The sequence below is a fragment of the Cohnella luojiensis genome (assembly GCF_004564235.1).
GTDB lineage: Bacteria > Bacillota > Bacilli > Paenibacillales > Paenibacillaceae > Cohnella > Cohnella luojiensis.
On record NZ_SOMN01000028.1, the window covers coordinates 1 to 57,671 of the forward strand.

Annotated in this window: 57 protein-coding genes, 1 rRNA gene and 1 riboswitch (1 of these 59 running past the window's edge); of the genes, 1 reads left to right on the top strand and 57 read right to left on the bottom strand. The window is 53.5% G+C overall.

The features are described 5' to 3' along the window. From E2980_RS16945 to pth, 48 genes are all read right to left on the bottom strand, one after another. Positions 1-117, bottom strand: a 16S ribosomal RNA gene (locus E2980_RS16945); the annotation flags it as partial. 312 nt (positions 118-429) lie between these two features. Beyond that, on the bottom strand, positions 430-1,941 hold the full coding sequence (gene lysS / locus E2980_RS16950; protein WP_135153427.1) for a lysine--tRNA ligase: 1,512 nt from the start codon (positions 1,939-1,941) through the stop codon (positions 430-432). Between the two features lie 158 nt (positions 1,942-2,099). Beyond that, positions 2,100-2,576 carry a transcription elongation factor GreA gene (greA, locus tag E2980_RS16955; RefSeq protein WP_135153428.1) on the bottom strand — a complete coding sequence of 159 codons (477 nt, stop codon included), beginning with the start codon at positions 2,574-2,576 and terminating at the stop codon, positions 2,100-2,102. Positions 2,577-2,779: 203 nt separating this feature from the next. Further along, on the bottom strand, positions 2,780-3,808 hold the full coding sequence (gene dusB / locus E2980_RS16960) for a tRNA dihydrouridine synthase DusB (protein ID WP_135153429.1): 1,029 nt from the start codon (positions 3,806-3,808) through the stop codon (positions 2,780-2,782). A 6-nt stretch (positions 3,809-3,814) separates the two neighbouring features. After that, the gene (folK, locus tag E2980_RS16965) at positions 3,815-4,321 is read right to left on the bottom strand and encodes a 2-amino-4-hydroxy-6-hydroxymethyldihydropteridine diphosphokinase (protein WP_135153430.1); all 507 of its coding nucleotides are present in this window, start codon (positions 4,319-4,321) and stop codon (positions 3,815-3,817) included. A gap of 7 nt (positions 4,322-4,328) precedes the next feature. Next, positions 4,329-4,721 carry a dihydroneopterin aldolase gene (gene folB, locus E2980_RS16970; RefSeq protein ID WP_135153431.1) on the bottom strand — a complete coding sequence of 131 codons (393 nt, stop codon included), beginning with the start codon at positions 4,719-4,721 and terminating at the stop codon, positions 4,329-4,331. Further along, a complete protein-coding gene (gene folP, locus E2980_RS16975; protein ID WP_135153432.1) occupies positions 4,721-5,578 on the bottom strand; it encodes a dihydropteroate synthase in 858 nt (285 codons plus the stop codon). The genes folB and folP overlap by 1 nt, the downstream gene beginning before the upstream one ends. Continuing rightward, positions 5,575-6,459, bottom strand: coding sequence for an aminodeoxychorismate lyase (gene pabC, locus E2980_RS16980; RefSeq protein ID WP_135153433.1), 885 nt, complete (start codon positions 6,457-6,459; stop codon positions 5,575-5,577). The genes folP and pabC overlap by 4 nt, the downstream gene beginning before the upstream one ends. After that, positions 6,456-7,037, bottom strand: coding sequence for an aminodeoxychorismate/anthranilate synthase component II (gene pabA, locus E2980_RS16985; protein WP_135153434.1), 582 nt, complete (start codon positions 7,035-7,037; stop codon positions 6,456-6,458). Before pabA ends, pabC begins: the two co-directional genes overlap by 4 nt. Next, positions 7,034-8,617, bottom strand: a complete 1,584-nt coding sequence (locus E2980_RS16990) for an anthranilate synthase component I family protein (protein ID WP_240703072.1) — start codon at positions 8,615-8,617, stop codon at positions 7,034-7,036. Before E2980_RS16990 ends, pabA begins: the two co-directional genes overlap by 4 nt. A 125-nt stretch (positions 8,618-8,742) precedes the next feature. Beyond that, positions 8,743-9,684: a cysteine synthase A gene (gene cysK / locus E2980_RS16995; RefSeq protein ID WP_135153436.1), complete on the bottom strand. Its 942-nt coding sequence runs from the start codon at positions 9,682-9,684 to the stop codon at positions 8,743-8,745. Positions 9,685-9,834: 150 nt separating this feature from the next. Then, positions 9,835-10,764 carry a peptidylprolyl isomerase gene (locus E2980_RS17000; RefSeq protein WP_167747161.1) on the bottom strand — a complete coding sequence of 310 codons (930 nt, stop codon included), beginning with the start codon at positions 10,762-10,764 and terminating at the stop codon, positions 9,835-9,837. A 16-nt stretch (positions 10,765-10,780) separates the two neighbouring features. Beyond that, positions 10,781-11,662 carry an Hsp33 family molecular chaperone HslO gene (hslO, locus tag E2980_RS17005; protein WP_135153438.1) on the bottom strand — a complete coding sequence of 294 codons (882 nt, stop codon included), beginning with the start codon at positions 11,660-11,662 and terminating at the stop codon, positions 10,781-10,783. Positions 11,663-11,716: 54 nt separating this feature from the next. Continuing rightward, on the bottom strand, positions 11,717-12,481 hold the full coding sequence (locus E2980_RS17010) for a type III pantothenate kinase (RefSeq protein ID WP_135153439.1): 765 nt from the start codon (positions 12,479-12,481) through the stop codon (positions 11,717-11,719). Then, positions 12,478-13,377 (bottom strand): carboxylating nicotinate-nucleotide diphosphorylase, encoded by a 900-nt coding sequence (gene nadC, locus E2980_RS17015; RefSeq protein ID WP_135153440.1) that lies wholly within the window; start codon positions 13,375-13,377, stop codon positions 12,478-12,480. The genes E2980_RS17010 and nadC overlap by 4 nt, the downstream gene beginning before the upstream one ends. Continuing rightward, entirely contained in the window at positions 13,370-14,986 is a 1,617-nt protein-coding gene (nadB, locus tag E2980_RS17020; RefSeq protein WP_135153441.1) for an L-aspartate oxidase, read from the bottom strand. Before nadB ends, nadC begins: the two co-directional genes overlap by 8 nt. Before the next feature lie 43 nt (positions 14,987-15,029). Further along, on the bottom strand, positions 15,030-15,968 hold the full coding sequence (gene nadA, locus E2980_RS17025) for a quinolinate synthase NadA (protein ID WP_135153442.1): 939 nt from the start codon (positions 15,966-15,968) through the stop codon (positions 15,030-15,032). A 350-nt stretch (positions 15,969-16,318) separates the two neighbouring features. Further along, the gene (gene ftsH / locus E2980_RS17030) at positions 16,319-18,319 is read right to left on the bottom strand and encodes an ATP-dependent zinc metalloprotease FtsH (RefSeq protein WP_135153443.1); all 2,001 of its coding nucleotides are present in this window, start codon (positions 18,317-18,319) and stop codon (positions 16,319-16,321) included. 89 nt (positions 18,320-18,408) lie between these two features. Further along, on the bottom strand, positions 18,409-18,948 hold the full coding sequence (hpt, locus tag E2980_RS17035; RefSeq protein WP_135153444.1) for a hypoxanthine phosphoribosyltransferase: 540 nt from the start codon (positions 18,946-18,948) through the stop codon (positions 18,409-18,411). Positions 18,949-19,004: 56 nt separating this feature from the next. Next, on the bottom strand, positions 19,005-20,426 hold the full coding sequence (tilS, locus tag E2980_RS17040; protein ID WP_167747162.1) for a tRNA lysidine(34) synthetase TilS: 1,422 nt from the start codon (positions 20,424-20,426) through the stop codon (positions 19,005-19,007). A gap of 43 nt (positions 20,427-20,469) precedes the next feature. Beyond that, a complete protein-coding gene (locus E2980_RS17045; protein ID WP_240703073.1) occupies positions 20,470-21,393 on the bottom strand; it encodes a serine/threonine protein kinase in 924 nt (307 codons plus the stop codon). Continuing rightward, a complete protein-coding gene (locus E2980_RS17050; protein WP_135153447.1) occupies positions 21,377-22,135 on the bottom strand; it encodes a vWA domain-containing protein in 759 nt (252 codons plus the stop codon). Before E2980_RS17050 ends, E2980_RS17045 begins: the two co-directional genes overlap by 17 nt. A gap of 162 nt (positions 22,136-22,297) precedes the next feature. Continuing rightward, positions 22,298-24,841 (bottom strand): stage II sporulation protein E, encoded by a 2,544-nt coding sequence (gene spoIIE, locus E2980_RS17055; RefSeq protein ID WP_135153448.1) that lies wholly within the window; start codon positions 24,839-24,841, stop codon positions 22,298-22,300. Between the two features lie 420 nt (positions 24,842-25,261). Beyond that, entirely contained in the window at positions 25,262-25,705 is a 444-nt protein-coding gene (locus E2980_RS17060; protein ID WP_115995506.1) for a S1 domain-containing RNA-binding protein, read from the bottom strand. Positions 25,706-25,830: 125 nt separating this feature from the next. Further along, positions 25,831-26,139 (bottom strand): FtsB family cell division protein, encoded by a 309-nt coding sequence (locus tag E2980_RS17065; RefSeq protein WP_135153449.1) that lies wholly within the window; start codon positions 26,137-26,139, stop codon positions 25,831-25,833. A gap of 149 nt (positions 26,140-26,288) precedes the next feature. Next, positions 26,289-26,882, bottom strand: a complete 594-nt coding sequence (yabQ, locus tag E2980_RS17070; protein WP_135153450.1) for a spore cortex biosynthesis protein YabQ — start codon at positions 26,880-26,882, stop codon at positions 26,289-26,291. Next, entirely contained in the window at positions 26,879-27,160 is a 282-nt protein-coding gene (gene yabP / locus E2980_RS17075) for a sporulation protein YabP (protein WP_135153451.1), read from the bottom strand. Before yabP ends, yabQ begins: the two co-directional genes overlap by 4 nt. Before the next feature lie 76 nt (positions 27,161-27,236). Next, positions 27,237-28,316, bottom strand: coding sequence for a lactonase family protein (locus E2980_RS17080; RefSeq protein ID WP_135153452.1), 1,080 nt, complete (start codon positions 28,314-28,316; stop codon positions 27,237-27,239). 250 nt (positions 28,317-28,566) lie between these two features. Next, positions 28,567-28,848 (bottom strand): RNA-binding S4 domain-containing protein, encoded by a 282-nt coding sequence (locus E2980_RS17085; protein ID WP_135153453.1) that lies wholly within the window; start codon positions 28,846-28,848, stop codon positions 28,567-28,569. Positions 28,849-28,851: 3 nt separating this feature from the next. After that, entirely contained in the window at positions 28,852-29,124 is a 273-nt protein-coding gene (locus E2980_RS17090; RefSeq protein ID WP_115995500.1) for an HU family DNA-binding protein, read from the bottom strand. A 314-nt stretch (positions 29,125-29,438) separates the two neighbouring features. Then, complete coding sequence (gene yabN, locus E2980_RS17095) at positions 29,439-30,920, bottom strand: bifunctional methyltransferase/pyrophosphohydrolase YabN (RefSeq protein WP_135153454.1); 1,482 nt, start codon at positions 30,918-30,920, stop codon at positions 29,439-29,441. A 350-nt stretch (positions 30,921-31,270) separates the two neighbouring features. Next, positions 31,271-33,004 (bottom strand): polysaccharide biosynthesis protein, encoded by a 1,734-nt coding sequence (locus E2980_RS17100; protein ID WP_135153455.1) that lies wholly within the window; start codon positions 33,002-33,004, stop codon positions 31,271-31,273. A 148-nt stretch (positions 33,005-33,152) separates the two neighbouring features. Further along, positions 33,153-33,695, bottom strand: coding sequence for a stage V sporulation protein T (gene spoVT, locus E2980_RS17105; protein ID WP_135153456.1), 543 nt, complete (start codon positions 33,693-33,695; stop codon positions 33,153-33,155). Positions 33,696-33,899: 204 nt separating this feature from the next. Beyond that, a complete protein-coding gene (gene cbiQ / locus E2980_RS17110) occupies positions 33,900-35,558 on the bottom strand; it encodes a cobalt ECF transporter T component CbiQ (RefSeq protein WP_135153457.1) in 1,659 nt (552 codons plus the stop codon). Then, positions 35,530-35,883 carry a PDGLE domain-containing protein gene (locus E2980_RS17115; protein WP_135153458.1) on the bottom strand — a complete coding sequence of 118 codons (354 nt, stop codon included), beginning with the start codon at positions 35,881-35,883 and terminating at the stop codon, positions 35,530-35,532. The genes cbiQ and E2980_RS17115 overlap by 29 nt, the downstream gene beginning before the upstream one ends. Then, the gene (locus E2980_RS17120; protein WP_135153459.1) at positions 35,880-36,533 is read right to left on the bottom strand and encodes an energy-coupling factor ABC transporter permease; all 654 of its coding nucleotides are present in this window, start codon (positions 36,531-36,533) and stop codon (positions 35,880-35,882) included. The genes E2980_RS17115 and E2980_RS17120 overlap by 4 nt, the downstream gene beginning before the upstream one ends. A gap of 208 nt (positions 36,534-36,741) precedes the next feature. Then, the gene (locus tag E2980_RS17125; protein ID WP_135153460.1) at positions 36,742-37,542 is read right to left on the bottom strand and encodes an ABC transporter ATP-binding protein; all 801 of its coding nucleotides are present in this window, start codon (positions 37,540-37,542) and stop codon (positions 36,742-36,744) included. A gap of 24 nt (positions 37,543-37,566) precedes the next feature. Further along, a complete protein-coding gene (locus tag E2980_RS17130; protein ID WP_338080713.1) occupies positions 37,567-38,445 on the bottom strand; it encodes an ABC transporter permease in 879 nt (292 codons plus the stop codon). A gap of 6 nt (positions 38,446-38,451) precedes the next feature. Beyond that, positions 38,452-39,474: an ABC transporter substrate-binding protein gene (locus E2980_RS17135; RefSeq protein WP_135153461.1), complete on the bottom strand. Its 1,023-nt coding sequence runs from the start codon at positions 39,472-39,474 to the stop codon at positions 38,452-38,454. Positions 39,475-39,531: 57 nt separating this feature from the next. After that, a riboswitch (guanidine-I (ykkC/yxkD leader) is annotated at positions 39,532-39,653 on the bottom strand. A gap of 163 nt (positions 39,654-39,816) precedes the next feature. Next, positions 39,817-40,524: an urea ABC transporter ATP-binding subunit UrtE gene (gene urtE / locus E2980_RS17140; RefSeq protein ID WP_135153462.1), complete on the bottom strand. Its 708-nt coding sequence runs from the start codon at positions 40,522-40,524 to the stop codon at positions 39,817-39,819. After that, positions 40,502-41,290, bottom strand: a complete 789-nt coding sequence (gene urtD, locus E2980_RS17145; RefSeq protein ID WP_135153463.1) for an urea ABC transporter ATP-binding protein UrtD — start codon at positions 41,288-41,290, stop codon at positions 40,502-40,504. Before urtD ends, urtE begins: the two co-directional genes overlap by 23 nt. After that, a complete protein-coding gene (gene urtC, locus E2980_RS17150) occupies positions 41,241-42,344 on the bottom strand; it encodes an urea ABC transporter permease subunit UrtC (RefSeq protein ID WP_205699988.1) in 1,104 nt (367 codons plus the stop codon). Before urtC ends, urtD begins: the two co-directional genes overlap by 50 nt. Positions 42,345-42,377: 33 nt before the next feature. Continuing rightward, the gene (urtB, locus tag E2980_RS17155; RefSeq protein WP_135153464.1) at positions 42,378-43,283 is read right to left on the bottom strand and encodes an urea ABC transporter permease subunit UrtB; all 906 of its coding nucleotides are present in this window, start codon (positions 43,281-43,283) and stop codon (positions 42,378-42,380) included. A gap of 102 nt (positions 43,284-43,385) precedes the next feature. Next, entirely contained in the window at positions 43,386-44,660 is a 1,275-nt protein-coding gene (gene urtA / locus E2980_RS17160; protein WP_135153465.1) for an urea ABC transporter substrate-binding protein, read from the bottom strand. Positions 44,661-45,097: 437 nt separating this feature from the next. Next, positions 45,098-46,156 (bottom strand): peptidylprolyl isomerase, encoded by a 1,059-nt coding sequence (locus E2980_RS17165; RefSeq protein WP_135153466.1) that lies wholly within the window; start codon positions 46,154-46,156, stop codon positions 45,098-45,100. After that, the gene (gene mfd, locus E2980_RS17170; RefSeq protein WP_135153467.1) at positions 46,143-49,664 is read right to left on the bottom strand and encodes a transcription-repair coupling factor; all 3,522 of its coding nucleotides are present in this window, start codon (positions 49,662-49,664) and stop codon (positions 46,143-46,145) included. The genes E2980_RS17165 and mfd overlap by 14 nt, the downstream gene beginning before the upstream one ends. A gap of 149 nt (positions 49,665-49,813) precedes the next feature. After that, the gene (locus E2980_RS17175; protein WP_135153468.1) at positions 49,814-50,044 is read right to left on the bottom strand and encodes an anti-sigma-F factor Fin family protein; all 231 of its coding nucleotides are present in this window, start codon (positions 50,042-50,044) and stop codon (positions 49,814-49,816) included. Between the two features lie 278 nt (positions 50,045-50,322). Beyond that, complete coding sequence (gene pth / locus E2980_RS17180; protein ID WP_135153469.1) at positions 50,323-50,889, bottom strand: aminoacyl-tRNA hydrolase; 567 nt, start codon at positions 50,887-50,889, stop codon at positions 50,323-50,325. A 140-nt stretch (positions 50,890-51,029) separates the two neighbouring features. Between pth and E2980_RS17185 the strand changes: the two genes are divergently transcribed. Continuing rightward, entirely contained in the window at positions 51,030-51,224 is a 195-nt protein-coding gene (locus E2980_RS17185; protein ID WP_179952653.1) for a hypothetical protein, read from the top strand. A 76-nt stretch (positions 51,225-51,300) separates the two neighbouring features. Here the strand turns inward: E2980_RS17185 and E2980_RS17190 are convergent, their stop codons facing one another. From E2980_RS17190 to veg, 9 genes are all read right to left on the bottom strand, one after another. Further along, the gene (locus tag E2980_RS17190) at positions 51,301-51,945 is read right to left on the bottom strand and encodes a 50S ribosomal protein L25 (protein WP_135153470.1); all 645 of its coding nucleotides are present in this window, start codon (positions 51,943-51,945) and stop codon (positions 51,301-51,303) included. Positions 51,946-52,042: 97 nt separating this feature from the next. After that, on the bottom strand, positions 52,043-52,999 hold the full coding sequence (locus tag E2980_RS17195) for a ribose-phosphate diphosphokinase (protein ID WP_135153471.1): 957 nt from the start codon (positions 52,997-52,999) through the stop codon (positions 52,043-52,045). Between the two features lie 16 nt (positions 53,000-53,015). Continuing rightward, positions 53,016-54,413 carry a bifunctional UDP-N-acetylglucosamine diphosphorylase/glucosamine-1-phosphate N-acetyltransferase GlmU gene (glmU, locus tag E2980_RS17200; protein WP_135153472.1) on the bottom strand — a complete coding sequence of 466 codons (1,398 nt, stop codon included), beginning with the start codon at positions 54,411-54,413 and terminating at the stop codon, positions 53,016-53,018. Between the two features lie 117 nt (positions 54,414-54,530). Then, positions 54,531-54,815, bottom strand: a complete 285-nt coding sequence (gene spoVG / locus E2980_RS17205; RefSeq protein WP_115995948.1) for a septation regulator SpoVG — start codon at positions 54,813-54,815, stop codon at positions 54,531-54,533. A gap of 109 nt (positions 54,816-54,924) precedes the next feature. Then, a complete protein-coding gene (locus E2980_RS17210) occupies positions 54,925-55,323 on the bottom strand; it encodes a RidA family protein (protein ID WP_135153473.1) in 399 nt (132 codons plus the stop codon). Between the two features lie 31 nt (positions 55,324-55,354). Beyond that, positions 55,355-56,176 (bottom strand): pur operon repressor, encoded by an 822-nt coding sequence (purR, locus tag E2980_RS17215; RefSeq protein ID WP_135153474.1) that lies wholly within the window; start codon positions 56,174-56,176, stop codon positions 55,355-55,357. A gap of 101 nt (positions 56,177-56,277) precedes the next feature. Beyond that, positions 56,278-57,141 (bottom strand): 4-(cytidine 5'-diphospho)-2-C-methyl-D-erythritol kinase, encoded by an 864-nt coding sequence (gene ispE, locus E2980_RS17220; protein ID WP_135153475.1) that lies wholly within the window; start codon positions 57,139-57,141, stop codon positions 56,278-56,280. Positions 57,142-57,310: 169 nt separating this feature from the next. Next, positions 57,311-57,493, bottom strand: a complete 183-nt coding sequence (locus tag E2980_RS17225; protein WP_135153476.1) for a small, acid-soluble spore protein, alpha/beta type — start codon at positions 57,491-57,493, stop codon at positions 57,311-57,313. A gap of 131 nt (positions 57,494-57,624) precedes the next feature. Beyond that, positions 57,625-57,671 carry the 3' end of a biofilm formation stimulator Veg gene (gene veg / locus E2980_RS17230; protein WP_115995944.1) on the bottom strand. It continues 229 nt past the right edge of the window, so 47 of the gene's 276 nt are visible here — the last part of the coding sequence; its start codon lies off the right edge, out of view; the stop codon is at positions 57,625-57,627.

Consider the following 57,671-nt stretch of genomic DNA (forward strand, 5'->3'; position numbering starts at 1 on the left):
CTCACCCGTCCGCCACTAACCTAAAAGTTAGCAAGCTAACTTCTAGATTCGTTCGACTTGCATGTATTAGGCACGCCGCCAGCGTTCGTCCTGAGCCAGGATCAAACTCTCCATAATAGTGAAGCCGTAGCTTCTTATTAAAGAGCCTTTGAGGCTCAATCTGTATTGCTGGTTTGTCTCCGCCGACTCGAAAGTCGACCTCGACGATTGTTTGTTTCTTACGCTCAATGTTCAGTTTTCAAAGAACAATTCGTGTTTCGTTTTTCTTGTTTATCGTGTGCCCTCTTGAAGCGGCTTAAATAATATATCACAGCCTACAACCCGATTGCAACCCTTTTATTCATGGAAATTACATACAATTCAAACATACAAAAACCGGCGTTCGCCGCAATGGCGGACCGCCGGTTTCTATCATCCAATATAACCAACTTACCCGTCCGAGCGATCCCGCATGTGCGGGAACAGAAGAACGTCGCGAATCGATGGCGCATCGGTAAGCAGCATAACCAGACGGTCAACGCCGATTCCCAGTCCACCCGTCGGCGGCATCCCATACTCCAGCGCGCGAATGAAGTCGTCGTCCATCTCGTGCGCCTCGTCGTTGCCCGCTTCCTTCTCGTTCATCTGAGCCTCGAAACGCTCGCGCTGATCGATCGGATCGTTAAGCTCCGTAAAGGCATTAGCATGCTCCCGAGCGACGATAAATAGCTCGAATCGGTCCGTGAAGCGAGGATCCGATTCCTTCTTCTTCGCCAATGGAGAAATAGCGACAGGGTGCCCCGTAACGAAAGTAGGTTGAATCAACGTATGCTCGCAGAAGGTCTCGAAGAAAGCATTAACGATATGACCGAACGACATGTGCTTCTCGACCGGCACTTTGTGCTCCTTCGCAAGAGCATGCGCTTCTTCGTCGCTCATCTGAACCTCGAAGTCAACGCCTACCGTCTCCTTAATAAGTCCGGTCATCGAGACCCGGCGCCAAGATGGCGTCAAATCCACTTCTTGACCTTGGTAGGTGATCTTCGTCGTTCCGTGTACTTCTTTAGCGATGTGGGCAATAAGCTCCTCGGTTAGGCGCATGATATCCTCGTAGTCGGCGTAAGCCTCGTACAACTCGATCATCGTAAACTCCGGATTGTGGCGAGTGGAGATCCCTTCGTTGCGGTAAACCCGCCCGATCTCGTATACCTTCTCCAAGCCGCCGACGATCAATCTTTTCAGATGGAGCTCGATCGCGATTCGCATGTAAAGCTGCATATCCAACGCGTTATGGTGAGTAATGAATGGACGAGCCGCCGCTCCGCCCGCAATGGAATGAAGCGTAGGAGTCTCGACCTCCAAATATCCGCGATCGTCCAAGTAACGGCGCATCGATTGAATGATACGCGATCGGGAAATGAACGTTTTCTGCACGTCGGGGTTAACGATCAGGTCCACGTAACGTTGCCGGTAACGCGTCTCCACGTCCTTCAGCCCATGGAACTTGTCCGGTAACGGAAGCAATGATTTCGTGAGCACTTCAAGATCTTTTACCTTAACCGAAGTCTCGCCCGTTTTTGTTTTGAACACGACGCCTCTAACGCCGATCATGTCCCCGATATCCAGCAGGTCGAACGCTTGGAACTTGTGCGCCGGCACGGAATCCTCGCGAACGTAAATCTGGATTCTGCCGCTTAGATCCTGAAGATGCGCGAAAGAAGCTTTGCCCATTCCGCGCTTCGTCATGATGCGGCCGGCAAGACTCACTTCGATCGCCCGCTCCTCCAGCTCTTCCTTAGACTGATCCGAATATTGCGCTAGGATTTCGCCCGTCTGATGCGTGCGATCGAACTTCGTTCCGAACGGATCGACGCCAAGAGCGCGCAACTCGTCTAATTTGTTGCGGCGGATTTGCAGTAACTCGCCTAATTCAATCGTTTCCGGTTGTTCCGTATGATCCATGATTTCGTGCTCCTTCGTTTCATTTCTTTACTGGTCGTTCAAGGTTCGATCGATCAGCGAATATATACGATTAACAGGCAAAAAAGCTTCCTAAGGAAGCTTTTTATACCCATCAATCGGCTTCTCCGTCCTAGTGACGGCGACAGACGTCTGTTTCGTTACATTTTGATATCGACAATTTTGTATTGAATGATACCCGCAGGAACGTTCACTTCAACCGTCGTACCTTTCTTCTTGCCGATAATCGCTCTGCCTACAGGGCTTTCGTTCGATATCTTGTTATTAAGCGGGTCGGATTCAGCCGTACCCACGATCGTGTACTCCATGGTATCGCCGAATTCCAAATCCTCTACGACGACGGTCGATCCAATGCTTACGGTTTCCAGGTCGATTTCGTCGTGGTTGATGATACGCGCGTTGCGAAGCATTTTCTCCAAAGTAATGATGCGGCCTTCGATGAATGCCTGTTCGTTCTTTGCATCTTCATATTCGGAGTTCTCGCTAATATCGCCATAACCGATGGCAACCTTAATGCGTTCCGCGACTTCGCGGCGTTTAACGGATTTAAGGTTTTCGAGTTCTTCTTCAAGCCTCTTGAGCCCATCCTGGGTTAGAAGCACTTCCTTATCGCTCATCTCACCGATCTCCTGTCATGGAAAAGATTTTCAGGGTTGCTAATCAAATATATGGTCGGACACCGCTGACATGACATCGTATGGGATGCAAGTCTATGGCAATCCTGCTGTTCAGGCGAATATTGGTACGATTATATTTCAACCCCTGAAAAATGTCAATTCGCGGAAACGCTCCTAAATATACTCTGTGAAACCGCTTCCCCTTAGTGTACGAGGATTTCGCCCGGTTCAGAAGCTTCCGCGGCCTCGCGCTGCAATAATTCATCCACTGTTCTCACGTAATCCTCAAGCACCGTTACGACTTCCGAACGCTTCGTCAGATCCATGACGGAATTCTTGACGACGGCGGAGTCCGGCAGCCCCTTCAGATACCAAGCCAGATGCTTGCGCATCTCCCTTACGGCAACGTTCTCGCCCTTGAGGTCCGATAAGCGATCCAAGTGAAGAACCGCGATTCGGATTTTCTCGGCAGGAGTCGGATCCGGCAGCAGTTCTCCGGTCGTCAGGTAATGAACGGTGCGGTACAGCATCCAAGGATTCCCCAGGGCGCCGCGGCCGATCATGACTCCGTCGCAATTCGTATGCTCGAGCAGGCGCTTCGCGTCCTCCGGAGAGAACACGTCCCCGTTGCCGATGACCGGAATGTTAACCGCTTGCTTCACGTCGCGCAATATGTCCCAATTCGCCTTGCCCGTATATAACTGCTCCCGCGTACGGCCGTGCACGCTGACCGCGGCGCCGCCCGCCCGTTCGACCGCTTGCGCGTTCTCTACGGCGTAAATATGCTCGTCGTCCCAGCCGATGCGCATCTTCACGGTTACCGGCTTCTTCGCGGCATCCGCGGCGTACGACACCATCTCGTAAATCTTCTTCGGATCCAGCAGCCACCTCGCGCCGGCATCGCATTTCGTGACTTTCGGCACCGGGCAGCCCATGTTGATATCGATAATATCGGCGTTGGTGTTCTGGTCGACGAACTTCACGGCCGCCACCAAAGACTCCTTGTCTCCTCCGAAAATTTGCAAGCTTAGCGGTTTCTCGCGCTCATCCACGAACAGCATTTCCAAAGTCCGTTGATTCCCGTGCAGAATCGCCTTGTCGCTCACCATCTCCGCGCAGACGAGCCCGCATCCGAATTCCTTGGCGATGAGCCGGAAAGCCGGATTGCAGACGCCTGCCATCGGCGCGAGAACCACATTATTATTCATCGGTACATTACCTATCTTAAGCATAACTTGTTACTCCTTTCGTAGCCCTTGGCCATCCCAGCCGGCGAAGCGCGCAATCCCTTCCTCTTGCATAGAGAATGCCGACAACTCCCTCTCCCATGGAAAAGGTTTACCCGCCGGCCAGACGTCCTTAAGCGGCACCAATACGAATGCCCGCTGTCCCATTCGGGGATGCGGGAGCGTTAACTCGGGAGTATCTAACGACGCCTCCCCATGCACCAGTAAATCCAAATCTATGTTCCGCGGTCCCCATCTCACGTCTCTCACCCGGCCCATCTCCTGCTCGATCGCTAACAATCGGCGCAGGAGGGAAACGGGATCCAAGTCCGTACCTAGGCAAACCGCCATATTGAGAAAAGAAGGCTGATCGGTAAATCCGACGGGGGCGGTCTCGTATACGTCGGAAATCCGGCGGACTTCAAGCTCGGAATCGGCTTGCAGCCTGCGAACGGCTTCCGTCAGCGACGATTCCCGGTCACCCAGGTTAGCGCCCAGCGCTACGTATGCTTCTTGCACTTCGATCTCAATCCTCTACAGGTACGATGTTGCCGTGACGATCCCGTTGTCTGCGGAACTCCACGGTCACTCCGTCAAAAGTAATATCGAAAGGCGGATTCGGCTTCGTCACCGATACCGTTGCTTTAATGATACTAGTATACGTACCGAGTAGGGTCGACGCAATCTTTTCGCAAAGCGTCTCGATGAGCTTGACCGGCGGACCCTCGACGATTCCCTTCACGAGCGAATGGATCTCGGCGTAATTCACCGTGTCCTCCACGTCGTCGCTCTGCGCCGCCAGGCTTAAATTCATACCTAAATCCAGGTCGACGATATACTTCTGCCCTAGCTTATTTTCCTCGGGATACACCCCGTGATAGCCAAAAAACACCATTCGCTTCAGTAACATTCTATCCATCATGTTCTCCCCTTCATCCCGTGGCGGTATACGATTGCATCGGTCATGGCCGCAACCCGCTTCATCTGCAGCACGTCATGCACGCGGACGATCTGGCACCCTTGGGCGATTCCGAGAGCCGTCGTCGCGCCCGTTCCCTCCACGGCATCCTCCGCGGTCACGTCCAGCGTACGCCTAATGAACGTTTTGCGGGAAGTGCCTAGCAGCACAGGGTAGCCTAGCCCGGCTACGTCGCTTAACCGGCCCATCAATTCCAGATTCTCGTCGTAATTCTTCGCGAATCCGATTCCCGGATCCAGCCAGATGTGCTCCTCCGAGACGCCGGCCGCTAGGGCAAGACGCACGCTTGCCATTAAATCCTCGAGCACGTCGGATATAAAGTCTCTATAATCACGGTTGTCCCGATTGTGCGTCAGGATGACGGGACAACCGAATCGCGCCGCAACTCCCGCCAGTTCCGGATCTCTCTTGAATCCCCACACGTCGTTGACGATATGCGCTCCCGCTTCCAGCGCCTGCCTAGCGGTTTCGGCCTTATAGGTATCCACGCTGATAGGTAGATTGACCTGCTCTCGAACCGCTTTAATCACGGGAATGATCCGCCGCAATTCCTCCTCCAGAGGTACCGGGTCATGACCCGGTCTTGTCGATTCCCCGCCTATGTCGATGATATCGGCGCCTTCGGCCTCCATCTGCTTGGCCCTTTCGACTGCTGCCGCTACCTCATCGAACCGTCCACCGTCCGAGAAGGAGTCCGGAGTCGCGTTCAAGATTCCCATGATGAGTGTCCGTCTGCCAAGCTCCAGCTCTAATCCACCCTGCAGCCGGTACTTACGGGAGTAAAAAGTCGGGTTCATCTCGATTCGTTCCTTTCGGCGGCATCCCGGTACTTATTCATCAAGTTATAGGTGATCGCCCCAACGGAATTGCATCCGCCCGGACTAAGGCCTCGCCCGCCGATGTTCTCGACTTTCGTAACTGGTACGATCTCCTGAATGGAATTCGTCAGGAACACTTCGTCGGCATAGATCAACTTGTCCCACGCATACAGTCCCTGCTCCGTTCTAATACCCATTTCCGCTGCTACCGCTAACACGTATTCCCGCGTAACTCCTTCGAGCAATCCCGTCGATGCCGCGGGCGTATACAGCACTCCGTCCGAAATCCAGAAAACGTTGCTGACCATCCCTTCGACCACGTGTCCCTCATGGTTCAAGAACAGCCCTTCCGTTCCAGGTCTTGCGCCCGCACTATTTAATTCCCTTTTGGCGTTGATATTATTCATATAATGAAACGACTTTAACCGGATATCCCCTTCCGGGGTGCTGCGGGGAAGCTGCAACAAACGTACGGTTTTACCCTTGCGAGTGGCCGGATCATCCTCCGCCTGCTCCTTCGCGTACACGATTTCGTTCGGCTTATCGTAAGCGTCGGCCGGCAGCCCGATCGCTCCTTCGCCCGCAGAAACCGACCAGCGAATATAACCGTCTTCCAAACCGTTCGCCCTCAGCAATTCGGTCACGGCTTCCTGCATAAGGTCCAGATTCGGAGTGTATTGTATTCCGAGCATTTCGCAGCCCTTCGCCAGCCGCCGCGCATGCTTGTCTAACAGCCAAGGTTTTCCTTTATACGTTCGGAAGGTTTCGAATAAGCCCATTCCGTACAAAAAACCGTGATCTAGAGCTGAGATCACGGCTTCTTTGCTATCGGTCGGTCGTCCGTTCACGAGAAGAATCATGCTCTTACGCCCGACTTCTGGCTCAGGAAATTGCGCAATATTCTCAGCCCATGATCGGTCATGATCGACTCCGGATGGAATTGAACGCCTTCCACGACGTATTCCTTGTGCCGTAAGCCCATGATCAGACCGTCTTCCGTCTGAGCGCTGATCTCCAGGCAGTCCGGAAGCGTATCCCGCTTCACGATCAAGGAATGGTAACGGGTTGCCGTAAAAGGAGACGGCAACCCTTCGAAGATCGTCCGCCCGTCATGAGTAATCTCCGATGTCTTGCCGTGCATCAGCTGATCGGCACGAATAACGTCCCCGCCGAATGCCTGTCCGATCGCCTGATGACCCAAGCAGACGCCGAACATCGGAATCTCGCCCTTGAAGCGTTCGAGAATTGCCAAGCTAACGCCCGCTTCGTTCGGCGTGCAAGGTCCCGGGGAGATGAGAATATGGTCCGGAGCCAGCTCGGCAATGCCGTCCAGATCGATCTCGTCATTGCGGTGCACGACGATCTCTTCGCCAAGCTCGCCTAAATATTGCACCAGGTTATACGTAAACGAATCGTAATTGTCTATGACCAGAATCATGTCGATTCCCCCTGCCCTTCACTGTACTGTATCGCTTTCCAAAGCGCCTTGGCTTTGCTCAGGCATTCATAGAATTCCCGCTCCGGTTCGGAATCGATGACGATGCCCGCCCCCGCTTGAATATGACAAATACCGTCCTGAACCGCGATCGTACGAATAATTATATTAAATTCCATATTCCCGTTATAGTCAATCCAACCCATCGAACCTGTATAAGGTCCCCTGCGGGTCGGCTCCAGCTCTTCGATGATTTCCATCGTCCGGATTTTCGGCGCGCCGGTAATCGTTCCTCCCGGAAATACGGCGGCAAGAACATCCAGCGCGTCCTTCCCGTTCGCAAGCTTCGCCTCAACTTGAGATACTAGATGCATCACGTGCGAGTAACGCTCCACCGTCATCAACTCGGGAACATGGACCGTGCCGTATTCGGCGACCCGCCCGAGATCGTTGCGTTCGAGGTCGACGAGCATGACATGCTCCGCCCGCTCCTTCTCGCTGGAGGTCAATTCGTCTTCCATTGCCCGGTCTTCCTCCGGTGAGCTTCCGCGACGGCGAGTTCCGGCGATGGGCCTCGTGGACAATCGCCCTCCGTCAAGCTTAACGAGCAGCTCAGGCGACGCGCTTACCAGCGCAAAAGAAGGCGTACGCAGCATTCCCATATAAGGAGAAGGATTTACCAACCGCAGCCAATCGTACAGCGTCTCGGGCGCCACCTTCGTGGACCGGCTTTGGCGCAAAGATAGATTAACCTGAAATACATCGCCTTGTCCGATATATCTTTGAATCCGCCGAACGGCTTCCTGAAATTCCGCCTTGTTCATCGAGGTCGACAGGCCAGGCAAGTTTTCCACGTCGATCTGTAATTGATCCTGTTTCATACGAGAAAGCATTTGCCGCTTGCGCGCCGCATTACCCGTCGAACGGCTTTCCGATACCCATCCGTTCCATTGACGCTCCATCTGGATCGAGCGATGCTGGGCATTGTAATACTGTTTATCCAAGGTTGCCCTCTCGCTATTCGCAACGCTCACAGCTCCCACACGTGCATGCACCGCGCAATATAGGGCATTCTCGGCATGATCTGCGATCCACAGCTCCTCAAACCGTTGAAATACGTATTCCGGCAAGCCGAGATCATCCCTTGCCGATGCCGGGAGTTTCTCCAGGCTGCGCACGACATCGTAACTCCAGAATCCCAGTACCCCGCCGACGCAATCCGGAAAGCCTTCCGGCCTTGGTCCCGTCCACGGGCGAATCCAGCGGCGCAATTGCTCGAGCGGCGAACCTTCCCCTTGTCCAACCTCCATCCAAATGCCGCTTGACCCATCCCGTTCCAGTATCCTTGAGCGGTTCCCCTTGCCCTCGATAACCGATACCGGGCTCAACCCTATGATGGAGTATCTTCCTCCCTTGCCGCTTTCCAGGATGCACGAATAGGAGGAAGCATTTAACCATGCCTGGTCCCAGAAGGCAGGAATTAAATCTTCGGGTTCAAGTTCAATCTTGCGTATATACGGAAGCAAGGCATAATCGCCTTTGCTAATCCAACGTTCCCACTGTTCCAATGCGATGAGTTCCACGCTTATTGCTCCCTCGATCCATACTCTTACTAAGCAGAATACCACAAATGCCGGCGGCATGCCTTGCCAAGTAAAGCAGCCCCCGCCGAAGGCGAGAGCTGCTCATGAAATACAAGTGTATGATATTAGTTGTCGAAGTTGAAGAGAGGAGTGCTCAGATAACGTTCGCCGTTCGAAGGAACGACGGCTACGACGCGTTTGCCTTCTCCAAGTTCTTTCGCGATTTTGAGCGCTGCGAAGATTGCCGCGCCGGAGGATATTCCCACGAGCAAGCCTTCTTTCTTAGCGACGGTACGAGCCGTTTCGAACGCTTCTTCGTTCTCGATCGTTACGACTTGATCGTAGATTTCGCGATTCAGGATTTCGGGAATGAAGTTTGCTCCGATTCCTTGGATCTTATGAGGGCCAGGGCCGCCGCCGGACAGCAAAGGAGATGCCGCAGGCTCAACCGCAACGATCTTAATGTTAGGGAAGTTTTGTTTCAGCACTTCACCAGCTCCGGAGATCGTCCCGCCAGTACCGATACCGGCTACGAACGCATCGAGCTTGCCGTCGAAGGAGTTAATCGCTTCTACGATTTCAGGACCAGTCGTTTCGCGGTGAATTTTCACGTTAGCTTGGTTCTTGAATTGTTGCGGCAAGAAATAGCTAGGGTTCTCCTTCACGATCTCTTCCGCTTTCTTAACGGAACCGTTCATGCCCTCTGATCCTGGCGTTAGCACGAGTTCCGCTCCATAGGCGCGAAGCAGGTTGCGGCGCTCCAAGCTCATCGTTTCAGGCATAACGAGGATGGCGCGATAGCCTTTAGCCGCGGCAACCAACGCCAGACCGATACCGGTGTTGCCGCTAGTCGGTTCTACGATCGTCGTTTCGCCCGGTTTGATCAGACCCTGTTTCTCCGCTTCTTCGATCATGCTGATCGCGATCCGGTCTTTAACGCTGGAGCCCGGGTTCTGATATTCCAATTTTACGTAGATTTCCGCACTGCCTTCCGGTACGATGCGGTTCAAGCGAACGAGCGGCGTATCGCCGATTAACTGGGTAACGTTCTGGACAATTCTAGCCATTGGACAATTTCCCTCCCAAATTATGCGACGGTCAGCCGCCTCAGTGCGTTAATCCGACTAAAACAGTCGGCTTTTTGATTATTTTCATCTTATCAAACCCCGAAGAGGATTGTCAATAGCTGGTTAAGCGGATTCCGCATCCGCTCGCCGTTAAGGCCGCAGAGAGGGCTCCTTTACCTCCGCATGGTACTTGTTCAACAAAGAATGTTCCAATTCCTTCGTCGAAACCGCTTTCCCGAGAGCCAACAGCCGACGGGCTTCCGCCCGATTATCCTCCTCCGACCTCGTCTGAACCTCGCTTCGTCCGTCCAGCCTCAGGATCACATAACCATGGTCGGTCTCGATCGGTCCGGACACTTCGCCAACCTGCATTTCGGATGCGGCTTGGAACACGGCTTGCGATTCGAACGGGTCTTGGTCCTCGATCCAACCGAGCTCTCCGCCCTCATCTGCCGTGAATTCATCGATGGAATACTCGCGGGCCAAATCCCCGAATTCCGCGCCCTCCGTGAGCCGGGTCAGCAATCCTTCGGCGAGCTTCTCGGTCTGCACGACAATCTGAGCCAGCTGATATTGCGTGCGAGGTTGAAACTCTTCCGAGTGTTCGCGGAGGTATTCGTCGATTTCCGTTTCGGTCACCGTCACGCCCTGAATGGACAACTTCTCCAATAACAACCGATAACGGGCATCTTCCAGAACCTCTTCCCGACTCATGCCCAGCTGCTCTTCCATCGCTTTGTAGAATTCATCCTCGTCCTCGTAACCTTGTTTCATTAAACGCAGCTCTTGTTCCAACTCGTCGGATGAGACTTCGACCTGCAGCGACTTCGCTTCTTCTTTCACGGCTTCCGCAAGCATCATGCTCCTGAGCGTCTCAGTACCGTGAGAAGATAACAAACGTTCAAGCAATTGCCCCCGAGAAATGGCAGTCCCGCCTACGGTTGCAATGGTTTGGTCCTCCGCGACCGTGCTTGGCGCCGGAACGGGCGAAGATTCCGTTGACTGACAGCCTGATGTCATGAACAAGGTTGCCAAGAGGGCTAGCAGTACGAGCGGCTTACGCCGTATCGTCTCCCTCATCGAAACCATCCCTTCCTTAATGCCGATCCGAAAGAAGATACAGCGATTCCAAATCTTCCGCTTCGAACATGTATTTCTCATTGCAGAAGTGACAATGCAGCTCGGCCCGGCCGTCTTCGTCGATCAAGCTTCTGAGTTCCTTCCGGCCAAGCGTGATCAGCACTTTCTCGAACCTTTCCCGCGTGCATGTGCATTTGAATACCGGCTCGATACTCTGATGGATGGTCAGATCGTCTCCAACGAGAAAACGCAAGATTCCTTCCGGCGTCTCGCCTTGATCCAGCAGCGACGTTACGTGAGGCATCGCGGAGATAGCCTGCTCCAACCGCACCAATTGGTCTTCCGACAACCCTGGCAGTACCTGTACGATAAAGCCGCCGGCATGCATCACCGAATTGTCCGTATCCACGAGCACTCCTAAGCCAACCGCCGAAGGGCTCTGCTCGGATTCCGCGAAGTAGAGCGTGAAATCTTCTCCCAGCTCCCCCGAAATAATCGGAACGCTCCCACGGTACGGCTCTTTAAGCCCAAGGTCCTTCGTTACATGAAGGTATCCCGTCCGGCCGACCGCTCCGGCAACGTCGAGCTTCCCGCTGCTGTTCGCCGGAAAGTGAACGTGGGGATGATCGACATACCCTCTTACTTCTCCCTCGGCGTTCGCATCCATCACGATCTGGCCGATCGGTCCGTCGCCCTTCACCTGTATCGTAAGCTTCTCGTTCCCTTTAAGCATGACGCCCATCATTGCCGCCACGGTTGCCGTCCTGCCCATTGCCGCCGTAGCGGTGGGAAACGTATCGTGACGCCGTTGCATTTCCGCTACTAATGCCGTCGTTCTCGCGGCGAAAACCCTTACTCCGCCGTTCCATGCCGTACCCCGAACTAACTCGTCTTTCATGCTGCGTTAACCTCCTGGTACCGAATTGCAATAGTCGTAACCAATTATTTATTTTTACCCATTTCGTTCATATACAATCCGCAACCCTTCGAGCGTCAACAAAGGATCCACCTTCTCGATCGTTTCCGATTCTTCGGCGATCATCTCGGCTAAGCCCCCAGTCGCAATGACTCTTGGCTGTACGTTGAATTCCTTGCATATCCTTCGAACGATTCCGTCAACCTGCCCGGCATAGCCAAAAATAATACCGGCTTGCATGGCGGCCACGGTGTTGCGCCCGATCACGGTTTTCGGTTTGGACAGCTCGATCCGGGGAAGCTTAGCCGCTCTTTGGTACAACGCTTCGGCCGAGATGCCGATCCCCGGTACGATTGCGCCGCCAAGGTATGCACCTGATGCATCGATATAATCGAAGGTCGTCGCCGTTCCGAAATCGACCACGACGAGCGGCGTCCCGTATTGCTCGATTCCGGCTACCGCGTTCACGATCCGGTCCGCGCCGACTTCGCGAGGATTCTCGTACCGAATGTTCAGCCCGGTCTTGATGCCGGGACCGACGATTAACGCTTCCTTACCCACATATTTAGTGAAAAGCTGCTCCAACGTATTCATGATCGGAGGAACGACGCTAGACAGAATAACGCCTTCTATCTGATCGGCCCGAACGCCCGCTAGCTGAAACAGATTGCTGATCAAAATGCCGTATTCATCAACCGTTGCGGATCGATTCGTGCTGAGGCGCCAGTTATGAGACAGAATACGTCCCTGATATAGCCCCAGTACGATATTCGTATTCCCGACATCGACGACTAGAATCACGATGGCTCCCCCTTTTTCTTCGAGTTCAAGTCGAGGCTGATATCCAGCGCTTGAAACGAATGGGTCAAACCGCCGACCGATATAATGTCCACGCCGCTGCGGGCTACTTCCGCGACACGATCCGGCGTGATCCCTCCGGAAGCTTCCAACACGATGTGCGGAGCGAGCTTGCGAATGACTTTAACGGCTTCCGTCATCGCTACCGAATTCATGTTGTCGAGCATGACGATATGCGCTCCCGCTTGAACCGCTTCCTCCGCTTGGGCAAGCGACTCCGCTTCGACTTCGATCATCATGGTGTGCGGGATGCGGGATTTGGCCGCTTGAACCGCCGAGGTAATTCCCCCGGCGGCTTTGATGTGATTGTCCTTGATCATGACCGCGTCATAGAGCCCGAAGCGGTGATTCGCTCCGCCGCCGACCCGAACCGCATATTTCTCCAACGTCCGATGCCCAGGAGTCGTTTTCCGCGTATCCGCGATTCTTACCGCTTGTCCTTGGGCCGCGCTCACATACTCGTTCGTCTTCGTCGCGATTCCGGACAGCCGTTGCAGCAAGTTAAGCGCCAGGCGCTCTCCCGTCAAGATGCTGTGCGTCGAGCCTTCGACAACGGCAAGCACCGTTCCGCGTTCCACCCGGGTTCCATCCGCAACTTCGGCTTTAAACTCCAAGCCCTTATCGACCACCTCGAAAACAAGGCGAGCTAACGGAATTCCCGCGAGGATCCCCGTTTGCTTGGCATGAATGATTCCCTTCGACACATGCCCCTGCGGTACGGTCGCCATCGTCGTTACGTCTCCCGAACCTATGTCCTCCGCTAACCATGCGCGAAGCTGATCTCTAACCATCTCAACCGAGGGTCCACCGATCTCCCAGTCGCTTTCTCGTTCAAACATCGTCGTCGACCCTTTCTGTACGGATGCCTTTTTCCCTATTTAATATCGTATGCCTGCGCCAGTTCAGATCATCCTTCTGGGGATAATCTTCCCGATAATGCCCTCCTCGGCTTTCTTCGCGGTTTAATGCCGCTTCCGTCACGAGCAGCGCGCATGTAAGCAGATTGGCGTATTCCAGCTCTTCCTTCTTGGACAGGCATAGCTGAAACAAGGGTAACTGTTTCTTCAAATCCTCGAGGCCCTTCAATAATCCGGCTCGATTTCTTTGAAGTCCCGCGTAACGAACCATACCCTTCTGAAGCTTCAACCTGCGTTCGATCAGAGCCCCCGTCAGTGCAGCATGCCTTTCCGTCTCCGTTCCGTTATCCGCGGTAGTTTTGTTCGAAGGAAGCTTGTTAATCGCATCCACGATGCGTTGACCGAAGACGATGGCTTCCGATAAGGAATTGCTCGCCAGTCGATTAGCTCCGTGGACGCCGGTCGAAGAAGCCTCCCCGCAAGCGAACAAGCGTCGAATGCTCGTTTCTCCGTGAAGATCCGTCTTGACGCCGCCCATCATATAATGGGCAGCCGGCGCTACCGGAATCCAATCCGATGTCATATCGAGGCCGTAATTCAAGCAGTATTCATAGATCGTCGGAAAACGATGCTTGATCAGTTCCGGGGATTCATGCGTTATATCGATATATACGTAAGTGGATTTGGTGGCTTCCATTTCGCTTACGATCGCTCGCGCGACGACATCCCTCGGAGCAAGCTCCAACTGGTGATGGTAATTTTCCATGAACCGATCGCCGCGAATATTACGTAAGTATGCCCCTTCTCCTCGTACCGCTTCGGAGATCAGAAATCTCGGAGCTCCAGGGTAACAAAGAGAAGTCGGGTGAAATTGATTAAACTCCATATCCCGAATATCGGCGCCCGCCCGGTAAGCCATAGCCACTCCGTCTCCGGTAGCCACTTCCGGATTCGTCGTATAGCGATACAATTGCCCGGCTCCGCCCGTGCAAAGTATCGTAGCCCGTCCGAATACCGCGACTCTGGTGCCATCCGGCTTCTGTACGAGGGCTCCTCGGCATTCTCCGTCCTCTGTCAACAGATCGAGCACGAAGTGATCGTCCCACAGCTCGAGGGTCGGATCGGATTTCACTTTCTCCGCCAAAGCCCGAACGATCTCAAAGCCAGTCGCGTCCCCATTGGCATGGAGAATGCGGCGCTGGCTATGAGCTCCTTCCTTGGTTAGGGCGAACTGTCCGTCTTCCTCATCGAAGTTCGTGCCATAACGGATCAGCTCTTGAACGCCATGAGGTCCTTCATGAACAAGAACGTCGACCGCCGCGGCTTCGCAAAGGCCTGCTCCGGCGATCAACGTATCTTGCGCGAGGAATTCCGGGGAATCTTCGTCGGATATGACGGCTGCAATGCCGCCCTGCGCGTAACGGGTATTGCTATCGAACAATGACTTCTTCGTAATCATGAGAACGCGCTTCGTCTCGCTGGCCTTCAGTGCCGTATACAACCCGGCAATCCCGGCTCCGATCACGATGACGTCGGTCTCTACGCGAGGAAGCTTGTCAAGATCAAAATCGACAACGTAACGTGGAATCATGAGTTGTTTCGTCCCCACTCCAACAAGAGAGTAGCGCAGGCTCTTATTTAACGAGCAGCATGCGCTCCAGCGATAACCGTGCTTTATCCGCAACGTCCTGCGGCACGTAGATTTGCGGCTGCATCGTTTCGAGGCATTTCACGACCTTTTTCAGGTTGTTCACCTTCATGTTCGGGCAGACGAGAAATTTCGATGCGAAATGAAAAGTTTTATCAGGACTGTCGAGCCTTAGTTGGTACCCCGTTCCATCTTCCGTGCCCACGATAAATTCCTTGTGACTGGATTCCCTGCAATGCTTGAGAATTCCTGTTGTGCTGCCTACAAAATCAGCCATTTCCACGACCTCTGGACGACACTCCGGATGAACGACGAATTGCGCGTTCGGATATTTCGCCCGCATTTCCTCGACGTCTTTAATGGTGAGCATGTCGTGCGTGTTGCAGTAGCCTTCCCAGATAATCATTTTCTTGTCCGTAAATTGTTGCACGTAATGGCCAAGATTCTTATCCGGGCACCAGATCACTTCATCGGCATCGACCGAGTTGACCACGTTAACGGCATTAGCGGACGTACAGCAAATATCCGTCTCCGCCTTCACGTCCGCGGAGGAATTAATATAAGTGACGACCTTCGCGTTCGGGTGCTTCGCCTTTAATTCCTTTAAGCCGATCGGGTTGACCATATCGGCCATCGGACAGCCCGCACGTTCGTCCGGAACGAGCACGGTCTTATGGGGAGCCAAGATCTTGGCGCTCTCTCCCATGAAATGCACGCCGCAGAATACGATGACGTCCGCATCCGTGGATGCCGCTTTCTGTGCAAGGAGAAAGGAGTCCCCGCGGAAATCCGCGACCTCCTGTATTTCGTCACGTTGATAATAATGAGCTAGAATAATGGCATTACGTTCCTTCTTAAGTTGCAAAAGCCGCTCGCGTAATTCACGATTCTGCTCTGCTTTACGCTCAAGGGCCAAAGCCTCCATGCTAATCTCCTCCCTAAGGTGAAGTTTGTGAATGAATGCACAAACATAGTGGGGATGCTGTCTTTAGTGTGGACGAAAAGGACTTCGTTCATTAACACTTAATTTACACTTGCCAAGTAAGGCTGTCAATTGATGTTGCAACGTTTGAAAGCCCTTTTTTCGGCACTCTAACCTCACATTCCCTGCCTCGGAACCACACGGTACTTATTGCTCCGATTTCCTCTCTGTATTTCAGAATTACCTTTCTCGTCGCACGAAACAAGTATAAAAACGGCTATCGCCGTACAACGAAAACGGGGTGCTCCCATGCGCATTTCAGCGCGGGAACACCCCGTTGATTCATGAAGCCGTTATTTGGGTTCCTCGGAACCGTCATCCTTGCGCAAATCCGGCGTAGTCGGCAGAGGTTCGTCCTCACGGGTTTGAATCCGGACTTTAACGTTACCCAGCGTATCCACGATCGGTTCCGCTTTGGTTTCTTCCGTATCTTCGGAGGAGGATCCTTCTCCGTTTGGAATCAACAAACCTTGTTCGATCAAGGCCTTGATTTGTTCCAGATCAAGAGTCTCTTCTTCCAATAACGTCTTCGCGATCAGATGCATCTCGGCGCTCTTGTCGGTGAGCAGCTTCTTAGCGCGGTCATAACAATCCCGCGTAATGCTCTGCATCTCTTGGTCGATCTCGTAGGCGATCGCATCGGAGTAATTCTGTTCGTGTCCGATGTCCCGACCTAGGAATACTTGACCTTGCGAGCTTCCGAACTGCATCGTTCCGAGCTTCTCGCTCATTCCGTATTCCATGATCATCGCCCGTACGATGCTTGTTGCCGACTTAAAGTCGCTGTAAGCGCCCGTACCGATCTCGCCGATGAAGATTTCTTCGGCCGCACGGCCTGCCAGCAACCCGGTTACCTTGTCGAGAAGCTCTTGCTTCGTTACAAGCATGCGATCTTCCTTCGGAAGCATAATGACGTAACCGCCAGCGCGTCCGCGAGGGATGATCGTAACCTTGTGTACGGTATCGGCATGCTCGAGGAAGAATCCGGCGATCGTATGACCCGCTTCGTGATAAGCGACAATCCGCTTCTCGCGGTCGCTGATGACCCGGCTCTTCTTCTCCGTACCGACGACGACGCGGTCGATCGCTTCGTCAACCTCATTCATCGCGATATCTTTCTTATTCCGTCGAGCCGCAAGCAACGCGGCTTCGTTCAATAAATTCTCCAGATCCGCGCCCGTAAATCCGGTCGTCCGCTTGGCGATCGTGGCGAGGCGCACGTCTTTGTTCAGCGGCTTATTGCGAGCATGAACCTTCAAGACCGCTTCGCGGCCCTTCACGTCCGGACGATCCACCGTGATCTGACGGTCGAACCGGCCCGGACGAAGCAAGGCGGGATCGAGAATGTCGGGACGGTTGGTCGCGGCAACGATGATGATGCCTTCGTTAGCGCCGAAGCCGTCCATCTCTACGAGGAGTTGGTTCAGCGTTTGCTCGCGCTCGTCGTGACCGCCGCCAAGGCCTGCGCCCCGTTGACGACCGACGGCATCGATCTCATCGATAAAGATAATACACGGCGAATTTTTCTTCGCGTTCTCGAACAAATCACGAACGCGGGAAGCCCCGACGCCCACGAACATTTCAACGAAGTCCGAACCGGAGATCGTAAAGAAAGGTACGCCCGCTTCGCCTGCAACAGCGCGAGCCAGCAAGGTTTTACCCGTACCTGGAGGACCTACGAGAAGAACGCCTTTCGGAATGCGTGCGCCAAGCGCGGCAAACTTGCGGGGATCTTTCAAGAATTCGACGACTTCGACCAATTCTTGTTTCTCTTCATCCGCTCCGGCCACATCTTCGAACGTGACCCGCTTTTTCTCTTCATTATAGAGTCGGGCACGGCTTTTGCCGAAGTTCATTACTTTGCCGCCGCCGCCTTGCGCCTGATTGATCAGGAAGAAGAACAGAACGAACATGATAATGAACGGAATGATGGAGGTCAAGAAAGTCAGCCAGAAGCTTTGTCCCGGCATTCTCTTCGTATTGAATTCGAAATTCTTCTCAAAGCTCAAGGCCGTAAATTGCTCTACTACAGAATCCACCAAGGGAGCTCGGCCCATGAAAGCTTCGCCTTTCTCTTCCCCGGCCTTAGGCTTGTATTCGCCCGTAACCAAATAGGTGCCGCTCTGAATTTGCAAGGTCATCTGTTTGACGTTACCTTGTTGAGCCGCTACTACGAGCTCGTTGTAATTCAGTTCCTTAGTCGTCTCGTTCTTTCCGATGAAAAACTGAACGATTCCGACAGTCACCAAAAATATAAGTAAGTAAAACCCTGTGTTCCGGATGAACCGATTCATCCCCGACCTCCTCTCGACACGCTTACATCATTTTACCATAGCCTGTCTTGGCATCACAATAATAAGGCAACACCGTCTAACGGCGAGTCTTAACTAGAATAAACTTCCGGTTTGAGCACGCCGACGTATGGCAGATTGCGGTATTTCTCCGCATAATCCAACCCGTAGCCGACGACGAACGCATCCGGGATCGTGAATCCGGTATAATCCGCATTGAGATCGACCGTACGTCGACCAGGTTTATCGAACAAAGCCACGACGTTGACGGACAACGCGTTACGGCGCTCCAGCACATCGATCAGATAGCTCAAGGTCAAGCCGCTGTCGATAATATCTTCCACGATCAGCACGTCGCGCCCTTCAACGAAGGCATCCAGATCCTTAATGATTTTGACCTCACCGGAAGACCGGGTGGAATTTCCGTAGCTCGATACCGCCATGAAATCAAGCTCGATCGGTATCGTAATATTCTTGGACAAGTCCGCCATGAAAATAAAAGCGCCTTTCAGTACGCAAATGACGAGCGGATTGCGCCCATCGTAGTCGCGGCTGATAGCCGCTCCCAGCTCCTGTACCTTCTGCTGTATTGCTTCTTGCGAGTATAAAACTTCTTGAATGTCGTTTTGCAAAAAAGGTACCTCCCAGTGATTATTACACGGTATGATTGCTTTACTCTGATCATGCCCTAGTTTTCGCGCGAATGTTCAAGCGTAATTCGCAATGTCTTTCGGGTATCCGCAGTAACTAGAGCATGGCTCGAGCGCCGCATCCCCGGTATCCAGAGCAATCGCCCTTTCCCGTCTACGAGAAGCGGCAGCTTATCGCGGCGGGAGCGCGGCACTTTGGCATCGACGAACATATCTTGCACTTTTTTGGTGCCGTTTAGTCCGTATGGATGCATGGTATCGCCCGGTAAGCGGCTGCGGATGCGAAGGGGATAGATTAACCGCTCTTCGTCAAAGCAAGCTTGAAGCAAGTTAGCCTGATGATGGGGAATGGATCCCTCCAGACGTTCCAGTCTTACTCGCTCCCCCGTTTCCTTGATCGAGAGTTCGTTCATCGTCTCATTGACGATATACGTGAAGTTTACCGATTCCGGAAGACCCGGACCGATATACGCCTCTTCATATTCTCTTCTCATTACCCATCCATCGCCGATATCCAATTGGATGACCGTGGGATGCTCCTGCGCAAGCACCGTTAGAATTTCTTCCACCTGCTGGTAATCCGGCATTTGGACCGGGCTTGAAGAACAATTTAATATTAATTTAATCAATCTGCGTTGTAAAGCGACGTGGAGGCCGCGGAACCGTCGTCGCTCTAGCCGGAAGCCCTCTCCCGACGGAGTAACCTCTCGATAAAAGGTTTGAAGGGTTTGGGCTTCCATATAATCATCATCCGCCGTCGCCATATCGGCTAGTCTGACTAATGATGCCTTCAGCTTAGGATTGTACTTCTCCAGCATCGGCATCAGGTCCAACCGGATCGTATTGCGGAAGTAATGCCGGTCGACATTGCTGCTATCAACCGCGTAAGGCACCCCGTTTCGCTTACAATACTCCAGAAGCTCACATTTGGTTATACGCAACAAAGGTCGAATCAGTTCCAATTGTTCTTCCTTGCGGCGATTGGGAATTCCGGCAAGCCCGCTTATGCCGGTTCCCCGCAGTATTCTCATCAGCACCGTTTCCGCCTGGTCGTCCGCATGATGTCCGGTCAGAAGGTACGCGCAAGAATGCTTAGCGGCGACTTGCTTGAGAAATTCGTAACGCTTCTCCCTCGACGCGGATTGGGGATTCATTCCCGTAGACTCTATGTATGCGGGCAAGCCAAGCTCCGCCGTCTCGAGCTGCATGCCCCATTCCCGGGCTATGCTCGCGACCAGTTCGGCCTCGGCATCCGACTCCGCGCCGCGAAATTGATGGTTCGCATGCGCGACCACGATTCGGAAGGGCTCGATCTCCGCCATGGACCGGAGGAGATGAAGGAGCGCCATGGAATCCGGACCGCCGGAGACGGCAGCCACGACCGAGCTTCCTCCGTGCCACCAACCGTCCGCTCTCGCTTGCGCCATGATGCGAGCCTTCCAATCGTCCTGCGGTTGCACAGTCATTTCTCCTTTTGAGTTTTTCAGGATTATCGAATAAGAATCAATCAAACAACCAAATCGCCGCGACGGAAGTGCTAATAGCGATCGCAACGCCGAGCAATCCGACCATCCATCCGGGAACCCGATCGCCTTCGGTTTTAGGTTTCTGGGAGATCCGGACGGACTCTCTCCATTGCCTAGAAGCATCCTTCGTGCTCTCGAATTGCCCCGTCAAAGCCTTCTCCATCCACGCCTCAAGCGGGAGTAGCCGCGAATGGCTTCGCACGAGCTTCATAAGCTCCCTGGGATGGCGGTTCTGGGGGAGCAGCGTCCGAGTTAGCTGGATTAATCGCTTTCCATCGAGGGCATGCAGCCATAACAAAGCCACCGCGAAATGATCGTAAGCCGGATCGGCCGTCCGGCTCCCGGCAGACCAATAACCGCGATCATAGATTTCGGTAAACTGGCGGACGCTGCGCCCGATAGCCGACGCGCCGCCGTAATCAACCAACTCGACCCGCCCGTATTCGCCGACAAGCACATTGTCGCTCTTAATATCGCCGAACACCCATCCGGCATCATGCAGCTGCGTTAACCTTTCCAATAACCGATAGCCTATGACCCCTAACCAGTGGGTGCCGTTCTGGCGCAAGTAGTCTTTCACCGGGCTTCCGGGCACGTATCTCATGACGTAGAAAGGAACGGTCTTCCCTTCCAACACGACATCATCCACATCCACTAGGAAGGATTGTCTTCCCTTCTCCGATTGGTCCAGGGAGGCCAGGATGTTAGCTTCTCCTTGTAACTCCGCAGTCTCCAGACCCAGTTTAACCGCATAGTTAATCCGATTATCGGAGGAAGCCAAGTAGACTTGTCCGTTCGAACCCAAGCCGAGCAGCCGTTCCAGCCGATAGAGCCTTCCGTTCCACTTGCCCCTAATCTCCGTCCCCCTCGGAAGAGGCTGCCTATCAGACGACGTAGTCACTCCGCACCTCATTCAATTCGCCTCTAGTTGCTTGCGACGGCGTGTCCATTAGCTCTGTTTTGCCTATTTTACCACAAGTCTCCCTTATAAAATCAACGACCTGCAGAAGGGCAGGCCCTGTAGGCGTCGTTCCTCTCATCCGGATCTTTCCGAACAGAGATCTTATCTTATTCGCATCGGACGTCCATCCGGCATCCATAACGCAATAGGAATATTGGGCATCTCCCGGAAAATGAAACACGGAAACCCGACTCTTGCCCGTACGTGCCTGCAAGCTCAGAGTGAGATCGCGTATCGCTTCCTCCACGGCATGAAGCTTCGGCTTCATGCTCGCGCTGGCATCGATGAGCAGCGCCACCGAGAGCGACATCGTTTCCTCCATCTCCTCCATGACCTTCACGACTTCCGCGCGTTTCGGCGGAGGCAAGGCGCCTACGTTATCCACTCCGAACAATTGGCGCAGCTCTTGGTTAACGGCTTGCCGGATACTGCCCGCTATCGTCTGCCGAGTCATCATCTGCACGGTCCGCGACAGCTGCCGGCTGGTTACGATCTGGCTAATCCCGCCGCCAGCGCGCGCGATCTCGGCAATCTCCGCCGCGCCGTACTCTCCGATTGTCCCTTCGTCCACGACGCCCGCCACGTTCACCGTAATTCCCTCGGCGTATGCCTGCGCCGCGGCCACTACCGGGCTCTCCCCTACGTTCGAGCCTCCGTCCGTAATGAGTAAGATCTGTTTCATCGTCCCACACTCCTTATGGTCTAGCATCTAGTAAGAGTGTCGCCAAGGAATGGAAGATTTAACCTTGCGGTAGAGTTCGGGGGTTCCGCAATAAACCAAAGAGCCTCCCGCCATCGGAAGGCTCTCTTCTATTCCCATCTATAAACGCACTTCCAATAATAATCAGCTCACCGTCCTTGGGCGTTCCATCCGGTTGAAGCCCGGCCAGCGGAAGGAGGCCCATTCCGGCTGATGGCGCGTCAGTCTCGTTACGATCACGGTCATGTCATCCTTGACGCCTCCCGGATATTGGCGCAGCGCCGTGTCCAGCAACGCATCGGCGATGTCCTGAGGATCATCGGCATCCAGCTCCTGAAGCACTCTCTTCATCCATAATTCCTTATTGATCGCGTGCCCGGGGGAATCCAGAATTCCGTCCGTCATCATGATCAGCGTGTCCCCCGCCTGCAGCTGCACCCTCAGCAGATCGATCTCGATGTCATGCAAGATGCCGATAGGCAGATTGTTGGCTGCAATCGGAATAATCTCCCTTCCTCGCTTAATAAAACTAGGGGTCGATCCAATTTTAAGCATCGTTGCGTGCGCGGTATATAAATCGATTAGCGCGAGGTCTACCGTCGCGAACATTTCCTCCGGGGATCGCAGCAGAAGCACGGAATTGACCGATTTCACTGCCAATCTTTCGTCAATTCCGGACTGCAGCAGCTGCTCCAACATTGAAAGCGCCGCGCTGCTTTCCATCCTAGCCCTTACCCCATTACCCATTCCGTCGCTTAGCGCCACCGCGAACTTGCCGTTGCCTAGCTCCACCATGCTGAAGCTGTCTCCCGACAGCATATCGCCGTCCTTCGCGGCGCCTGCCACCCCCGTCTCCACCTCGTAGATTTTGGCCGATGCGAACGTCACCGTGCTTAGGTGCGCCGCGGGCTCCCCGCTCCGTTCTCTTAGAACCGTAACCGTCTCCCCGAGAATCTCCGTTAGAATCGGAGCGATCATCTTGCGGCATTCGTCATACCCGGTGCGGAAAGCATGCACCATCTCGATGTCGATATGTCCCTCCTCCAGACTTAGAATATCTATGCTCTGAATCGCTAGCCCCAGATGATCGAGGGCATCTCGTATTTGCCTCTCCTGAATATCCATCTGTTTGGCCTCGCGACGAATTTCCTTTACTAAATCATCCATGACCTGAGAAACGCCGGATAGCTGATCCGCAACCAGAAACCGGCTATCCTGCACCTGCTGCCGCCAATGCTGGTCGTGCCGGTACACCTCGTACTGGCGCTTAAGCACATCGAGCACAAGCGGCGTCTTTACGCAAACCCGGCTCCATGACTTCGGCATCTGCGCAGGCATTAAATCCGGTTCCTCTTCTACGGCCGTCATCATATCCGTCATCAGCTTATAAGTTTGGATGAACTGCCCGTCCCAACATAATCCTCGGCGGTGGCAATTCATGCAAGCCCGCTCGTGAACCTCGTTCACGAAGTGATCGAAATCCCTGCCTTGCCGTACGGTTTCACCCGCCTGGGTCATCTGCCGGAAGCTTCGCGACAGCTGCCGGAACACCTCTGAGAACTTTTCCACCCTTTCCGCGGTCAAATCCCTCACTTTCTGGGCATATTCACGTTGGTTCTGCGCATAGCTTGAAGTACCGGGTATATATCTGGACAGGGACTCCGTCATCGATCGCGGGGAAAATAAGAACAGAATCGATGCTGCCACGGTCGCCCATGTAGAAGCCATCGTATCCGTGGCACTCCCTCCGTATAGTGTCAATACGGACGTTCCGAGCAACAATCCGAATATTGCCGCCGTTTTGCCGCCCTCTCGGACAAGACCGGCCATTAGACCCCCGAATGCAAGCAGTCCGATCTCCGACGCAGCTCCCAGATTGGATAAGCTCAGGATCATGCCGGAAACGACGCCTGCCGACGTTCCCAAAGCGGGGCCGCCTACGAAAGCGGTCATGATGACGAAATAGCGCGACAGTACGCTTGCAACCGCAATTCCATAAACCGTCCAGCCCGTCATCCCGGTGAGCAGACAAGCCATTAGGATAGCGACGCCTATCCATTCCTCATGGCGCAGATCGGCAGCTTTCCTCGTTCGCGCCAGAACGGGAAGCGCATGCACGAACAGCAGCGTAAGCACGAAGGCTAGTCCCGCTTCAACCAACGTCAGTATGTATGGCAACCACGCCGTATCCTCCGCAAGAAGCGTATCGAACAGCCGGACGATCAGCGTAGCCGCAAAAACGACGACCGGAGCATGCGATAGATCAGCCCTCTCATATAGCACCAAGGCTCGATAAAGCAAATAGATGACGCCGATTTCCGCGCAGATGACGGCAGGCATCGGATCGATCGCCCAGAAGCTGCCCGCTACAAGCGATAGCATCGCCCAGAAAGCCAGATCCTTGCGTAAATACAGCACGACCCCGAAGAATGCCGCGGCGAACGGCGCAATCCCCTCCAGCATGGTCGCCCTACCCAGCAAGAATCCGACTCCGATAATCAATAATAGCCATTGCTGCGCTCGCAAAGCCTCTCCCCATCGCTGTAGAAGCGAAGGCGGGCGAGAATTTCCTTGCGCTTGCGCAGATTTTCTCTTCTTCCGAAACCAGCGCTTGCGCCCGATCTCGGGAGCAAGGGTCGGTCCGGCCCCCGTGCGTGTCACGAAAGGAATAACGGACGGCTTGTCCATGATGCACACCCCATTTACCAGATTGAATTTGTGTTCTTAATTATAGGGGGGGCTTTTCATGAAGTTTGTCAGAAACGGTTGGCGGGAAAAAAGTTTTTTCCGACAGGATCGGGCGGTTGCCGCCGACGAAAATCCCGATTACGGGAAACCTATGGCGCCCAAAGGTTAGCCTCGGGTTTTCTTAACATTCGCCTCTGTTTGCATCGATTTCCGACAACAAAAAAACGCCCTCATCCGACGGACGATGGCGCTCCATGTTGCCCCTCCGCAGACGCCAACCGCGTTGGAATGCCGGATAGGCGCGAATGCAAGCAGGGACTTAAAACTTTCTAATATTTCCTCCGATTAGATACTGGACTAAACAACAACAGAGCCGGACCACAGGGGTCCGGCTCCGAATAACATGAATCGAATTATATCTTACGAACGACGTCCGCCGCGTCCGCCTCGTTTGGATTCGGTACTTTTCTTAAGATTAGAAATGCGCTCTTCGCTGTCCTTCAGGAAGCGAGACAATTTGTCATCAAAAGAGGGGGATCTTCCGAAACCGCCCGGTTTGGAGGGACGACCACCGCGATCGCGTGGTCCACGTTGTTGCGGTTGTTGCTGTTGTTGCTGCTCCGGCGGTTTGTCCACGGCTTGACGAATGGACAGACCGATCTTGCCGTCTTTGTCCACGTTAATGACTTTGACCGTAACCATGTCATTAATCTTCAGATGCTCATGAACGTCTTTCACGTAGCTGTCGGCAATCTCGGAAATATGAACGAGTCCCGTAACGCCACCCGTTAAATCCACGAAAGCTCCGAAATGCGTGATGCCGGTAACTTTGCCCTCCAATTTGGTTCCCACTTCGATGGCCATAAAAACCGATGTTCCTCCCTGAACCTAAATGTGCCCGGACTACATAGGTCCGGCTATGCTAATTATAACCGACAATCAAAAGCAAGGTCAACAGACGTTAGACTACTGCAAAGCATATGTACGGCCTATTCCGTTTCGATCGGAACTTCTCCCGGAAGCCCCAGCCCATGCTCCTTGCGGGCAATCTGGCCGATGTATTCCGGATCGTTCAAGCGTGCGATCTGTTGCTTTAATTCCTCGTTCTTGGCTTGGGCATCGGTAAGCTTCCGGTCCGCTTCGTGCAATTGACCCGATCGATCGCTGATCTGTCCGTATTGAACGATAAGAACGTACAGCGCCCAGCTCATGAATAGAACGACGATAAATAGCAATAATTTCAATCTTCTGCGTGCGCCGGTCATGGCGGGTGTTGCGGACAATGTACGTGAAGACATTCCGGTGGCTCCTTTCCCAAGTTGCTGAACTACCCTTTTATAAGAGAGCGACGGAATTATTATAGCATAATTTGGAGATGTGAAAATATCCTTCTTACGATTCACTTTCCGGTAGAACGTTGTCGAATGATTGGAGAAACAACTCCAGCCTATGGCTTCTTCTTGAACAGTTCCCTGATTTGTTTAATGCGCTCCCGCATTCGCCGGTAAGCATTAACCAAAGGAGTGAACCTTCGCCTAATGGGAAGCGATTTGGTCCAAAGCCGCTTCGCCAAGGCGTGAACCGGCTTGAAGAGAAGCTTCCCCACCCATAGCAATAAGGCCGTAGTGATGATGAACGCCATATCCAGCAGCTTGGCCAATATTCGAACGATCCATAGAAAAGGAATCAATACCAACGTATTAAACAGCTTCCACAGGAAATGAAACAGCGATTGGAAAATATCGATTAGCTTGCCCGCTATTTTGATCACCCAGCCGCTTAACACGCCGAAATAGCCGGTCACGCCGATTCCAAGCCCTAGGAATACGTACATCCTAACTTCGCCTTGGTTGATGCTTAGCAAGATGCTGAATACCCCCAGCGTCGCTGCCGCCCAATAGACCACGTCGAGCGCCGGCAGTATCCAGCGGGCCACATGAAACCGGTGCGAAGAGACACGATAGACATCAAAGACGAGCCCCATAGCCAGTCCGCACAGCATCATGGAAGCAATCGTCATTCCTTGTGACGCCGCGCTCACTTGAATAACTTCCCGAACAAGCCCTTCGACTTACTCCCCGCGCTGCCGTCCAAATAAACGAGGGAGTGAATGGCGCCTTCAATGGAGACGAGCCCTTGGTCCAGGCTCAAATTCTTCATATGCAGGTTTTGCCCCCGAACGGTCAGAAATCCGCATTCGGTTTCCAGCAGAAATTCCTCATTGTCGAAGCTCTCCACGTTGCTGACTCCGCTAATATCGAGCGACTTCCGATTGAGCATGCGAATTTCCTGATGCTTGGCCCCTTTAACGTGTTCCATAGCACGTCCCTCCTTGCCTTTAAGTCTAGCCTATGGGCGAAGGAGGCGAATTAGAACAAAGCATCAACGGCTATTCTTAACGAATCAGGACGCAGACCGGTTTACTTATCGGTAAATCCACTCCTGCGTAAACTGGCAACCCCGACTGTCGATCAACCCGGAAAAGAACGACGGAGCTGGAATCCTGATTGGCCGCGATCAGCCACTCTCCGTCCGACGTTAAGGCAAAGTTGCGCGGAGTCTTCCCTCTCGTCGAGATGTGACCGGAAGCGTGCAGTTCGCCCGTTAATTCATCTATTCGGAAAATAGCGATGCTATCGTGCCCCCGATTGGAAGCATAGACGAACCGCCCATCGGGAGAGACCGCAATCTCCGCGCAAGTGTTCTCTCCCTCGAAGGAGGAAGGAAGCGTAGTTATCGATTCAAAGCGAACGAGCTTACCCGGCTCTTCATAGGACAATCTCGTGACCGTGCTGTTAAGCTCGTTAAGGACGAATGCGATTTTACCCGATGGATGGAATGCCATGTGCCTCGGCCCTGCACCGGGATCGAGCGATACGGCATCATGCGCCGACCATTCATGCGCTTCGGGTCCGCGAGTATAAACCATGATCTTATCCATGCCCAAATCCGGAACGAATAAGTAATGTCCTTCCGAGCCAAAGTAAACGGAATGCGGGTGGGGGGCTTCTTGGCGATCCGCGTTCGGTCCCGAGCCGGTATGTCTGAACCGGATAGCAGGAGGTCCGGGTCTCTTGTCGTGTCCGATAGGATACATCATGACGGAAGCCCCGTTATAGTTCGATACGGCCAGCCAATCCTCCGTCGGAGTCAGGGATAGATGGCAAGGATGATTTCCGTGGGTCGGGTAATACAGGCCCGGTCCAAGCTTGCGGCTCTCGGCGTCTACCGGGAACGAGGCTAGTTGTCCGCCCTCTTCTTTTTCGTTGTCGTTGTCGTAGGTATCCGTCTCGCTAACCGCGTATAATCGGGTGCCATCACGGTTCATGCGAAGGAAGGAAGCGTTCTCTATCCCGCCGTATTCGGCCGTCTTGATAAGTTCTCCGGTGTCGGGGAGAAGCTCGACCCGGGTTATCCCTACTCCGTCCTTGGCGCCGTAAGCGCCGATCCATATTTCGTGAGCTTTTCTCGTCATGATATTCGCTCCTTCGTTATGTAAATAAGAGTTCCCCGAGTTGCTTGGGGAACTCTTATTTATAATACAACATTTAGGATTTATTCTGCAGGGGTTGTGGTTTGGGCGGGAAGTACCATTAGAAAGTAAGTTCGCTGAAACTAAATGCACTTTTTGCAAAATAGTGGGGTAGCGAATAAAAAAGCCCGCCGAATAGGCGAAGCTTGGTGTAGTTCTATGGGGTAAGGTGGCGGATAGCTTAGCGTGAGGCTTAGAGCCCGAATGGATCTTCCTCGCGCTTGCGGGCTTCTTCCTTAAGCACGGTGTATAGCCCCAAGATATCCTCTTTGCGGTTGGATTCGGTTAACCGTTCGATCCGCACGGTTAACGTACGCTGTCCGAATTGGATATCGAGCACGTCTCCGATCTTGACGACCGTACTCGGTTTGGCCTCTTTACCATTGAGAAGGACGCGCCCTTGATCGGACACGTCCTTCGCAACGGTGCGGCGCTTGATGAGCCGCGACACCTTTAGAAACTTATCCAGACGCATTAATTACTTAACGGCGTCTTTCAGTTTGTTACCGGCTTTGAAAGCAGGTACTTTGGAAGCTGGGATCGTGATGGAGTTACCCGTTTGCGGGTTGCGGCCAACGCGGCCGGAGCGGCTGCGAGTTTCGAACGTGCCGAAGCCGATCAGTTGTACTTTGTCGCCGCTAGCTAGAGCGTCGGTTACTTCGCCCAAGAAGCTATTCAATACGGATTCTACGTCTTTCTTTGTCAAGCCGCTTTTGTCTGCGATGTTGTTGATCAGGTCTGTTTTGTTCATGTTACGGAATTCCTCCTATGATTGTTCCTAATTCGTTTCCGCGAGCCCTTGGGCCGCTTAAAACGTTAGATGGTTTGGTGCACGAAGGATACTATTCTGCCCTCTGTTAAAAAAATCCTGCCAATCCTGAAAAAAAAATCTCGAAATAGGTAGAAAGTACGGGAAAATCGGCGAATTTTAGGTTATTTTTAGGTAAGCATAACCAGATCTCCGCTGTTTTGGGAATGGCGGCATGAGGTTATGTCGAGATGATTCAGAGATGGATAGAGTAAAAATATGCATTCTGAATCGTAGGAAAATACGGATTGACTCTATTAGCAGCGGTTTTTGGCCTCCTGCCACCAAGCTTCCATCTCTGACAAGTCAGTCTGCTCAAAAGTTCGGCCGTTTATACGCAGCTGCTCTTCAATGTACTTAAAGCGTGCGGCGAACTTCCGGTTGGTACCCGCGAGCGCCTCCTCGGGATCGGCTTTGATGAACCTCGAAGCATTCACTACGGCGAACAGGAGATCCCCTAATTCCTCCTGCTGACGCTCCGGGGACTCGGATTGCGCGGCATGCCGCAGCTCTTGCAATTCTTCCTCGATTTTGTCGAACACTCCGTCCAAATCAGGCCAATCAAAGCCTACTCCAGCCGCCTTCTTCTGCTGCTTGTGGGCGCGAGGAAGCGCGGGTAGATCTTTCGGGATGCCGTCGAGGAGCGATTGGCGTTCGGGGATCCCTTTGCGCTTCTTCTCCTTGGCTTTCATCTGCTCCCAATTGTTCAGCGCCTCTTCGGCATCTTGGGCATTCTCGCCGCCGAAAACATGCGGATGCCGGAAGATCAGCTTGTCGTTCAGCTCGGCCAGCACGTCGTATACGTCGAAAGCTCCCGTTTCCTCTTCCATCTGGCTATGCAGCAGCACCTGCAGGATGACGTCTCCGAACTCTTCCTTCATGCCGTCGGGATCGTCCAAATCCAACGCTTCGATCGCCTCGAAAGTCTCCTCGATAAAATTTCGGCGGATCGACAGATGCGTCTGCTCCCGATCCCATGGACAGCCTTCCGGACTGCGGAGGATGGAGACGATCTCGTGCAAGCGCTCGAAGGAACGGCGGCGCAAGCGCTCATCCGTATTGGCGGGAATATAGACGAGCATCAAGTTGCCGTAAGATTCCAGGCGGTCGAGCTCGTGAAGGGGGACTTGGACAATATTTTCTTGTCCGTCTACGCCGAGAGCTTGTCCAATAATGATTGGGTGATCATCTGGATAGACGTTCATCAACGTCAACTTTACTTCCGAGGCGGTAAACGAATCGTATACTTGTCCGATAACGGTATGTAGACGGGGTCTGAGATGCTCACGAGTAAGATCGGCGGCATCCAACAGCTGGAATCCTTCGATCGGATCGAAGCCGAGCCGCGTGAAGGCTTGGTCGAGGAAGCTTTCGCCTCCTAGCAGGTTTAATGATATGCCGCGTTCAGGCGCTTGTTGGCGCAATAGTTGCACCGTACGCTCGGCGACCATCGGGTGACCGGGTACCGTATAGACGACGGACTCACCGGCATGCTGCTTGGCCGTTTCCAGAAGAGCATGGGCAATGGCTTCGTAAACTTCGTCGAAGGATGGAAGGCTCTCGTACAAATGATCGAAAGAATGGAACGTGATGCCCCGAAGGTTCAAATCAGCGACAGCCGGGTGATCGACCGTACGTAAGTAGCGATGGGCGGACTGCTCAAGCACCTTAAGAGTGCCTAACGTGAGCTGGTCTTCCCCGCCGGAGCCGAGTCCGATTACCGTAATAGAGGCTTGCATGGTATGTGATCATCCTTTCTGGGCTTGCGTTGGTTTGGGTAAAACATCGAATAACCATGTTATTTATCATACTTGTAGCAAAGCTGCCTCGTGAAAACATAAATAGAGTGGTTTATCATCGCTGTTGGTGCACGATTTGCTAAATGGTACCTAACATCCAAACAACAGCGATAATTTTTAATCGTAATTTGAACTTAAACAGGGCTGTGTTGGCTGAACAACGATGAATTTCATCGTCTTACGTATTGAAAATGGCGTGTGCGCAACTTCGAAAGACGACTGTAAAGGACGTGTGTTCAACTAAGAGAAATGACCGTTAAGGGCGTATATGCGACTTGGAGAAACGACCGTTAAGGGCGTGTATGCGACTTGGAGAAACGACCGTTAAGGGCGTATATTCGCAGGAGCACGGTGTCGAGGCGACTGCCGGATATGCCCGGCAGCGCGCGCCATTGCTGCGGAGCGACGGCGCCCAGGGCGACGAGCGCCGCGGCGAAGACGGCGGCGCCGACGAGGACGCCCGGCAGGGCGACCAGGAGCGCCGCAACGCGCGCGGGCAAGGCGGCGGTTAGCGCGCCGAGCCCTAGCGCGAGCAGAGCGACCGCGGCCGCCATCGCGGCCAGCGAAGCGACGGAGCGCCACGCGACGGATAGGCGCGGGGCGGGCAGTTGGACGCGCTGACGCAAGGACAGCGCGTTAAGCACTGCGGCTGTGGCGAACGCGATGGCCATCGCGGTTGCAGCGCCCTTGATGCCGTAAGCGGGCACCAGCACCGCGTTGAGAGTGAGCTTGAGCAAAGCTGCGGCGGCAAGGTTCACGGCGGGTGACCGCAGGTCGCCCAAGCCTTGCAGCAGGGCGGCGCTCACCGCCTGCAGCGTGCCGCCCGCGGCGGCTAAAGCGATGATCGCCATGGCGGCGGTGCCGCTGCCATCGGCGAACAGGGCGTGATTGATCGGCGATGCGAGCAACGCTAATCCGACGGCAGCCGCTCCGCCGATCCACCAGGCGAAGCGCAAAGCGAACTGAGCGCGCGATGCGAATTCCTGCTCGTCGCCGCGAGCCCGCGCCGCGGTCAATGCCGGGACGAGCGCAGAAGCCGCGCCCGCCGCGCCCATGATGACAAGCTGGAGCAAGGCGACACCGCGATTGTAGACGCCGAACTGGGCGAGCGTCCAAGATGCCGATATCTCCTTGTCTGCTGATTGCAGCAAACGAGGAATGGAGAATGCATCGATTAAACCGAACAGCGGCGCTACGATGGATGCGATGGCAACCGGGATGGCAACCGCGATAATGCGTTTGACCAGCGATCGCCGGGTTTCCGGCAGCTTGATCAGCCTCGTCGGAGCATCGGTCGCCCCCTCGCCTCCAAAGCTTTTACGCGCTCCGGTCGAGCGGATAACGATCGGTTTGCTTCTACCGCCGCCGGCAAACGCAAGCATAGCAATCAGACCCGCAACCGCACCGGTAGCCAGGCCTCCATGAACAGCTGCCGCCGTGCCCGACGTCGACCATGCGGCCTGCACCGCCCATACGAGGATGATAACCATGAAGGCGACTCGCGCGATTTGTTCGATAAGCTGCGACACCGCCGGCCTTAGCATCTGCATTTGACCTTGACGATACCCTCTGAGAACCGCGGTCGCAGGCGCGAACAGCAAGACGAGGGAGGACGTTCGAATGGCCTCAGCCGCGGACTCCAGTCCCATCCACCGAGCGAAAGTGTCGGCTCCCAGCCACAGGATCCCGAACGCAACTAGCCCGCTTAGGATTAACAAGCCCAACGCCCATCTTAGAAGGCGATGCGCTCCCTGTTCATCGCCATGGGCCGTTCTTTCGGCCACGAGCGCGCTGACGGCAACGGGTATTCCCGCAGAAGCCAACGTCATCCACATTACGGCCAGCGCATAGACAGCGCTATATAATCCGAACACTTCGTCTCCGGCCATATTCTGCAACGGAATTTTCTGCAGCGTGCCGATCAGCTTGGATAACAAAGCCGCTCCGCCGAGCAATGCCGCGCCCTGCCACAACGCCTTTCTCCCTACTTGCCGCGACTCCACTTCTATCCGCATTATTTCCATTCCCCATTCCTCTTAAGACCAAAACGGATTCCCATTCTCCCGATGCAGGGCTTGTGATTTGATTATAATCGAAAGCCGCATAGCAAAAAAGCTTCCCGGAGAACGGATGAGGTTCTGTTCGGGAAACTTATTCGCCTGCAGATGCAGCTTACTGTTCCATTTGTTTAGCCAGGAATCCCGCCGCCGTCTCGACCATCTTGCTTTCCATGTCGCCCATGCTTACCTGCTCGTCCTTGCTAAGCAGCACCACGGTACCGATCGGGTCTCCACCGGCTACGATCGGCGCGGCGACGAAAGAGCTGATCGTCTCGGTAATGTCGCGAACGATCTCGTAGCTGCCCGAGCCGGGTTCGAGGATAATTTTCCGATTTTCCATGCAAGTCTCCAACAGGTTACCGACCGCTTTGTCGAGATATTCTTTCTTGGAAGCTCCGGCCACGGCGATAAAGGTATCGCGGTCGGAAATCATAGCGATATGTCCCGTGCTTTCGGATAGCGATTCTGCGTATTCCTTGGCGAAATCGCCCAATTCGCCGATCGGGGAATATTTTTTGAGAATAACTTCACCGTCGCGATCCACGAAAATTTCCAGCGGATCTCCCTCGCGGATTCGGAGCGTGCGACGAATTTCTTTCGGAATGACGACCCGACCGAGGTCATCAATACGGCGTACTATCCCGGTTGCTTTCATAGCTCGTGTTGCCCCACTTTCATTGGTGTATTCACTCTGCAGCTGTCGGCGAGGATGACATGCCGACCTTTTATGACGAAAGCTAGTACAATCGGAAAAAGGTGACATGGAATCGTAAATGTAGTATTCAACCTCTCCCATTTTCTTATGCGTTTACCCTCGACTGGAGGAATCATCCAATTTAAAACTCACCCCAAGCCTACCTCAAGACGGTGGCAAATGCTTATGTCCGGCCGGCCGTTGCTTCGCATCCTCCTGGCCGCCTCGGCTGTCCGGCTTGACGGCTGCCGCAGGATCAGCGCCTTTCATGATCAGCTTCCAGATCATCTGGGCAGCTTGTTTGACTGATCGAGGCCGGTGCTCCTCCGCTCCGCGCAAAAGACGGAACGGTCGGGCAAGCCTTGGCAAGTGAAGCGATGCCTGCTCGATCAGCACGTCATCGAATAGGAGCTCGGCAGTGCCTGACGCGAGCAGCTTGCCTTCCTTAAGCAACAGCACCTTGTCTGCCCATTCCGCAGCGAAATCCACGTCGTGAGTGGCGATGAGAATGGTCAGCCCCATCTCGCCCATATCATCCAGCAGCTCCTGGAGCTCGTCGCGTCCCCTTGGGTCGAGGAACGACATCGGCTCGTCGAGGATGATGAACTCCGGCTTCATCGCCAGCACGCCGGCTATGGCGACCCGCCGCTTCTGGCCGTAGCTCAGTTCAAACGGCGATCTGCGCCTCATCTCGCGCATCCCCACGCTCCCAAGCGCCCAATCTACCCGTTCTTCGACCTCCGCCGCCCCGAGTCCCAGATTACGAGGCCCGAATGCAACGTCTTCTTCTACGGAAGTGGAGAAAATCTGATCATCCGGGTCCTGGTACACGACGCCTACCCTTCTTCGCAGCCGATCTCCGTTATCCCGCTTCACGGTTTCGCCGAACAGCCTAACCTCGCCCGACTGGGAGAGCTCCAGACCGTTAAGCAGCGATATCAGAGTGGATTTCCCTGCTCCGTTCGGTCCCATTAACGCAACCTTGGAGCCTACTGGGATGTCGAAGGACACCCCGTTCAATGCTTTTATTTTTCCATACGCGAAATTGACGCCCATCACTTCGGCAGCAAACTCCGGCTTCGCGGTCGCATCCTTTCCTTGCCCTACGATCGTCGCCCTCGCCACAAGCCCCGTTTCCTTTCGGCCCATTGAACTCTCCCCTTCCAGACCGCCCCTAGCCAACATCGCGATATAGATCCGCTTGCTCCGTTCGTAAGCCCGTAAGAACAGCACGCCCATCAGCTCTCCGAAACGCTTGTACGCGCGAGCGCTCCACAGCCAGCCCTTGAAGTTCATCCCTCTGGAACGCTGCGCCTTGAACATGCTAACCGCTTCATCTTTGAGCAGGAAAAAATACCTCATTATCAGGAGAATCAATTCTAACAGAACAGCCGGAATTCCCACGGACCGCAAACTTCGGAGAAGCACGAACAGCGGGGTGACCGCCAGTAGGTAGGTAAGCAAAAAATTCGCGCTCACCAGCTTCAACAGGATGACGGTCGCCCTCTCTATACCTTCTTCCGTTGCGACGAACCCCATCCACTTAAAAGCCGCTTTCCCCTCCGTATGAAAAGGAATAAAAAGGGCTGCCCCCGCGCCGAAGGGCAACAAGAGCAGCAACCGTCCGAGTATTAACTGAATGCGAATCCCGCACCATAGGAGCAACAAGAGGAACACTCCAGCCGCAATGCCAAGGACGGAGGGCTGCCAAGCGGCAACGGTAAGCCCCAGAAGAATAAGAACGGTCCAGAGCCGGTGGGACGGCTTCTTGATTAGCGGATTAACCCCTTCGGTCTCATGAAGGGCGATGATCGCCTTCCCCATCGTTTCCAGCCTCCCCGCGACGGGCTATCGGCCTCGCCAACGCATATAGTACGCCGAACAATGTCACGGCTCCAATAATACCGGCAAGCCCGACCTTCACGAACGGCGAGTGTATGCCAGGTAATTCGTAGTCAGGAATCCAAGCCGTCCAGCTAGGCTCTTTCGCCTTCTCGATGAAGCCATGATTCTCGGACACCCGCTCCAAGCCATCGGGATTCGGCGAGGCGAAATAAGAAATCACGCCGGCCACGACTAACGTAATGCCTGCCATGACGATCCATTTCCCCTTCTTGTTCGTTAGGGATTTTGCCGGTTGCTCGCTCAATTCAGGGAAACCTCCTTCTTGGAAGGCATGTCATCGCCGAAAGAGCTATTACGCTCCATTAAGTAAGCGACCACCATGGCCGTAATAAGTCCTTCTCCGATACCGATCAAGCTGTGCCAGCCTGCCATCGCCCGCAGAGCGATTCCGAGCGGGAACGTGCCGGACCAAGCGAGAAGCACAGCGACTCCGCACGAAGCGGCGACGATCGAGCACCAAGCGGCGACGAAGGCGACTGCATTCGAGCCGCGTCCTCTTAGCAACCGTATGCCTGCGCGGTAAACCCCATAACCTGCATAGGAGCCAATGACGCCTGTACAGATAATATTAGCTCCCAATACGGTCAGTCCCCCGTCTTGGAAGATTAACGCTTGAATGATCAGCACCGCGGACATCACAACGACGCCAACGGCCGGACCGAACAGGATGGAAGCCAATGCCCCGCCGAGAAAATGTCCCGAGGTCGCTCCGGCGATCGGAAAATTAAGCATTTGGGCCGCGAATATGAACGCTCCGATGAGCGCGATCTTAGGAACTTCGGGACGAGCTAGCGCAACTTTTGTTTTCCGCAGGCTGTAGGCAATTGCTCCGGCTCCGAGCACGCCTGTCGTAACGCATGTTTTCAAGTCCAAGAACCCATCCGGAATATGCAACGATGACTAACCTCCTTCAATAGGGAGCCGTAACGCAACCCTCTCCAAGATGATGAAAAACCCGGGAAGATAACCATCCCGGGCGTAACGATCGATGGGCCCAGACGAGGGTGTCCCATTGGTTTGTTGCTATTCTATCAACGGCTTCCAAGAGCGTCAATACTTATGTCATGTATGATTACATTAATTATTTCGCAGTACCGATCCCTTACTCTTCCTTATGCTTTAGCAATGCGGCAATTTCTCTTCTAAGCTTTAGGAAATCGGGATGCTCCCGCACGTCCGAAGTTCGTTCCGCAGGCAGAGTCACCGGGAATTCCCGCACGATATGGCCAGGTCCCGCACCCATGACGACGATGCGTTGGGATAAGAAGATCGCTTCGTCGATGTCGTGCGTGATGAACAGAACGGTCGTCTTCTCCCTCTCCCACACCTCAAGCAGCGCCTCCTGCATCTCCAGCTTCGTCTGGGCGTCCAGCGCTCCGAAAGGTTCGTCCATGAGCAACACTTTAGGTCCGTTGGCCAAAGCTCTCGCGATAGCCACCCGTTGCTTCATTCCTCCGGAAAGCTGCTTCGGAAAACGGCTAGCGAACGATTCCAGCCGGGTAATCCGAAGATAACGATTTGAGATCGCGCGACGATCCAATATCGAAACTCCTTTAAGCTTAGGACCATACTCGATGTTCTGCCTGACGGTCAACCAAGGAAACAGGGTGTAACCCTGAAACACCATCCCCCGATCGGCTCCCGGTCCGACGACCGTATCCCCGTCCACGTTGATAACGCCCTCGTTCGACTCTTCCAATCCCGCCACGATCCGCAGCAGAGTGGATTTGCCGCATCCGGAAGGACCTAGTATCGTCACGAATTCATTCGCCCCGATATCCAGATCTATGTTCCCTAGCGCACGAAAATTCGTTTTACCCGTTCGATAGGTCTTACCTATGCCCCTAATGGTGATCGAACCTTGGCCGGCCTCAACTCCCGCAACTCCTATCGCTTCGCTCATGGCTTCTGCCTCCTTTGATTCTTTTTACGCCCATGGGTACAAACGACGGTTAAGGAACGCGAAGATACGGTCGCTGATCAACCCGAGGAGCCCGATGACGATAATTCCGACGAAAATCTGCTCCGTATTCAGGAATCTCTGGGCTTTCATGATGGCGTAACCCAGTCCGCTATTGACCGCGACGAGCTCCGCGACGACCAGATAAGTCCAAGCCCATCCCAGCATCAATCTAAGCGTATTAAGCAACCGCGGTTGCACCGCCGGGATGATGACCGTTTGGATCGCTTGCCACCGGCTAGCCCCCAGAGTAAACGAGGCTTGCACCAAATCCTTGGAGACAAGGCGAGTATCCGAAGCAACCATCAACACCAGTTGAAAGAAGCAGCCCGTGAAAATCAGCAGGATTTTCGCCGACTCGCCGATCCCCGCCCACACCATGATAAGAGGGATGAACGCCACGGCGGGCATGTAACGGATGAACTCCATCGGCGGCTCGATGAACGCTTCCCCGAAGCGATAGGTTCCCGCGAAAAGTCCGATCGGAATGGCAACCAAACAAGCCAGCATAAAACCAGCGGACACCCGGAAAATACTAATTCCGATATGATTCCAATAATCGCTTGTACCCAGCAACTTAATCATTGTAGTAAAAACCTTGTCGGGCGTCGGGAGAAAAATCGGATTGACGAGCTGCCCATAGCTGAGTATGGACCATATTCCGATCATGACTAGAAAGGAGATCGTCGCGGTAATCCCGAAGCTCCGCTTCGGAATATCCTCGAAGATTTGCATGGTATGCCGTTTCCTTGCTTTGGCGGCGGAGACCGCGGACGATGACGTTTCTGCTTCTAAGTTGACCTTGCCCGCGATCGGCACGCCCAATGATGGGTTCGGCTTACTCATGGTCTATCACTCTCCCGCTGCTTGTTGAACGAACTTTGGCTCCAGCAATGCATCCACATCAGGAATGTCGGTAATCATATCGAGTTTCTTGAGGAACTCTGCCGTCTTCTTGCCCGTGAAGGAGAGCGAAGTCATTTCCTCTCTTTTGCCGAAGGCATTGACGTTATCTTCCTTGCTGAACAGCTTGATGCTCTCGAGTCCGAGCTTGAAGTCTTCCGGCGTCGTCTCGGCCTTCTTGGCCATGATCTCGATGGATTCCGCTTCGTTCGCTTTGTAATATTCCAGCGCGTCGAACCACGCGTCGATAATCTTCTGAACGTCTTCGGAACGATCTTCTACGACGCTCTCGCGGAACACGAGCAGATCGGGAATGAGGCCCGGCGTTTCTTTGGAGGAAAATAAGATCTTGCCCTTGCCTTCTTTAACCGCCTTCGTCTGGAACGGCTCCCACAGCACGGATGCATCCGTGTTGCCGGCAATGAAAGCGGGGCCCGCATCGTTGACCGTCATATTCACGTAATTGATGTCGCTCTCGCCTAATCCGTTTTGTTCCAATGCGGTCAAAAGGAGCAGATGGTCAACGGTTCCGAGCTCCGTGGCGACGGTCTTGCCCTTCAAGTCCTTCACGCTTCCGATGTCAGGCTTGCTAACAATCGCGTCTCCTCCGTCGGAGTTGTCGTTTACCAGCACGGCCTTCAGCTTAATGCCCTTGGAAGCGGCAGGGAGCGTATCGGACAGCGTCTGGCTGTTCGCGTCTACCTTGCCCGTAGCGAGCGCTTGTAGGGAATCGCTGTAGACCGGGAACCATTCGAGCTTCACGTTAACGCCATGCTTCTCGAAGAATCCCTTCTCCTCAACCAGATACCAGAAAAACCAGCCCGGCCATGGGCTGAGCGCGATGGAGATCGGATCGTCCGAGCCTTTCGAATTGTCTTTGTTCCCGCACGCGGAGAGTACGACAGCAACGGCAAGCAAGATGGACAAAGCGATGAACAATACCTTACGGGGACTTCTCAGACTCTGGTTCATACGATCCCACTCCTTTATATTTAGCTTCTTGAAAATAACAAAAGCCCGGGAGAGAGGGTCTCCCAGGCTTTTGTCCTTCCGTGTGATATGGCGGGGACGTTCACTTAACCTCCCGCTGCCATACGCCATCTCTTGGACCAGCTTGACCTTGCGGCAACGGAACCCTAGACGACTTTTTCGTTCCTACAAGAATAAACGGGCTGCGCCGTCTTTCGTCGGCGAATACGTTTATATCGGAGAGGAACCTTTATTCGATTGTCAACTTTGTTTACATTCTACCAACCATACTCTTCATCCGTCAATATAAATGTTAGTTTTTATAACATAGCCATATTATAACAATTAAATGGTGAGATGTTTCAAAACTGCCAGATCGTCCAAGTCCTCGCGCCCGCCCTGCCATACGATCGACCCTTTTTCCATAATGTAGAAGCGGTCCCCGACGCTGCGAACGAAATCCAGGCTTTGCTCCACGAGGAGGATGGCCGTCTTCCCTTCGTCGCGGATCGAACGAATCACGTCTTGGATATCGTCCACGATCGAGGGCTGTATGCCTTCCGTAGGCTCGTCGAGCACAAGCAGCTCCGGCTCGGAGATCAACGCCCTGGCGAATGCGAGTTGCTGTTGTTGGCCACCGCTCAGATCTCCGCCCCTACGCTTGTAGAAGGTCGGCAGGATGGGGAATTTTTCGATCGCTTCCCGCGGAATCTCTTTGCTTCTGCGTTTGGCGGAATTCGGATGCGCTTCAAGCCCGATGCGCAGATTCTCGTAGACGGACAATTGGGAAAAAATCTCGCGCCCTTGCGGAACATAGCCAATTCCTTTCTTCGCCCGCTCCCCCGGCGCCCACTTCGTTACATCGACGCCCTTGAACGAAACGGAACCTTTCCTCGCCTTCAGCAAACCCATGATGCTTTTCACCAACGTGGACTTTCCAACGCCGTTGCGGCCCATCAGACAAACGACCCGGCCGGGCTCAACCGTGAGGGAAACATCCCGCAAGATCACGCTCTCGCCATACCCCGCCTCAAGCTGTTGAACTGACAACATCGTAATCCCGCCTTTTCCTGCCCAGGTACACTTCCGCGACCCGGTCGTCTCTTTGCACCTCGTCCATGGACCCTTCCTTCAGAAGCTTCCCTTCGTGCATCACGGTGACCTTGCTCGCGAAATTACGCACGAATTCCATGTCGTGCTCCACGACGACGACAGTGCGTTTGCGTACGATTTCCTGCAGCAGCTCGCCCGTTTTATCCGTTTCCTTATCCGTCATCCCCGCTACCGGCTCATCTAGAAGCAGGATTTCCGGTTCCTGCAGCAGCATCATGCCGATCTCTAGCCATTGCTTCTCCCCGTGGGACAGCAGACCGGCGCGAAGCCTCTTCTTGTCGCCCAATCCGATCAACTCCAGCTCCGCATCTATGCGCTCTTGATCGATTTTTTTCATCGAAGCCCGTAAGGTAGACCAAACTCCCCGTTTCTGGGACATCGCGATTTCGAGGTTTTCTTCCACGGTTAAGCCCGAGAAGATCGACGGCGTTTGGAACTTCCGCCCGATCCCGAGCTGAGCGATCTCGTGCTCCTTGCGGCGCGTTACGTCGACGGTTCCCTTCTTTCCATGGAACGCCACGCTTCCCGCAGCGGGCTTCACCTTGCCGCAGATCGCGTCGAGCATCGTTGTTTTTCCCGCTCCGTTAGGCCCTATGAGGAACCTAAGCTCCCCCGCGGCTAACTCCAGGCTCATATCCTGAACCGCCTTGAAACCGTCAAACGATACCGTTACTTTTTGGCACGATAGAATTGAGGTTGAGTTCATTCTCGTTCCGCCTCCTTGTTATCATTTGGCGCAACTGGCGGATCAAGCCGACAATCCCGCCCGGTAAAAATACAGTGACCACGATGAACAAAGCACCAAGCAAGAACAACCAGAAATCGGGGTAAGACGCGCTGAGCTCGCTCTTCGCTTGCGTCATGATGACCGCTCCGATGACGGCTCCGACTAGAGTTCCGCGTCCCCCGATCGCGACGAGCAACACCATCTCGATGGACGGCACGATTGCCATCATCGTCGGGGAGATTATGCCTACATGAAGGACGAACAACATTCCCGCGACTCCCGCCAAGCCAGCCGATACGGCAAACGCCGCCATCTGATAGCTCGATGGGTCATAGCCGAGGAACCGCGTGCGGTTCTCGCCGTCGCGAATCGCGCGAAGCACCTTGCCGAAACGGCTCTTGACCAAATATCTGCACAACAGGAATGCCAGGATAAGCGCCGCGACTGTCACCAAGTACACCATTGTCTTAGCCGTGTCGGACTTCAGGCTGTATCCGAACATTTTCGTATAACCCGTAAGCCCGTTCGTACCTCCCGTGTAAGCTTGCTGACCGACGAACAACGTTACCGTGATAATGACCAATGCTTGCGTCAGGATCGTAAAATAAACGCCGCGAATCCGGTTCCGGAAAGTAAAGAATCCAAGCAATAGTGCTAATCCGGCAGGTATGATAATGCCCATGGCCGCGGCGAACGCGAAGCTCTTGAAGGGCTCCCAGAACCACGGAAGCTTCGTGAGTCCCATCCAATCCATGAAATCCGGGAGTCTGGAGCCGCTCGAGACAAGCTTTAGATGCATCGCCATCGCATAGGCTCCTAATCCGAAGAACACCCCATGTCCTAAGCTCAAGATCCCCGTGTAACCCCACAGGAGATCTAATCCTAATGCCACGATCGCGAAAGCCAAGCATTTCGCCAGCAGGTTAAGACGGAAATCATTCAAATAGAGAGGCGCTGAGAATAATGCCGCCGCAGCGACGGCGTAGCCGATCAGAAGCCAGATACGGCGCGGTAGAATAGCAGAGGATAGCAACGCAATCACCTTCTTCCTTACGTTAATCTGTTTCTAGTCCAAGGAACGGGTTCGAACCGCGAACATCCCCATCGGCTTCCATTGCAGGAAGGCGACGATGCACAGGAACACCAGAACCTTGCCGAGCGAAGCATCCGTCCACCATTCGAACAAGGTGTTGAACACCCCGATGCCAAGCGCGCCGGCTACCGTACCGACCAGCTTGCCGACTCCGCCAAGCACGACGACCATGAACGCGTCGACGATATAATAGGTCCCGATAGACGGACCGATCGGACCGATCAAGGTGAGCGCGCAGCCCGCGATGCCGGCAATGCCCGATCCGATCGCGAACGTGAAAGAATCCACTCGCCTCGTCGAAATGCCGAGGCAAGCCGCCATATCCCGGTTCTGCATGACCGCACGCATCCGGCGTCCGGCGTTGCTGCGATAGATATACATGTACATGGCGAACAAACACAATGCCACGAGACCGATAATGAATAAGCGTTTATAAGGAAGCACTACTCCCGTGAATATCGTCAGCCCGCCATCCAGCCATGAAGGACTTGCAACCGCAACGTTAGGCGCGCCGAATATGGAACGGGCCAGCTGCTGCAGCATTAAACCGACTCCCCAGGTGGCCAACAAGCTATCAAGCGGCCTTCCGTAGAGGAAGCGAATCAGCGTCACTTCAAGCAAATATCCGATCGCGAAGGCTATGACGAAGCTAGCCAAGATGGCTACGGGAAAATAAGCGTCGAATAGGCTCTTGGGAAGGGTAGATTTGAAAATCTGCTGCGTCATATACGCGCCGTAGGCGCCGATCATGATGAATTCTCCATGAGCCATATTGATGACTCTCATAAGGCCGAAAGTAATGGCAAGGCCCAAAGCGATAAGAAGCAGAATCGAGCTAACGCTTAGACCGTTAAAAATTTGCGAGACCCATATTTCCATTGCGTTACCCCCCCTACTCCGAATACGTGAAGCGGTTTGCTTATAAACCGAGGGAAGCCTCGGTTTTCACCGAACACTTCCCCCAGCCGCGTTGACTATCCTTTATTGATCGCTTAAGCCTTTTGCCCAATCGTAGGTCGTCAGATATGGATCCGGTTTAACAGGACCGCCGGAGTTCCACAGTTCCACGATTTGACCGTCCGCTTTGATCTCGCCGATCCGAACCGTTTTGTAGATATGCTGGTTATCGCCGTCGATCGTAACTTTGCCTTCGGGAGCGTTGAACTCGATCCCTTTAGCCGCTTCCTTCACCTTGTCGACTTCGAAGGATCCGGCTTTCTCGGCCGCAGCCGCCCACAGGTATACCGCTACATAACCAGCTTCCATCGGATCGCTCGTTACGCTATCCGCGCCGTACTCTTTCTTGAAGTTCTCGACGAACACTTTGTTCTCCGGCGTGTCCGTCGTTTGGTAGTAATCCCAAGCAACGAGGTGACCGGTTAAGTATTCAGGTCCGATGCCTTTCACTTCTTCTTCCGCAACGGATACGGAGATCGTCATCAGATCCGCCGCCGTAATGCCGGCGTCTTTCAATTGCTTGAAGAAGGCCACGTTGCTATCGCCGTTCAGCGTGTTGTACACGACGTCAGGCTTCGCTTCTTTGATCTTCGCGATGATCGTGGTGTAATCGGTATGTCCGAGCGGAGTGTATTCTTCGGCTACCGTCTCTCCGCCTTTGGCCGCTAATTGCGCCTTGATGATCTTGTTAGCCGTGCGAGGGAATACATAGTCCGAACCGAGAAGAAATACTTTCTTCTTGCCTTTCTCTAAGAGGAAATCCACGGATGGAATGATTTGTTGGTTCGTCGTTGCGCCCGTGTAGAAAATGTTAGGGGATGATTCCAAGCCTTCGTATTGAACCGGGTACCAGAGGAGTCCGTTCAATTCTTCGAATACCGGCAGCATCGCTTTACGGCTTGAGGAAGTCCATCCGCCGAATACCGTCGCGACTTTATCTTCCGATATCAACTTGCGGGCCTTCTCCGCGAATGTCGGCCAGTCGGACGCTCCGTCCTCTACGACCGCTTCGATCTGTTTGCCTAGCACGCCGCCCTTAGCATTGATTTCTTTGATCGCCATCAGCTCGGAGTTCTTAACCGTTACTTCGCTGATGGACATCGTGCCGCTCAAGGAATGAAGGATTCCGACCTTAACCGTATCCCCTCCCGCAGCAACAGCCGACGATGCAGCTTCGGATGACGGTGCTGATGACGAGCTTGACGCCTCGTTATTGTTGTTGTTGCCGCCGCAACCCGCCAGCGCCAAACTTGCCGTCATTGCCAGAACGAAACCTTTTAACAAATTGCTCTTCTTCATCTTTCCACTCCCCGATCCTTAGTATGGTTTTTTCTCTCTAAATCCGAACGTTCGGTTCTCTCCACAGCCCAACCGTTCGTAAATACATTATATGGTTATGTCATCTTAAGTGTCAATATACCTCACATAAAATATTGTTTTTGAACTATTTTTGAGGATTTTAGCCTTCTTTTGCGTTATATATTCTTACACGAATAGTGCTGAGGTCTTAATTATACAATAAAAACCTTTTCGTTATGGGAGGTTTTGTCCGTATAATATGTTTCTGAAACAAGCATAAACGGCTGTCGCCGTCCTTTGGATGGCTGCATAGGTTTATGTCGGTGTCGATTCGGAAATGGATAGTTTTATACATTCTGAATCGATAAAAAAAACGTGCCCGGACCCCATCGGTAACTCCGATAGGAATCCAGTACACGTCTTTATGGTTTGTCCAATTATTTTGCAGGTGCGGACGCCGTTGGCGATGCGTCAGGGGAGCCCGTTGCGGTTGGCGTCGGTTCTGCCGGCAACGTTACCTTGATCTCAAGCTTACCCTCTTCCGCCGTTAAGAACTCGGATAATTTCGTCTGAGCGACGGCAGACTTGAGACCGTCTTTGTCTTCGGTTTTCAGCTTGTCGTATGGAGTCGCTTCGCGGCTCTCCACCTTCATGACGTGATAACCGAACTGCGTTTGAACCGGATCGCCGACTTTGCCGATCTCTTGCTTGTTGGCCGCGTCTTTGAATTCCGCAACCCAAGCCTTGGCCTGCTGCTTCTCGTATAAGCCGCCCTTATCCTTGGATCCTGTGTCGGTCGAATACTCCTTCGCAAGCGCATTCCAGTCTCCGCCGGCTTCCAGCTTGGTTTTGACTTCCTTGGCCAGATTAAGCGCGTCTTCGTCGGATTTCAATTCTGCTCCCGTTTCCGGATCGGTCGTGCCTATGAGAATATGACGAACGGATACTATGTTGAAGTCGGATGGAGCTTTATCGTATTCCGCTTTGATTTCTTCTTCCTTAACCGTCGGCTTCAACTCTTCGCCTTTAGCGGCGTAATAGGACTGGAACGCGGCCAGGTCGTGGTACATCGCGACGGCTTCTTTCACCGACAGATCGCTATCATCCATGTGCTTCTTCAATTCCGGTTGCGTGTTTCTTGCTTCTTCCAGTTGCTTCTTGAATGAATCCGCCGCTGTATCCGCAGCCTTCTTGTCTTCATCGGAAATGTCCTTAAGAAGGACCTTGCTGACGATATATTGCTTGATGAACTGCTCCTTGAATTGGGGAATCGACATATACATGGCGCTTTGCGGGTTCATGATCGTCTGGAAAGCGGTGTATTTGTCGAACTCTTTATCTATGACTTCCCCGCCCTTATAAGTAGCGATAACGGTGCCTTTGGAGCCGGACGCCTCCTCTTTCTTGCCGCATGCGGAAATCAATGCGACGAGCATGACCGCTGCCAGCGTTAGCATTGCGAGCCGGCGGTACGGCATGCGATTATGGTGCAACATCCTGCAGTTCTCCCTTCGATTTTGTCGCTTCTTTGTATTGTACCAGAAAATCCTCCGCGAGCGCTAATAAAGCGTTCTCATCCAGCCCTCGTACCTTAAAGCGAATCAAGAGCTGCTGAGCGGTAAAGGCCGATGTCATTCGTCCTTGGAATTTGCTTTCCAGAGCCTTAAGCTTGCCCGCGTCCACGTCCACGCGACGGCGCTCTTCCAGCTTTAGCGTGATTTCGTCACCGCGGCGCACGATGGATTCGATTCCGTATTTGCGCCCATATACTTTCAGCCTGGCAACCGCCATCAGGTTAAGCACCGCTTTAGGCGGTTCTCCGAAACGGTCGATCAGCTCTTCGAATAAGTCCTCTACATCCTCCAATGACGCGGCCGTCGCGACCTTCTTGTAGATCTCGATCTTCTGGATGCTGTCGTAAATATATTCCGGCGGCAAATAGGCGTCGACACCTAGATCAAGCTGCGTATTGACCGGTTGCGGCGGAAGAACGACCCCGCCCATCTCCAGCTTCCGGCTCTGTATCTCTTCGGCTAGCATCTGAGAATACAAGTCGAACCCGACGGATGCTATGAATCCGTGCTGCTCGGCGCCGAGCAAGTTGCCCGCTCCGCGAATAGACAGGTCTCGCATGGCGATCTTAAAGCCGGAGCCCAGCTCCGTGAATTCCTTGATCGACTGCAGCCGTTTCTCCGCGACCTCCGTCAACACCTTGTCCCGCTGATACGTAAAGTAAGCGTAGGCGATCCGATTGGAACGCCCGACTCTTCCCCTCAACTGATACAGCTGCGATAGACCCATTTTATCCGCATCATGGACAAGAAGAGTGTTCACGTTCGGGATGTCCACCCCGGTCTCGATAATACTCGTGCTTACGAGAACGTCGTATTCCCCTTCCAAGAAGTCGAGGATGGTTCTCTCAAGCTCTTGCTCCGACATCTGGCCGTGCGCTACGGCCACGCGGGCTTCCGGAACGAGCGCGCTGATCTGTTCGGCCATCTGATAGATGCCTTGAACGCGATTGAACAGATAATAGACCTGTCCATCCCGGGCCAGCTCCCGCTCCACCGCCTCGCGAATGAGCGTCGGGCTATACTCGACCACGTACGTCTGCACGGGGAAACGATTTTCCGGAGGCGTCTCTATGACCGATAAATCTCGTACTCCCAGCATGGACATATGAAGGGTACGCGGAATCGGCGTCGCCGTCAGCGTCAGCACGTCCACGTTCGTCTTGATCTTCTTCAGCTTCTCCTTATGGGTCACGCCGAATCGCTGCTCTTCATCCACGATGAGCAGTCCGAGCTCCTTGAACACGATGTCCTGCGACAACAGGCGATGCGTGCCGATAACGACGTCGACCGTACCGGCCTTCAAGCCCTTCATCGTATCCGTCTGTTCCTTGCGCGTCCGGAAACGGCTAAGCACCTTGATGTTGAACGGGTATCCGGAGAATCTCTCCCGGAACGTCTCGTAGTGCTGCTGCGCTAGAATCGTCGTCGGAACAAGCACGGCTACTTGCTTGCCCTCGATAGCCGCCTTGAAAGCCGCCCGAATGGCAACCTCCGTTTTCCCGTAGCCGACATCCCCGCATAGAAGCCGATCCATCGGCCGCGGCGTCTGCATATCTTTCTTGATCTCCTCGATGGCCCGAAGCTGATCGGTCGTCTCCTCGTAAGGAAACATCTCCTCGAACTCCTGCTGATAAGGAGTATCCTCTCCGAAGCCGAAACCCGTCGTCGCCTGGCGCTCCGCGTACAGCTTGATCAGATCGTCCGCGATATCCTTTACGGAAGATTGGACCTTCGACTTGACCCGGTTCCAGTCCGCGCCGCCCAGCTTGCTAACCTTCGGTTCTTTGTCCTCATTGCCTACGTATTTCTGAATAAGGTCGAATTGTTCTACGGGAACCGATAGACGGTCTCCTCCCGCATACACGATATGAAGGTAATCCTTGTGAATGCCGCCGACCTCTAGCGTTCCGATGCCGAGGTATTTACCGACGCCATGATTCTGATGCACGACGTAATCGCCGACCTTCAGCTCGGTATAACTTTTAATCCGCTCCGCATTGTCCAGATGGCGGTCGACCCGGCGTGCTTTCCGTTGCTTCTGAGTGAACATCTCGCCTTCGGTGATCAACACCAGCTTAATGGAAGGAAGCTCAAATCCGCTCTGCAAGTTCCCTTGCAGAATTTCCGGAGGTTCGATCACATAATCTTCCAGTACCCGCCTCATCCGTTCGGCGCGCTCCGAGTTGCCGGCAAGCATCAGAATTCGAATCCCGCTCTTTCGCCAGCGCTCCATCTCCGCCTTCAGCACGTTCATCTGCCCATGGAAATTCTGCATCGAGCGGCAGACGAAATTAATAATGTTCTGAGGCTGCGTGTGAGGAATTTGCCGGACGAATAACGACATATAAACCGTCTGGAAGCCTTTTGGATAGAGCGCTTGTTCTGCGGAAACGGCCAGCACGAAGCTAGGCAACGACTTGCCTTGCTGGAGCAGATGGGTCGTCCACTCCGACTCGTCGCGTTCCAGCTGGCGCGCGGTTTCCCCGAGCCTGTTCGGCTCATCCATGATCAATACGGCGTCCTTCGAGATATAATCCAGCAGCGTCTGCCGTTCCGGATAGAGCAAGGATATGTATTTGTAAATTTCGGAAAAATACACATTTTGTCGTAAAAGCTCAATTTCCCGGGAAATTTCGGAACTGAGCCGCTCCTTGGCTTGGCGATCGGACATTTTCTCCAGCTGCTTATCCAAAAGGTCGTGAGCATGCTGAGCCGCATTCTGGAATCGTTTCTCTCCCGCGATCCACTCCCGGCTAGGCTGTACCGTATAAGTAACCAGCTTGTCGATCGAACGTTGGTCAGTCGGATCGAACGTGCGAATGGAATCGATCTCGTCGTCGAACCATTCCACGCGATAGGCATTCGCGGATGCAAGCGGGAAGAAATCAACGATGCCTCCGCGGACGCTCAAGTGACCCTTCTGTTCGACGCGGTCCACGCGTTCGTAACCAAGCTCGATCATTCCGCGCAGGAATTGGTCCATAGGCAATTGACGCCCTACTTGCAAATCGATATGCGCTTCGGCCATCGTCTTCAGATCCGGCTGAAACCTCCGAACCCCCGCGAACGGCACGACAATAACGCCGCGGAAGCCTTCCGCAAGCTTGAGTATGACTTCTAGTCGGCGAGCCGACGTTTCGGGGCTGGAGATAGCCGTCTCCGCCGCGATAAGCTCATTGGCCGGATAGAGTAACACCTCTTCGGATGATAAACATTCCTGAAGGTCGTCCGCCATTTTCTGCGCCGAGAACATATTATGGGTGATTACGACGACAGGCCGCTGCAATTCCCGGTACAACCCCGCGATAGCCGCCTGGCGCGCGGAGCCGGACAACCCGGCAACGAGCTGCTCCCGCATTCCGCCCTTCAGCCCTTGTATGACGCTTATTAAATCAGGGTCTGTGACGAGCGATTGGATTAACGGCTTCATGGCATTTCCCCTCTCCGATACACAAGCGCTAGCCCCCAAAGGCGGCCTAGCTATTCATGCTTACTTAAATCCACTCTGCAGAATCATGAAAAAAGCCCCGGCACATGCCAAGGACTCCTTGAGAATGTCGGAACGCGAAACATAGGCTGTTATTGCAATGGATTGGACAAAAGAGCCAGCTCGGGATGCGCGTCCAAAGTCTGGCTGCAATATTCGCATATGACCCGTACGGTCACGTCGCCGTTGGAATTATACGCTATTATACGCTTTCGCTCTTCGGGGGTCAAGAAATGCAGGCCCAACCGATATTCCGGAACATCGGCACTCTCGAAGCTTCCGAGCGGCATGCTGCAATGCCGGCAAATATAGTTTACAGCCATATTTATGCCTCCTGAAGGTAGGTTATGCGGCAGTTCCCGCCACCTTCTCCATTATTCCCGCGAATGCCCTTTTTTAAGCGCGCAAGCAAAAACGACTACGTCGTCCTTCTGGACAGAGGATGTCGATTTTGTCGTAGCTATCAGATGAGTATAAAGAGATGAAACCTTATACTTTCTGATAGTTCAAGCAAACACGCCTTCGGCGTCTTTATGACGCTGAAGAAGCTTTGCGGAGACATTTCAGAAAAGTAATATGAATTATATACTTACTAAAATGTTTATCCCTTGGCATTGTACTTGGCCATCGTCTGCTCGAAGGAATGGCCAAAGGCGAATTCGATGGCATCGCACGCATCCTCCACCGACTTTCGCAGATCTTCCTGCTCCGCCTTGGCGAAGGAAGACAGGACGTAATCCGAGATGACCATCCCCGGCGTAGGACGGGAGATGCCGACCCGAACGCGGTTGAACGTCTGGGTGCCCACGTGCTGAATGATGGACTTGATTCCGTTATGCCCTCCGGGACTTCCTTGGTACCTTAGCCGGATGCGCCCGACCTCGGTGTCCAGATCATCGTATACGACGATAAGATCCTCTAGCTTCACTTTATAATAGTCCATGAATGCACGAATCGATTCGCCGGAGAGGTTCATGTAGGTCATCGGTTTCAAGAGAGCCACCTTCGTATCCCCCGTCCGCGCTTCGCCTACCAAGGCTTTGCACTTCTGCGTGTTAACTTCTGCATTCAGCCGTCGGGCTAATTCATCGATAACCATAAAACCCGCGTTATGCCTCGTTTTGGCGTAAGCGGGACCGGGGTTCCCTAATCCGACAATCCATTTCATAGAATGATTCAACCTCCAAGTAAAATCGTCCAAGAATTACTCAATCGACAAAATTTTTTCTCCGATGCAACGATTCCTGCCCCTCATGTGTCCTAATCATTACAAGATGCACAGAGAAAGAGGGGTGAATTGACGTGTACATGAACGGCCAGATGATTTATGATGATAGGCACTTCCTAGATCATATGTGTTCAGAGGTTCCGGTGCAAATTTATTGCGGTCGGCGGCATAGCGATATCGGGTTCATCGAATATTATGGCAAAGAATTCGTTCAGGTCAACAATATTTTCTACAATCGCAAGCAATTTACCTTCGTCTCGCGTCCGGGCTATTAAATCAACGTTTTTTCGAAAATAGGGAAAGGGCCGCGCTTCGGAAGCGCGGCCCTTCTTCTATTATTAGCCTTCAAAATTAATCCTTCTCCACAGCCATTGCAGCCTCGTTGTGCTTCCGATCTTCTTCATCATCATCATTGATCGCATCCAATTCCTCTTCGGTACGTTCCTTCTGAGGCGCAAGAACCGCGATGAGAACCGTCTCCGGATCTTGCGTTGCTGTTACGCCTGCCGGCAACTTCAGATCGTTAACGGTTAAATGCTCGCCCATTTCCAAACCGCTGACATCTATAGAGATAGAATCAGGGATGTCCTTCGGCAAACATTCAATCGCAACCTCATGTATAACCAATTGCAACATTCCGCCTTCTTTTTCCCCAATGGAGGTTCCCGTAACGTCCAAGCGCGCGGAAGTCGATATCTTCTCGTTCATGTTAATTCGATGGAAATCAATATGCGTCACCTGACGGGTGAGGGAATCCCGCTGCAGTTCCGACATCATGACCGGATGTTTTCCCGCTCCCGGCAAGTCGATCTCCACCACCGCATTAGGATGGCTTCTTAGCATGGCTGCGAGTTCCTTGGCATCTACGGAGATGGTCGAAGGACGCTCCAAACCTTTGCCGTACACGACTCCCGGAATCTTGCCCGAAGAACGGATACGTTTAAGTTCACTCTTGCTAGTCGCTTCGCGTGCATATACCTGTAGTGTCGTACTCATTCAGAATACCTCCCTAGTAAAACGGCTTCACCGTCCATTAGACGGCGGCATACGTTTCAAATACGTATGCACTAGTTTTACCCTAGTGGAGAGGTCATTAAACATGAGGCTCGAACAGCTTGCTGAGCGATTGCTTCTCGTGGATGCGAACGATCGCTTCGCCAATGAGCGGGGCCACTGACAGGACCTTCACTTTGGAAGAGTACTCCGAATGCCGAAGCGGTATCGTGTCGGTAACGACAATCTCTACAATCGGAGCAGCCTCCAATCGTTCCATAGCCGGACCGGAGAGTACGGGATGCGTGCAACAGGCATAGATTTCCTTAGCTCCCGCTTCTTTAAGCGCATTGGCGGCCAGGGCTATCGTCCCCGCCGTATCGATAATATCATCGATCAGAATCGCAGTGCGACCGGATACATCGCCGATGATATTCATCACTTCGACGACGCCCGGCTCCGGTCTGCGCTTATCGATTATCGCAAGGGGCGCTTGCAGCGTATCCGCCAATCTGCGGGCGCGAACGACCCCGCCGTGATCCGGCGAGACGACGACGGGAGAGTCTAAACTCTTCTCGTAGAAATAATCGCCCAAGATCGGAACGCCCAGCAGGTGGTCAACGGGAATATCGAAGAACCCTTGAATCTGCATCGCGTGCAAATCCATCGCGATAACCCGATGCGCCCCTGCCGTCTCGATTAAGTTAGCTACCAGCTTAGCGGTAATCGGATCCCGCGAACGGGCTTTGCGATCCTGCCTGGCATAGCCGTAATAAGGCATTACCACATTGATCGTCTTGGCCGATGCACGCTTAAGCGCATCTACCATGACAAGGAGCTCGATGAGGTGATCGTTTACGGGCGCGGAAGTGGATTGAACGACGTAAACGTCGCTTCCCCGGACGCTGTCGTCTAGCCGGATGTGGATCTCTCCGTCGCTGAATTTACTCATGGCGACATTCCCTAGCTCAGTCCCGATATATCCGGCGATCGCTTTCGCCAGCACGGGATTAGAGCTGCAAGAAAAAAGCTTTAATGTTGGGTCCGAGTAGGCCATCGCTTAACCGCCTTTGTTATTCGGTTTCTCTATCCTTCTTCGCCCGGGCGCGAGCGCGGATCTTCTCCGCGTAGCCCGGCTTGTTAACCTGGCGCTCGCGAGCGATGGCAAGATCGTTGTCCGCTACGTTCTGGGTGATCGTGGATCCAGCCACGATGTAAGCCCCGCTGCCGATCTTGAGAGGCGCAATGAGGTTGGAATTGCTGCCAACGAATACGTTGTCGCCGATCTCGGTCTTGGACTTATTATATCCGTCATAGTTGGCCGTAATCGCTCCGCATCCGATGTTCACGTTAGTGCCGATAACGGCGTCTCCTACGTAGCTTAGATGCGGCACCTTGCTATTTTCTCCGATAACCGTATTCTTAATCTCGACGAAATCTCCGACTTTTACGTGCCGGCCTAGCTTCGTGCCCGGACGCAAGAAAGCGAACGGACCGACATTACATTCCTCTCTGACCTCCGCGCCTTCCGCCACCGATTGGCGAATCGTCGATCCGTTGCCGACAATCGTGTTCGTAATCTCGGTAGAGGGGCCGATCACGCAATCCGACCCGATAGAGGTTTGGCCGCGAAGAACGGTTCCAGGATAGAGAATCGTATCGGAACCGATCGTCACGTTCGCTTCGATATACGTATGCGCCGGATCGATAAAAGTAACCCCGTTCATCTGATGCCCGGCATTAATCCGCAGACGCATGAGCCGCTCAGCCTCTCCTAGCGCCACACGATCATTTACCCCTATGGCTTCGGATGAATCTTCGACCAAACAAGCAGCGATGGCATGCCCTTCCGACTGCAGAATTCCAATCACGTCGGGTAAGTAATATTCCCCTTGGGCATTCTCGTTCGTTACTTGCTCCAATGCCTGGAACAGCTTGCGGTTATCGAAGCAATACGTTCCCGTATTGATCTCCTTGATCGCAGTTTCCTCCGGCGAGCAGTCTTTGTGCTCTACGATTCGCAGCACGCCGTTGTCGGAACCCCTAACGATGCGGCCATATCCCGTTGGATCGCTAAGTTCAGCGGTCAATATCGTGGCCGCAGCTCCTTGCTTCACGTGCAAGGCAATCATGGCTTCCACGGTCTCCGCGCGTACGAGCGGCGTATCTCCGCAGATGACGACTGTTACGCCTTCCTCGTCCCCTAACAACGGCTTTGCCTGCATAACCGCGTGCCCCGTGCCGAGTTGCTCCGCTTGAAGCGCGTATTCCGCTGAGCTTCCAAGCACGCTTTTAACGGACTCCGCGCCGTGACCTACAACAACGATCGAGCGCTCGCAAGAAGCGCCGCGAACGGCATCCAGGACGTGACCGACCATTGGTTTGCCGCATACGGAATGCAATACCTTATATAGTTTCGATTTCATGCGCTTGCCTTGTCCTGCGGCCAGCACGATCGCCATCTTCTTCATTGGGTGGATAAGCCCCTTCCATTATGGGAAATATTCATTAACTCCCCAGAATCATAGCTTATTCTCCGGCAAATGAAAAGAGAGCCTGCAGGGGCTCTCTTTTCGAATAGTACATTATTATGCCCCTTCTACCATAACTTCTTCTTCTTGCGCAGCCCGTTCGTATTCAGCCAATACCGCGGCTTGAATCTTCTCGCGCGTACCCGAAGATATCGGATGGGCAATATCCCGAAACTCTCCATCCGGAGTCCGTTTGCTCGGCATAGCGACGAACATGCCATTGTTCCCATCAATGACGCGAATATCGTGTACCACGAATTCGTTGTCAATGGTTATAGAAGCAATGGCTTTCATGCGCCCCTCCGAATTGACGCGGCGGAGTCTCACGTCTGTAATTTGCACTTGTGTTCACCACCTTTGTCCATCAGAAAGACTTGGTGTAATATTCCACAAGCCGATGCAAATTCCTTCTTAAATATGGAAAAACTACTGTTAATTTTGAAATAATTTTTTAATTCCTGACAGTTTCGACAGATATCGCCGCAATCAATTCTATTTCGACAAGAACATCCTTCGGAAGCCTTGCTACTTCTACGGTCGAGCGTGCTGGAGTATGCTCTCCGAAGTAGGCTGCATACACCGAATTGAACTCCCCGAACTGGTTCATATCCTTCAAAAATACGGTCGCTTTGACCACATCTTGGAAGCTTGCGCCTTCAGCCGCCAACACAGCCTTGAGGTTGCCGAGAACCTGGTGCGTTTGCTCTTGAATCGTTCCGACCACGAGCTCTCCGGCAGGCGTCAACGGAATCTGCCCGGAAGTAAACAAAAGGTTGCCCGCCCGAACCGCTTGCGCGTACGGTCCGATAGCCGCAGGGGCATCAGGCGTAGAAACAATTTTAAGTGCCATATCGAAATCCTCCTGTATGGGGGGTTATGTATTAGAAAAAGTTACCCGGTTGCACGGTAATTTGACGCGTCTTAAGATCCACTTCGGTTAAGCGAGCCAACGATACGTAATCGTGCAGCAAACGCTCCTCGTTATCGACCTCGCCCGATTCAACGAACACGCCGACTCCGGCTACGACGGCACGGAATTCATAGAGCAAATCGACCATGCCTTGAATCGTTCCTCCCGCTTTCATGAAATCATCGATGATCAGGACGCGCGATTCTTCCTTTAGCGCCCGCCGCGCGAGCGACATTGTCTGAATCCGCTTGGTCGAGCCAGAGACGTAGTTAATGCTCACCGCGGAGCCTTCCGTCACTTTATGATCCCGCCGAACGATAACGACCGGCAGGTTCAGATATTGGGCAGTGGCATGCGCAAGCGGTATCCCCTTGGTTTCCACGGTCATAATCACGTCTATGTTCCGATCGGCGAAGGCCGACGCGAACATTCGGCCAACCTCTTGCATCAAGGATGGCTGTCCAAGTAAATCCGTCATATATAGATAGCCGCCCGGAAGGAGCCGTTCCGGCTGTTCCAACTCGCGGCAAATCGATCCCATTTTCTCCAGAGCCTGATCCTTCCGGACTTTCGGAACGAACCGAACGCCTCCGGCTGCTCCGGCTAACGTATTCAGTTCGCCGATCCCTTCATCCTCGAAGACCTCTTTAATAATCGCTAAATCCTCGCTTATCGAAGACTTGGCGGATTGATATCGCTCGGCGAACGCTGTCAGGGAAATTAACGTATGAGGACGGGCCAATAGATATTGCGTCATTTCAACGAGCCTGGCGCTGCGTTTCAACTTTTTCACGTTCCCCTCTCCCGTCCAAATCCGAATATTTTAGGTGTATTATAACATTTTTATACGGTTTTGATCAAGAAGAACAGGATAATTAACGAATGTTGCAAGTTCTATGTAAGCATTCTTACCACATATACCTCTTTACAAAAACCTCTCAGACCGTTATAAACGCGCGCAACCTTGATTTCTTTGGAGACTAGCCCGAACACGGTCGGACCGCTGCCGGACATTAATACCCCATCCGCTCCCGCCTTGATCATGCAGTCCTTGATCTGCCTTACCTCCGGATAGCGATTCAAGGTAACCGATTCGAGCACGTTGCCCAATGAAGCGCACATATCGGGAAACGATTGCCGCGACAAGGCATCGAGCATATTCGGAATCGATGGATGCTCTTTCAAGTCGTTCACGCGGAACTTGCCGTAAACATCCGCCGTCGATACGTTTATGGGAGGCTTCGCGAGAATGACCCAGCATTGCGGCGGAGGAGAAATACTCTCCAGCTTCTCGCCGCGCCCCCGGGCAAGCGCAGTACCTCCGCGTATGCAGAAGGGCACGTCGGAACCCAGCTCCGCGCCGAGCACCTCTAGCTCATCGGTGGATAGATCGAGGTTCCATAGCCGATTAAGTCCGCGCAAGGTGGCCGCAGCATCGCTGCTGCCTCCAGCAAGCCCTGCTGCTACCGGAATTTGTTTATCGAGATGAATATATACGCCTCTCTTAACCCCGTAACGCTCCTTGATCAATCTGGCCGCTTGGAAGGCCAAATTCTTCTCGTCCAGGGGAATGAAACCCACTTGGCTGGATAGGACGATCTGGTCTCGCGGAAGCTCTTCCATCTCCAACCTATCCGCAAGATCGACCATCGTCATGATCATCTCGACTTCATGGAAGCCATCTTCCCGCTTCCGCAATACATCCAACAATAAATTAATTTTGGCAGGCGCCTTCTCGTAAATCTTAGTCAAGTTCATCACCACTTCCCAAGTAAAACGGCTTCGCCCTCGTCGGGACGGCGGTATATGTTCTAATCGTCAAAAAACCTTTACATATTATAACAAACAGCACCCGTAAATGCGAAAAAAGAGGTCGAACCCCTTCGTAACGGGAATTCGCCCTCCGTGCATCCTACAGACATTGGTCTTATGATTGCGGAGGCTTCGCTGCCGTTTGCTCGGCAATCTGAATAGCCCGCTTCACCATATTTCCCGCATCCTTGGTCGTGATGCCGCCCCAGCCTTCCTGCTGTACCTTATCGTAGAACCCCAAATCCTTAGCCAACTCCGCCTTGAAATTCTCGGACATTACGCTTCTTCTTCGGCTCATTCTTTCGCCTCCTTAGACGCAAGTTACGCCAAGCGGCGTTCCTTCTTAGGATGCCCCTAGGGTGCCGATGCATGCAAAACGGGCAGCGCTGCGCTTATTCAAGCGCGTTGCTGCCCGTACATTAAACCGTGTCAGTGCGATAAATAGTTGATGCGAACCTGGCCATCGTCATTGCACA

What these genes read in the sequence shown, in the direction of transcription:
- spoVT (WP_135153456.1), bottom strand. Translation starts at nt 33,695, where the DNA reads ATGAAAGCAACCGGGATAGTACGCCGTATTGATGACCTCGGTCGGGTC.
- E2980_RS17050 (WP_135153447.1), bottom strand. Translation starts at nt 22,135, where the DNA reads ATGAAACAGATCTTACTCATTACGGACGGAGGCTCGAACGTAGGGGAG.
- folB (WP_135153431.1), bottom strand. Translation starts at nt 4,721, where the DNA reads ATGGATAGAATGTTACTGAAGCGAATGGTGTTTTTTGGCTATCACGGG.
- E2980_RS17185 (WP_179952653.1), top strand. Translation starts at nt 51,030, where the DNA reads ATGAACGGCCAGATGATTTATGATGATAGGCACTTCCTAGATCATATG.
- urtA (WP_135153465.1), bottom strand. Translation starts at nt 44,660, where the DNA reads ATGAAGAAGAGCAATTTGTTAAAAGGTTTCGTTCTGGCAATGACGGCA.
- ftsH (WP_135153443.1), bottom strand. Translation starts at nt 18,319, where the DNA reads ATGAATCGGTTCATCCGGAACACAGGGTTTTACTTACTTATATTTTTG.
- E2980_RS17000 (WP_167747161.1), bottom strand. Translation starts at nt 10,764, where the DNA reads ATGAGGGAGACGATACGGCGTAAGCCGCTCGTACTGCTAGCCCTCTTG.
- ispE (WP_135153475.1), bottom strand. Translation starts at nt 57,141, where the DNA reads ATGAACTTGACTAAGATTTACGAGAAGGCGCCTGCCAAAATTAATTTA.
- glmU (WP_135153472.1), bottom strand. Translation starts at nt 54,413, where the DNA reads ATGAAGAAGATGGCGATCGTGCTGGCCGCAGGACAAGGCAAGCGCATG.
- E2980_RS17080 (WP_135153452.1), bottom strand. Translation starts at nt 28,316, where the DNA reads ATGACGAGAAAAGCTCACGAAATATGGATCGGCGCTTACGGCGCCAAG.
- yabP (WP_135153451.1), bottom strand. Translation starts at nt 27,160, where the DNA reads ATGGAACACGTTAAAGGGGCCAAGCATCAGGAAATTCGCATGCTCAAT.
- E2980_RS17165 (WP_135153466.1), bottom strand. Translation starts at nt 46,156, where the DNA reads ATGTTGCACCATAATCGCATGCCGTACCGCCGGCTCGCAATGCTAACG.
- dusB (WP_135153429.1), bottom strand. Translation starts at nt 3,808, where the DNA reads ATGCTTAAGATAGGTAATGTACCGATGAATAATAATGTGGTTCTCGCG.
- cbiQ (WP_135153457.1), bottom strand. Translation starts at nt 35,558, where the DNA reads ATGGGGAAGGCGATCATCGCCCTTCATGAGACCGAAGGGGTTAATCCG.
- folP (WP_135153432.1), bottom strand. Translation starts at nt 5,578, where the DNA reads ATGAACCCGACTTTTTACTCCCGTAAGTACCGGCTGCAGGGTGGATTA.
- E2980_RS17100 (WP_135153455.1), bottom strand. Translation starts at nt 33,004, where the DNA reads ATGGAAATAATGCGGATAGAAGTGGAGTCGCGGCAAGTAGGGAGAAAG.
- pabC (WP_135153433.1), bottom strand. Translation starts at nt 6,459, where the DNA reads ATGATTCTTCTCGTGAACGGACGACCGACCGATAGCAAAGAAGCCGTG.
- urtD (WP_135153463.1), bottom strand. Translation starts at nt 41,290, where the DNA reads ATGAACTCAACCTCAATTCTATCGTGCCAAAAAGTAACGGTATCGTTT.
- spoIIE (WP_135153448.1), bottom strand. Translation starts at nt 24,841, where the DNA reads ATGGACAAGCCGTCCGTTATTCCTTTCGTGACACGCACGGGGGCCGGA.
- E2980_RS17175 (WP_135153468.1), bottom strand. Translation starts at nt 50,044, where the DNA reads ATGGCTGTAAACTATATTTGCCGGCATTGCAGCATGCCGCTCGGAAGC.
- nadC (WP_135153440.1), bottom strand. Translation starts at nt 13,377, where the DNA reads ATGTTTGAACGAGAAAGCGACTGGGAGATCGGTGGACCCTCGGTTGAG.
- E2980_RS17135 (WP_135153461.1), bottom strand. Translation starts at nt 39,474, where the DNA reads ATGAACCAGAGTCTGAGAAGTCCCCGTAAGGTATTGTTCATCGCTTTG.
- E2980_RS17065 (WP_135153449.1), bottom strand. Translation starts at nt 26,139, where the DNA reads ATGTCTTCACGTACATTGTCCGCAACACCCGCCATGACCGGCGCACGC.
- pth (WP_135153469.1), bottom strand. Translation starts at nt 50,889, where the DNA reads ATGAAATGGATTGTCGGATTAGGGAACCCCGGTCCCGCTTACGCCAAA.
- nadB (WP_135153441.1), bottom strand. Translation starts at nt 14,986, where the DNA reads ATGATTCCACGTTACGTTGTCGATTTTGATCTTGACAAGCTTCCTCGC.
- cysK (WP_135153436.1), bottom strand. Translation starts at nt 9,684, where the DNA reads ATGGCTAGAATTGTCCAGAACGTTACCCAGTTAATCGGCGATACGCCG.
- nadA (WP_135153442.1), bottom strand. Translation starts at nt 15,968, where the DNA reads ATGGAGGCTTTGGCCCTTGAGCGTAAAGCAGAGCAGAATCGTGAATTA.
- E2980_RS17210 (WP_135153473.1), bottom strand. Translation starts at nt 55,323, where the DNA reads ATGGCACTTAAAATTGTTTCTACGCCTGATGCCCCTGCGGCTATCGGA.
- urtE (WP_135153462.1), bottom strand. Translation starts at nt 40,524, where the DNA reads ATGTTGTCAGTTCAACAGCTTGAGGCGGGGTATGGCGAGAGCGTGATC.
- E2980_RS17060 (WP_115995506.1), bottom strand. Translation starts at nt 25,705, where the DNA reads ATGGCCATCGAAGTGGGAACCAAATTGGAGGGCAAAGTTACCGGCATC.
- pabA (WP_135153434.1), bottom strand. Translation starts at nt 7,037, where the DNA reads ATGATTCTGGTCATAGACAATTACGATTCGTTTACGTATAACCTGGTG.
- E2980_RS17190 (WP_135153470.1), bottom strand. Translation starts at nt 51,945, where the DNA reads ATGAGTACGACACTACAGGTATATGCACGCGAAGCGACTAGCAAGAGT.
- E2980_RS17085 (WP_135153453.1), bottom strand. Translation starts at nt 28,848, where the DNA reads ATGCGTCTGGATAAGTTTCTAAAGGTGTCGCGGCTCATCAAGCGCCGC.
- lysS (WP_135153427.1), bottom strand. Translation starts at nt 1,941, where the DNA reads ATGGATCATACGGAACAACCGGAAACGATTGAATTAGGCGAGTTACTG.
- E2980_RS17125 (WP_135153460.1), bottom strand. Translation starts at nt 37,542, where the DNA reads ATGAGCGAAGCGATAGGAGTTGCGGGAGTTGAGGCCGGCCAAGGTTCG.
- hslO (WP_135153438.1), bottom strand. Translation starts at nt 11,662, where the DNA reads ATGAAAGACGAGTTAGTTCGGGGTACGGCATGGAACGGCGGAGTAAGG.
- urtB (WP_135153464.1), bottom strand. Translation starts at nt 43,283, where the DNA reads ATGGAAATATGGGTCTCGCAAATTTTTAACGGTCTAAGCGTTAGCTCG.
- yabN (WP_135153454.1), bottom strand. Translation starts at nt 30,920, where the DNA reads ATGCAAGCCTCTATTACGGTAATCGGACTCGGCTCCGGCGGGGAAGAC.
- greA (WP_135153428.1), bottom strand. Translation starts at nt 2,576, where the DNA reads ATGAGCGATAAGGAAGTGCTTCTAACCCAGGATGGGCTCAAGAGGCTT.
- E2980_RS17130 (WP_338080713.1), bottom strand. Translation starts at nt 38,445, where the DNA reads ATGAGTAAGCCGAACCCATCATTGGGCGTGCCGATCGCGGGCAAGGTC.
- E2980_RS17090 (WP_115995500.1), bottom strand. Translation starts at nt 29,124, where the DNA reads ATGAACAAAACAGACCTGATCAACAACATCGCAGACAAAAGCGGCTTG.
- mfd (WP_135153467.1), bottom strand. Translation starts at nt 49,664, where the DNA reads ATGAAGCCGTTAATCCAATCGCTCGTCACAGACCCTGATTTAATAAGC.
- E2980_RS17225 (WP_135153476.1), bottom strand. Translation starts at nt 57,493, where the DNA reads ATGAGCCGAAGAAGAAGCGTAATGTCCGAGAATTTCAAGGCGGAGTTG.
- E2980_RS17195 (WP_135153471.1), bottom strand. Translation starts at nt 52,999, where the DNA reads ATGGCCTACTCGGACCCAACATTAAAGCTTTTTTCTTGCAGCTCTAAT.